The 57,671-nt window shown below is 55.8% G+C and carries 46 protein-coding genes, 1 tRNA gene and 1 pseudogene (1 of these 48 running past the window's edge); 27 read left to right on the plus strand and 21 right to left on the minus strand.

The annotated features are described in order from the left end of the window. Positions 1-293: 293 nt before the first annotated feature. The 3 genes from ABEA92_RS28015 (at position 294) to ribD (ending at position 4,842) form a co-directional block, all read left to right on the plus strand. Positions 294-1,094, plus strand: a complete 801-nt coding sequence (locus ABEA92_RS28015) for a hypothetical protein (RefSeq protein WP_345688586.1) — start codon at positions 294-296, stop codon at positions 1,092-1,094. 256 nt (positions 1,095-1,350) lie between these two features. Then, positions 1,351-3,450: a tetratricopeptide repeat protein gene (locus ABEA92_RS28020; protein WP_345688588.1), complete on the plus strand. Its 2,100-nt coding sequence runs from the start codon at positions 1,351-1,353 to the stop codon at positions 3,448-3,450. Positions 3,451-3,699: 249 nt separating this feature from the next. Then, positions 3,700-4,842: a bifunctional diaminohydroxyphosphoribosylaminopyrimidine deaminase/5-amino-6-(5-phosphoribosylamino)uracil reductase RibD gene (ribD, locus tag ABEA92_RS28025; RefSeq protein ID WP_345688590.1), complete on the plus strand. Its 1,143-nt coding sequence runs from the start codon at positions 3,700-3,702 to the stop codon at positions 4,840-4,842. A 445-nt stretch (positions 4,843-5,287) separates the two neighbouring features. Here the strand turns inward: ribD and ABEA92_RS28030 are convergent, their stop codons facing one another. Next, positions 5,288-5,824, minus strand: coding sequence for an NUDIX hydrolase (locus tag ABEA92_RS28030; RefSeq protein ID WP_345688592.1), 537 nt, complete (start codon positions 5,822-5,824; stop codon positions 5,288-5,290). A 45-nt stretch (positions 5,825-5,869) separates the two neighbouring features. Continuing rightward, positions 5,870-7,132, minus strand: a complete 1,263-nt coding sequence (locus tag ABEA92_RS28035; RefSeq protein WP_345688594.1) for a lactate racemase domain-containing protein — start codon at positions 7,130-7,132, stop codon at positions 5,870-5,872. Positions 7,133-7,769: 637 nt separating this feature from the next. On the opposite strand from ABEA92_RS28035, the gene ABEA92_RS28040 reads away from it, so the two are divergent. After that, a complete protein-coding gene (locus ABEA92_RS28040; RefSeq protein ID WP_345688596.1) occupies positions 7,770-8,165 on the plus strand; it encodes a BlaI/MecI/CopY family transcriptional regulator in 396 nt (131 codons plus the stop codon). Continuing rightward, entirely contained in the window at positions 8,162-11,893 is a 3,732-nt protein-coding gene (locus ABEA92_RS28045; protein WP_345688597.1) for a M56 family metallopeptidase, read from the plus strand. The genes ABEA92_RS28040 and ABEA92_RS28045 overlap by 4 nt, the downstream gene beginning before the upstream one ends. On the opposite strand, the gene ABEA92_RS28050 is transcribed toward ABEA92_RS28045, so the two are convergent. After that, positions 11,871-12,233, minus strand: a complete 363-nt coding sequence (locus ABEA92_RS28050; protein ID WP_345688603.1) for a hypothetical protein — start codon at positions 12,231-12,233, stop codon at positions 11,871-11,873. The two genes, ABEA92_RS28045 and ABEA92_RS28050, sit on opposite strands and share 23 nt — an antisense overlap. 29 nt (positions 12,234-12,262) lie before the next feature. Here ABEA92_RS28050 and ABEA92_RS28055 point away from each other — a divergent pair, with 29 nt between their 5' ends. The 3 genes from ABEA92_RS28055 (at position 12,263) to ABEA92_RS28065 (ending at position 16,066) form a co-directional block, all read left to right on the plus strand. Next, positions 12,263-13,699 carry a hypothetical protein gene (locus ABEA92_RS28055; protein WP_345688605.1) on the plus strand — a complete coding sequence of 479 codons (1,437 nt, stop codon included), beginning with the start codon at positions 12,263-12,265 and terminating at the stop codon, positions 13,697-13,699. 71 nt (positions 13,700-13,770) lie between these two features. Beyond that, positions 13,771-15,189, plus strand: a complete 1,419-nt coding sequence (locus ABEA92_RS28060) for a HEAT repeat domain-containing protein (protein ID WP_345688607.1) — start codon at positions 13,771-13,773, stop codon at positions 15,187-15,189. Positions 15,190-15,325: 136 nt separating this feature from the next. After that, positions 15,326-16,066, plus strand: a complete 741-nt coding sequence (locus ABEA92_RS28065) for a hypothetical protein (protein WP_345688609.1) — start codon at positions 15,326-15,328, stop codon at positions 16,064-16,066. 2 nt (positions 16,067-16,068) lie between these two features. On the opposite strand, the gene ABEA92_RS28070 is transcribed toward ABEA92_RS28065, so the two are convergent. Continuing rightward, positions 16,069-19,692, minus strand: a complete 3,624-nt coding sequence (locus ABEA92_RS28070; protein ID WP_345688611.1) for an NACHT domain-containing protein — start codon at positions 19,690-19,692, stop codon at positions 16,069-16,071. 643 nt (positions 19,693-20,335) lie between these two features. Between ABEA92_RS28070 and ABEA92_RS28075 the strand changes: the two genes are divergently transcribed. After that, positions 20,336-21,403: a helix-turn-helix domain-containing protein gene (locus tag ABEA92_RS28075; protein ID WP_345688613.1), complete on the plus strand. Its 1,068-nt coding sequence runs from the start codon at positions 20,336-20,338 to the stop codon at positions 21,401-21,403. On the opposite strand, the gene ABEA92_RS28080 is transcribed toward ABEA92_RS28075, so the two are convergent. The 3 genes from ABEA92_RS28080 to ABEA92_RS28090 all read right to left on the minus strand — a co-directional run bounded on the left by ABEA92_RS28080 (position 21,351) and on the right by ABEA92_RS28090 (position 23,792). Then, a complete protein-coding gene (locus ABEA92_RS28080) occupies positions 21,351-22,331 on the minus strand; it encodes a hypothetical protein (protein WP_345688615.1) in 981 nt (326 codons plus the stop codon). The genes ABEA92_RS28075 and ABEA92_RS28080 overlap by 53 nt on opposite strands. After that, on the minus strand, positions 22,328-23,047 hold the full coding sequence (locus tag ABEA92_RS28085; protein ID WP_345688617.1) for a class I SAM-dependent DNA methyltransferase: 720 nt from the start codon (positions 23,045-23,047) through the stop codon (positions 22,328-22,330). Before ABEA92_RS28085 ends, ABEA92_RS28080 begins: the two co-directional genes overlap by 4 nt. 109 nt (positions 23,048-23,156) lie before the next feature. After that, on the minus strand, positions 23,157-23,792 hold the full coding sequence (locus ABEA92_RS28090; protein ID WP_345688619.1) for a hypothetical protein: 636 nt from the start codon (positions 23,790-23,792) through the stop codon (positions 23,157-23,159). Between the two features lie 696 nt (positions 23,793-24,488). Between ABEA92_RS28090 and ABEA92_RS28095 the strand changes: the two genes are divergently transcribed. Continuing rightward, entirely contained in the window at positions 24,489-24,701 is a 213-nt protein-coding gene (locus ABEA92_RS28095; protein ID WP_345688620.1) for a hypothetical protein, read from the plus strand. Here ABEA92_RS28095 and ABEA92_RS28100 read toward each other — a convergent pair. Further along, positions 24,694-24,975: a hypothetical protein gene (locus tag ABEA92_RS28100; protein ID WP_345688622.1), complete on the minus strand. Its 282-nt coding sequence runs from the start codon at positions 24,973-24,975 to the stop codon at positions 24,694-24,696. The two genes, ABEA92_RS28095 and ABEA92_RS28100, sit on opposite strands and share 8 nt — an antisense overlap. Before the next feature lie 747 nt (positions 24,976-25,722). Between ABEA92_RS28100 and ABEA92_RS28105 the strand changes: the two genes are divergently transcribed. From ABEA92_RS28105 to ABEA92_RS31455, 8 genes and pseudogenes are all read left to right on the plus strand, one after another. Continuing rightward, complete coding sequence (locus ABEA92_RS28105) at positions 25,723-26,502, plus strand: hypothetical protein (protein WP_345688624.1); 780 nt, start codon at positions 25,723-25,725, stop codon at positions 26,500-26,502. A 136-nt stretch (positions 26,503-26,638) separates the two neighbouring features. After that, positions 26,639-26,854, plus strand: coding sequence for a helix-turn-helix domain-containing protein (locus ABEA92_RS28110; RefSeq protein ID WP_345688626.1), 216 nt, complete (start codon positions 26,639-26,641; stop codon positions 26,852-26,854). Continuing rightward, positions 26,847-27,170: a hypothetical protein gene (locus tag ABEA92_RS28115; RefSeq protein ID WP_345688628.1), complete on the plus strand. Its 324-nt coding sequence runs from the start codon at positions 26,847-26,849 to the stop codon at positions 27,168-27,170. Before ABEA92_RS28110 ends, ABEA92_RS28115 begins: the two co-directional genes overlap by 8 nt. Continuing rightward, positions 27,167-27,430, plus strand: coding sequence for an excisionase family DNA-binding protein (locus ABEA92_RS28120; RefSeq protein ID WP_345688630.1), 264 nt, complete (start codon positions 27,167-27,169; stop codon positions 27,428-27,430). Before ABEA92_RS28115 ends, ABEA92_RS28120 begins: the two co-directional genes overlap by 4 nt. Positions 27,431-27,492: 62 nt before the next feature. Continuing rightward, a complete protein-coding gene (locus ABEA92_RS28125) occupies positions 27,493-28,014 on the plus strand; it encodes a hypothetical protein (protein ID WP_345688632.1) in 522 nt (173 codons plus the stop codon). A 335-nt stretch (positions 28,015-28,349) separates the two neighbouring features. Then, entirely contained in the window at positions 28,350-29,147 is a 798-nt protein-coding gene (locus ABEA92_RS28130) for a hypothetical protein (RefSeq protein WP_345688634.1), read from the plus strand. Between the two features lie 68 nt (positions 29,148-29,215). After that, positions 29,216-29,491: a hypothetical protein gene (locus ABEA92_RS28135; RefSeq protein WP_345688635.1), complete on the plus strand. Its 276-nt coding sequence runs from the start codon at positions 29,216-29,218 to the stop codon at positions 29,489-29,491. Beyond that, positions 29,476-29,805: pseudogene (locus ABEA92_RS31455) on the plus strand (hypothetical protein); the annotation flags it as partial. The gene ABEA92_RS28135 and the pseudogene ABEA92_RS31455, both read left to right, overlap by 16 nt. On the opposite strand, the gene ABEA92_RS28140 reads toward ABEA92_RS31455, so the two are convergent. The 3 genes from ABEA92_RS28140 to ABEA92_RS28150 form a co-directional block, all read right to left on the minus strand. Continuing rightward, entirely contained in the window at positions 29,782-30,162 is a 381-nt protein-coding gene (locus tag ABEA92_RS28140; RefSeq protein ID WP_345688636.1) for a hypothetical protein, read from the minus strand. The pseudogene ABEA92_RS31455 and the gene ABEA92_RS28140 sit on opposite strands and share 24 nt — an antisense overlap. Before the next feature lie 400 nt (positions 30,163-30,562). Further along, positions 30,563-30,635, minus strand: a tRNA-Lys gene (locus ABEA92_RS28145). 101 nt (positions 30,636-30,736) lie between these two features. Continuing rightward, positions 30,737-32,215: an anthranilate synthase component I family protein gene (locus tag ABEA92_RS28150; RefSeq protein WP_345688638.1), complete on the minus strand. Its 1,479-nt coding sequence runs from the start codon at positions 32,213-32,215 to the stop codon at positions 30,737-30,739. Between the two features lie 212 nt (positions 32,216-32,427). Here ABEA92_RS28150 and ABEA92_RS28155 point away from each other — a divergent pair, with 212 nt between their 5' ends. Beyond that, positions 32,428-33,234 carry a DUF4184 family protein gene (locus tag ABEA92_RS28155; protein ID WP_345688640.1) on the plus strand — a complete coding sequence of 269 codons (807 nt, stop codon included), beginning with the start codon at positions 32,428-32,430 and terminating at the stop codon, positions 33,232-33,234. Positions 33,235-33,424: 190 nt separating this feature from the next. On the opposite strand, the gene ABEA92_RS28160 is transcribed toward ABEA92_RS28155, so the two are convergent. Continuing rightward, positions 33,425-36,781 (minus strand): DEAD/DEAH box helicase, encoded by a 3,357-nt coding sequence (locus tag ABEA92_RS28160; RefSeq protein WP_345688642.1) that lies wholly within the window; start codon positions 36,779-36,781, stop codon positions 33,425-33,427. A gap of 341 nt (positions 36,782-37,122) precedes the next feature. On the opposite strand from ABEA92_RS28160, the gene ABEA92_RS28165 reads away from it, so the two are divergent. Continuing rightward, positions 37,123-37,485, plus strand: a complete 363-nt coding sequence (locus ABEA92_RS28165) for a 2Fe-2S iron-sulfur cluster-binding protein (protein ID WP_345688644.1) — start codon at positions 37,123-37,125, stop codon at positions 37,483-37,485. 298 nt (positions 37,486-37,783) lie between these two features. Here ABEA92_RS28165 and ABEA92_RS28170 read toward each other — a convergent pair whose 3' ends face one another. Next, positions 37,784-38,779: a YheT family hydrolase gene (locus ABEA92_RS28170; protein WP_345688646.1), complete on the minus strand. Its 996-nt coding sequence runs from the start codon at positions 38,777-38,779 to the stop codon at positions 37,784-37,786. Between the two features lie 273 nt (positions 38,780-39,052). Here ABEA92_RS28170 and thpR point away from each other — a divergent pair, with 273 nt between their 5' ends. From thpR to ABEA92_RS28185, 3 genes are all read left to right on the plus strand, one after another. Then, a complete protein-coding gene (gene thpR, locus ABEA92_RS28175; RefSeq protein WP_345688648.1) occupies positions 39,053-39,628 on the plus strand; it encodes an RNA 2',3'-cyclic phosphodiesterase in 576 nt (191 codons plus the stop codon). Positions 39,629-40,050: 422 nt separating this feature from the next. Then, positions 40,051-41,160: a hypothetical protein gene (locus ABEA92_RS28180; protein ID WP_345688650.1), complete on the plus strand. Its 1,110-nt coding sequence runs from the start codon at positions 40,051-40,053 to the stop codon at positions 41,158-41,160. A gap of 83 nt (positions 41,161-41,243) precedes the next feature. Further along, positions 41,244-41,501 (plus strand): hypothetical protein, encoded by a 258-nt coding sequence (locus tag ABEA92_RS28185; RefSeq protein ID WP_345688652.1) that lies wholly within the window; start codon positions 41,244-41,246, stop codon positions 41,499-41,501. Between the two features lie 200 nt (positions 41,502-41,701). Here the strand turns inward: ABEA92_RS28185 and ABEA92_RS28190 are convergent, their stop codons facing one another. Together ABEA92_RS28190 and ABEA92_RS28195 are read right to left on the minus strand one after the other, a co-directional pair. After that, positions 41,702-43,417, minus strand: a complete 1,716-nt coding sequence (locus ABEA92_RS28190) for a hypothetical protein (RefSeq protein ID WP_345688654.1) — start codon at positions 43,415-43,417, stop codon at positions 41,702-41,704. A 284-nt stretch (positions 43,418-43,701) separates the two neighbouring features. Continuing rightward, complete coding sequence (locus tag ABEA92_RS28195) at positions 43,702-44,832, minus strand: hypothetical protein (RefSeq protein ID WP_345688656.1); 1,131 nt, start codon at positions 44,830-44,832, stop codon at positions 43,702-43,704. A gap of 542 nt (positions 44,833-45,374) precedes the next feature. On the opposite strand from ABEA92_RS28195, the gene ABEA92_RS28200 reads away from it, so the two are divergent. Together ABEA92_RS28200 and ABEA92_RS28205 are read left to right on the plus strand one after the other, a co-directional pair. Then, positions 45,375-46,994: a DUF1549 domain-containing protein gene (locus ABEA92_RS28200; RefSeq protein ID WP_345688658.1), complete on the plus strand. Its 1,620-nt coding sequence runs from the start codon at positions 45,375-45,377 to the stop codon at positions 46,992-46,994. A 4-nt stretch (positions 46,995-46,998) separates the two neighbouring features. After that, the gene (locus tag ABEA92_RS28205) at positions 46,999-48,258 is read left to right on the plus strand and encodes a DUF1501 domain-containing protein (RefSeq protein WP_345688660.1); all 1,260 of its coding nucleotides are present in this window, start codon (positions 46,999-47,001) and stop codon (positions 48,256-48,258) included. A gap of 305 nt (positions 48,259-48,563) precedes the next feature. Here ABEA92_RS28205 and ABEA92_RS28210 read toward each other — a convergent pair whose 3' ends face one another. From ABEA92_RS28210 to ABEA92_RS28225, 4 genes are all read right to left on the minus strand, one after another. Then, a complete protein-coding gene (locus tag ABEA92_RS28210; RefSeq protein WP_425572516.1) occupies positions 48,564-48,935 on the minus strand; it encodes a hypothetical protein in 372 nt (123 codons plus the stop codon). A 254-nt stretch (positions 48,936-49,189) separates the two neighbouring features. Next, positions 49,190-49,603 carry a hypothetical protein gene (locus tag ABEA92_RS28215; protein WP_345688664.1) on the minus strand — a complete coding sequence of 138 codons (414 nt, stop codon included), beginning with the start codon at positions 49,601-49,603 and terminating at the stop codon, positions 49,190-49,192. 341 nt (positions 49,604-49,944) lie between these two features. After that, complete coding sequence (gene trpA / locus ABEA92_RS28220) at positions 49,945-50,745, minus strand: tryptophan synthase subunit alpha (protein ID WP_345688666.1); 801 nt, start codon at positions 50,743-50,745, stop codon at positions 49,945-49,947. A gap of 38 nt (positions 50,746-50,783) precedes the next feature. Beyond that, positions 50,784-52,145, minus strand: coding sequence for a hypothetical protein (locus ABEA92_RS28225; protein WP_345688667.1), 1,362 nt, complete (start codon positions 52,143-52,145; stop codon positions 50,784-50,786). A gap of 227 nt (positions 52,146-52,372) precedes the next feature. Between ABEA92_RS28225 and gpmI the strand changes: the two genes are divergently transcribed. Next, the gene (gpmI, locus tag ABEA92_RS28230; RefSeq protein ID WP_345688668.1) at positions 52,373-53,977 is read left to right on the plus strand and encodes a 2,3-bisphosphoglycerate-independent phosphoglycerate mutase; all 1,605 of its coding nucleotides are present in this window, start codon (positions 52,373-52,375) and stop codon (positions 53,975-53,977) included. An 86-nt stretch (positions 53,978-54,063) separates the two neighbouring features. Here gpmI and ABEA92_RS28235 read toward each other — a convergent pair whose 3' ends face one another. Continuing rightward, on the minus strand, positions 54,064-55,236 hold the full coding sequence (locus tag ABEA92_RS28235; protein WP_345688669.1) for a DUF1559 family PulG-like putative transporter: 1,173 nt from the start codon (positions 55,234-55,236) through the stop codon (positions 54,064-54,066). A gap of 247 nt (positions 55,237-55,483) precedes the next feature. After that, a complete protein-coding gene (locus ABEA92_RS28240) occupies positions 55,484-55,678 on the minus strand; it encodes a hypothetical protein (RefSeq protein ID WP_345688670.1) in 195 nt (64 codons plus the stop codon). A gap of 630 nt (positions 55,679-56,308) precedes the next feature. Between ABEA92_RS28240 and ABEA92_RS28245 the strand changes: the two genes are divergently transcribed. Then, positions 56,309-57,671, plus strand: partial view of a DUF1553 domain-containing protein gene (locus tag ABEA92_RS28245; RefSeq protein ID WP_345688672.1) — the 5' end (the start) only. 2,465 nt of this gene lie beyond the right edge of the window; only the first 1,363 of its 3,828 coding nucleotides appear in the window; the start codon lies at positions 56,309-56,311; its stop codon lies off the right edge, out of view.

Raw genomic sequence — 57,671 nt, forward strand, 5'->3', positions numbered from 1 at the left:
AAAGTCGCGAAGACTTTCGTTCCCTCATGCCACGCCGAAACTCTTGGCGAGTTTCGCTACGAAAAGACTGTTCTGCCTCGGCATCCTGGAAGCCTATTCCACACCCCACGTAGCGAAAGTCGCGAAGGCTTTCGTTCCCTCATGCCCCCCGAAACTCTTGGCGAGTTTCGCTACGAAAAGACCGTCCTGCCTTAGCATCTCGGAAGCCTCTCCTGCGACGTTCTCGTGTAGACTTAATGGGACTCTTCCGAGTTCGTTTCTAATTTGACTCCATTTGTGTACAAGCGAGATTCATGGGCCTGTCACCGCCAGTGCATTTGTCCTGTTTGCTGCGAACCGTAGCAACGCGGGGACGGGGGATCTCGCTGGCATGCGGTGTATTATTGATTTTCGCGTCCTCCACGTTTGGTGATGACGCCGCCGATCGACCATCGGATTCACAAACGATCGATTTGGCAGACTTGCCGCCGCCGCCCGCAGAGATTGCGTCGCTGATCGAAGTTGGCAAAGTGCAATTTGTGTATGGGCCGCGACCGGAATCGATGCAATCGAGACTTTTGCCAGGCGATTCGTCCGCGGCGCTGCGAAAGGGGCGGCGACTTGCGGCAACGACCGAATATCGGATGGGGTATCACTATCGAAGCCGCAATCGGTGGAAGTTCGGTGGCCAAGATCGCAACGCGGAATCTCGCGAAGTGCGAATTACCATGCGTTTTAGTGACGTGCGACTCGAAATCGAGCACACCGTGTGGTTTCGCAAACGGCCTGCGAGCGAGACGTTTTGGACCGATCGGCTCGTGCTTCATGAACTCGATCATGTGCGAATCTCAACCGACCCGCGGCTTGAAAAACGTTTTCGTGACTTGTTGCGATCCAACACCTCAATCACGCGAACCATGAAACGCGGCGAAACGGTCGACGAATCAAGCATCCATCCGGCGGTCGATTCGCATGTGACGGATCTGTTTTCGCGAATTTCGGATCTCGTCGACATTCGTTATCAGGAACTCGATCGGCTCACCGATCATGGGTTGAAGGCGTTTCCCGAGGGATCCTCGCTCGAATCGATCAAGGAATTCTCGTCAAAGCCCTGATTTTTGGCTGTTTTGCCATGCTTGGGCCGCGCGGGCTCGCCAATACGAATGCTTTTATCTTTGGCATTATTGGTCAGGGGGTTCAGATTCGCGGGTGAATCATGGTAAATTCTTCGGCCTGGGAAGCCGACGCGTCGTGCGCTGGCAACCAAAATTACCTATTCGCTTAAGCTAGCATCTGATGTCAGTCGACCAATATGCAACCTGTCCCTGCGGCAGTGGAAAGAAAATCAAGTTTTGCAAATGCAAGGAATCCGTGAGCGAGCTTGATCGCGTGATGAAAATGGTCGAGGGGGGGCAGGTTGTCCCCGCTCTGGATCGTTTGTCGACGATTCTCTCGGAGCATCCCGATGCGGCTTGGGCGTTGGCCATTCGCGGGCGTTTATTGCTCGATTTACGCGAATATGACTCGCTCGCCGAGAACGCGGACCGCTTTATCCGCTTGCAGCCAAGCAACCCACTAGCGTTAACCCAACGTGCTGCGGCTCAGGTTTTCCGTGGCGATGTCAAATCGGCAACCGATTCGATGCTCGAAGCACTGACCGAAAGCGGTCGTGACGTCGACGCGTTTGTCTTGGATGTCTCGTCGGCCGTTGCATTTTTGCTAGGACGCCAAGGCGTTTTCTTGACCGCTCGCGTCTATGCCAGCTTGGCCATGATGGCGCAAGGCTATGAAGGCAGCCAGATGTCTGGAACGTTGCTGCGTCAGCTCAATAGTTCGCCCACGTTAAACCAGCTTGTCAAATCGATCCCGCAACCGATCGAGCGGCCTGCGGATGCCGAGTGGGGCGAACGCTATGACGAAGCCGCCACGCTGCTTCGCAGCAACAAGGTTTTGCTTGCCGAAGCTAAGTTCCAATCGCTGCGTCGCACCTTGCCCGATGAGCCCGCGATCTTGTCCGGCTTGTTGACCTGTGCCATTTGGCGTGGCGATGTCGCCGCACAAAGCGATTTCTTGCAAAAATTGTCGGCTTGTGAATCGCTCGATTTCGAACAACGAGTCCAATACCGTGCCATCTCTTGTCTGGTCAATCCGGACGACAAGGACTTGGCCGCGGAATGTTTCCGTTTGGACGCCGACATCGAAAGTGCCGAGCCCGTGGAAATGGCAATGATCGCCGATTCGCGATTTGCACCGTTGCCTGCGGAAATGCTTGCTCAAATGCGTGAATCCGAGGACGATGTTCCGCCTCGTGCCGGTTTCCAAGTGCTCGATCGCGATCGTCCCGAAATCGCCGAAGGATTGCCACCGATCGATCAAATCCCCGAAGCAATCGCGATGGCGTTCGTCTATGGCAAACAAACCGATCGTTCGGCCCGCGTCGAGGTCCACGACGTCACTTCGTCGGTTCTGGACGAAGTGCGAACTCAAATCCAGAAGGCTGTGGGGGATTCGGTCCAGCTGAATCAGAAGCCAAGCGATCCGCTTCCGTTCTTGGCGGTGGTACAACCGCAAGTCGCCATGGTGCGATTCAAGGCCAGCGCGGTGGAAGCCGACGCGATGCAAGAACAACTGACCAACACAAGAATGCCTTTGGCCATTGCCAACGCAAAATGGGGCATTCTTGGCAACGCATCGTTGGTCGAAACCGCCGACGATGATTCGAAATTGCTCGAGCGAACCGTGGTCGTGCGTGTCGCTGAACAGTACGACGCGATCATCTCCAAAGGCGACGAGGTGCTCGGCGAGGTCTATCGACTCGCCAAAATCCAGCCGCTGCCTCCGTTGGTGATCAGCGACGACGAGATCGAATCGGTTGCCAACACCGATTTGAACCGGATCGATTCGAGCCAACTCAACGAAGAGTCCTGCTTGTACCTGTTGCAGCGAGCACAACAGATCTCATCGACTCCGGCGATTCGTCATTTCGCAAAACGACTGATCGAAGCCGATTTGCCAGAAGATCAAAAGATGGCGAAGTTGTTGGCCTATTCCACCTTGGTCAACGCGTCGGGTAACGCCAAGACGGCGATCGCGACGATTGACGAAGCAAAGGCGTTCGCCGAAGCCAATCAATTGCCGACTGCCAATCTGCTGCTCAGCGAAGTCAGTTTGCGACTGCAAGCGGGTGATGGCGAGGGATTCCAAAAGGCAATCGAAACGTTGACGCAGCGTTACGGCAACGAGCCCGAAGTGATGGCACAGTTGCAGCAGATGCTGATTTCGATGGGGCTGATTCGTCCCGACGGCAGCCCGCGACGTGGTCCTGCCCCAGGCGGCGGTGTTGCTCCCGCAGGTGCAGAACCTGCAACAGGCGGCATTTGGACTCCCGATGGCGGCGGCGCTGCCGCAGCACCTCCGGCGGATCCAGCAGCCGGTGGCGGCAGCAAACTGTGGGTTCCCGGAATGGATTAGATCGTGAAATAGGCTTCCAGCCTGTCGTGGCAGTACGGTCTTTTCGTAGCGAAACTCGTCAAGAGTTTCGCGGGGCATGAGGAAACGAAAGTCTTCGCGACTTTCGCTACGTGGGGTGTGGGATAGGCTTCCAGCCTGTCAAGCTTCCTGTGTGACAGGCTGCCCGCCTGTCACTGCTTTTGACGACAGATCCAAAAGCCTATTGCACTTTCTTTCTGTGTGATCTTACGCCGCTGAACTCCATCGCTGATGAACTCTTCTCGTTTCGAAACCGATGATGACTTGATGCGTCTCGCGCTCGGCTTGGCCGAACAGGGACGCGGATCGGTCGAACCGAATCCGATGGTCGGGTGCGTGATCGTGCGTGACGATCAAGTGATCGGCCAAGGGTACCATCAGCGGTTCGGCGGGCCGCATGCCGAAGTCCACGCACTTCGCGACGCCGGTGACGCTCGCGGCGCGACCGCCTACGTGACGCTCGAACCGTGTTGTCATCATGGCAAGACCCCTCCTTGCTCGGACGCCTTGATCGCTGCCGGAATCAGCCGCGTTGTCGTGGCGATGGCCGATCCGTTTGAACGAGTTGATGGTGGCGGCTTGGCGCAGCTGCAGCGTGCTGGAATCGAAACACGCGTCGGTGTGCTCGAGCAGCAAGCACGCGAACTGAATGCGCCTTATTTGAAACGGTTGAAAACCGGTCGGCCGTTCACGATTGCGAAATGGGCAATGACCGTCGACGGCCGGATTGCGACCAGCACGGGCCAGAGTCAGTGGATCTCAAACGAGGCCTCACGGGCTGATGTTCACGCACTGCGAGGCCGCGTCGATGCGATTGCCGTGGGAATGGGAACCGTCATGGCCGACGATCCGATGTTGACCGCACGGCCGGCCGGAGTTCGCACGGCAACGCGAGTCGTGTTCTGTGCCAACCGCTTGCCCACGACGCGTTCGCGTCTGATACAATCGGCGACCGAAGTGCCGGTGTTGTTGATCGTCTCGCCGCGGATTGGTTCGTCGGACGTTGCCGAGCTCGAGCAGCTTGGTGCAAGCGTTTATCGCTGTACCAGTTCCAATTTGGTGCAGATGATCCATCAAACGCTTGATTTTCTTGGCGGTCAAGGCATGACCAACGTGATGATTGAAGGAGGCGGTAAATTGATGGCGAGTTTTTTAACCGCCGATGCGATTGATCAATACGAAGTGTATATCGGCGCCAAAGTGTTTGGGGGTCACCGTGCGCTCGGCCCCGTCGCAGGCGAAGGGTTTGCCAGCGTTGCCGAGGCGGCTGCACTGCGATTGGTAAGTCTACAGCGTCTCGGAGACAATGATGTCAAACTTGTTTACCGAAACACACCACGTGGTCGATTCGATGCGCCGGATGTATCGCAGTGAAAACGCCGTTTTTTGCCGTAAAAACAAACGATTCTGAAACAATTTTCGAGTTTTGGAAAACTCGTCTTGACCAGAGTAAAAGCTAACCTCTATTCTTCGCCCATCACTGAGTGACACCCAGCGTGTCGCCCAGCGAGAGGCATTAAGGAATCATGACGATTCTGCACTTGGTGACGAATTTATTTGTTGCTGCGGAACACGTCGAAGTTAATTTCACACGGATGTGAACTTGCGTCGGCGACTATGATTTTGCAATGTTGAGTTCGTCCAGTTGATACAAGGATGTATCTACTGAGTCGAACCCCCAATCCACCGGCTCCCGGAACTGAAGCGCGTTGTCCTCCGCCCCCCTAGGATTACGTACTTTCCGGGAGCTTTTTTTATGCGCCGACCGAACTCAAGTTGGCAGGGGCAAATGGTTGCGTAAGGACGCTGATTGTTTGAATCAATCGGTTGAGTCAGAGGCGATCCAATGATCGATTGCCAATCGGTTCGAAGGAAATGCCATCTGGTCAAACAGGGGCGAGTCCTTGTCGACATAACGGAACTCGGTCAGTTCCGAAGCCTGCAGCGCAATCTCTGCGGCGTTACTGACATTGCACACAAAGAACATGTCGATCACCGCGACAATGATTCGCCCATAGTGATAGTTGTTTGGGTGCGACATCAAAAAATCGTATGTCGAGATTCTTAACCGCGTCTCTTCGAACACCTCTCGGGCCAGCGCCTGTTCGATGGTTTCACCACGGTCAACAAACCCGCCCGGCAGCCCCCATTTGCCCCGCTCGGGGTCGCGAGCGCGTCGCACCAACAACAACTGGTTTTGTTCGTTGGTGACCAAGGCGCCGACCGCACCGCAAGGGCCAAAGAAGTTTGCAAACCCACACGCCTCGCAGCGAAACGGAATGCTGCCGGGGTTGGCATTAGGGGTACCGCAGTGAGGGCAAAAGCGATGGGCAAGCTCGATGGCGACTTCGGTCATTCGGTTTGACTTTGCAAAGTTGGATGGGCGTGACAGCGAACGGCTTTATTCCGAGTCGCTCTCGGTCACCGGCAGATCGAACGTGCTACCGGCATACTGAGCCGCTCGTAGGATACCGCAACTATCGAACGATTTGCTGAGATGCTGCAGCGCGTCAAGCGATTCGATCGCGCCAAGCCCAAGCGATTCCGCCACCTCGGTTCCAAGTTTGCTGTGCAGTAGCACTCGATATTCACTGCGAACGCGATCGATCGCATCGGCAATCGCGATCGAATCGTCCCAAATCGTAAAGCCGTCTTCGGATTTGCCCAGCAGCGATTGGTCGCCGAGCTCCTCTGCACTGTCCTGCGGATCATCGTGCTCGAGTTCATCGAGTTCTCGATCGCTGCTGAGCCGCAACACAAGTCGATCGCTCGGCGAATCATCAATCTGGCTCCACAACACGATCGTGCCACCGGGCTCGGTATGGGTTGCCGCCGCCGTGACCGCACGAGCCAAATTGGCCCACGAGTTCTGTTGTTTTGTCCCTTCGAGCGTCGCGATCACCAATGAAGCCGATGGCGGAAAATCATCGTCGTTGTGGCGAGGCCGTTCGAACCAACGGCGGGTCGCTTCGGGAGTGCCTGCAAAGACGCCTCCGACGTCGCCATCGGGATTGACCGCCACCGCCACCATCACTTGAACCCCTAACATCCAGCCGACGTGAGACTCATTTGATGTCTTTTTCTTCGTTGCCGGTTGCAGCAGTGATTTTTGATGTCGCATCCGTGTGTTCGAATCGGCCAGCATCGGGTAGACGCCACTGAGCTCGTTGTCGCCCACCGCGTCACCAGGCCGTGCCGCCAAGATGGGCAGAACGAGATCGGCATCGGCGAGAAAACGGTTCAAGTAGATCGGGTCCGCGTCGACGTCAGCACCAAGGTAACGCAGGAGGTCTCGTTTCTGAGAGTCATGCCGAATCACATGGGCGATCGTCTCGAATTCGCTTTCGAGTTGCTTTTGGATTTCGTCACTGGTTTCATCCCACAGCACGATGTCGATCGTTTCGGCATCCGCCTGTTCGAGCTCTAGCAGCACGCCACGAATGACATTGCACAAATCGGGCACGTTGGGATCCACTGCCAACGCGATTTGGTCTCCTGGTGCAATTGCCGCCGTCAATGGTGGGAAATCGGTCGGAGCACGAAGCGCGTTGCGAGTCGCGTTGGCGACATCACCCACTCGCTGGTGAAAGCCTGTCTCGTATTGCCAAATTTCACTGGCAGCGATTTTGTCGGCGACCTGAGCGGCGTTGGTAGATGGATTCAATGCAGCGTTCTCTGCCTGCGGGGGGAGTGCGATGGGCAAACGGATCGTTGCCTCGAAAAAAAATCAGCAACGACGAAGTGGCCGGGTGCTGAGCTTGTATTCTCTTGAAAACCGCCTCGCTCGCCAGCACCCAATAACAGCAAGGGAAAAAAGTCGACCGCTTGGTAAGCACCAAGCGGCTAGGCCCGACTGGGCAACGTTGAAAGGTTTACAGCCGGCAACTTACGGGATTTGCATACTGTAACTACGCTCGCCAAAGCGTGGATAAGCATAAAGTGTTGCCGTCCAATGCGATTTACCTGCTGCTAGCGAAGGCGGCTACCAGAAATGCTTCACAAGCCCCTTCAATAGGGGCGATAGCATTGGCCGCGGGGCGTCGTGCACCGGTTGTCGTTACCCGGCAATCGTGCTGCAGAGATCAGGCTGCAAGAAATGTCGGATGTCGGTCAGACCGCTGGAAAAGCGTGTCCAGCTCACGAAACCCATCGCCACGCCCGCCCAAGACGGCAACGGTGAACGCCTCATTCGCGTCAATCCCCCCGGTCGGAACTTGACTTTCGTTTCGAAGTGCTAAAAGATATGCATGTGCTAAACGTTTAGCACTTGGTTGGGCGATTCATTGTCGAGGATCCTGGTTGTGGCAAAACGAGCGAAAACCCCTTTGGAATTAGGGAAACGCGAGCGGCAGGTTTATGAAACCGTGGTCCGGCTCGATGAAGCCTCGGTGGCGGAAGTTCAGTCCAATTTGGATAGTCCGCCGAGCTATTCGGCAGTACGCGCGACGCTAGGGTTCCTGGTTGATAAGGGCTGGTTGAAGCATCGTCGGGATGGCCAACGCTACTTGTATCGAGCGGCCGCGAGTCGCGAAAAGACTCAGCGCAATGCTGCGCGACGACTGCTCGATAATTTCTTTGGCGGAAGCCCCGCCGCCGCAGTGGCCGCACTGCTTGATGCCGCTGATCTGGAGTTAAGTGACGAACAGCGTCGCGAAATGATCGAACGGATCCAGCAAGCTCGCAAGGAGAACCGATGATGTTTGAAAACCTTCAACAGGATGTCGGTGTCGAGGGATCGATCACGATGCTGGCTACGATCACGATGCTGGCTACGATCGCGGTTGGCAGCGTCGTGTTACTAGGGATCTCGCTGCTGATTCATTCCCGCATGCACCGCCAATCCGCTGCGTTAAGGTTCATCGTGCTGCAAAGCGGAGTGATCGCGACGTTGTTGCTTCCGCTGACACTGCTTTTGCCTGGTTATCCACTTGGATTTTTGAAGGCAACATCAAACCCCACTGTGACTCGGGCGTCGGTCGTGCCGTCGCCAGACGAGTCAGCAAAGGTCTCGTGGTCGGCGGCAGCTTCGCAATCTTCAGCAGTTCATTCGCCGCCGTTTAGTGAGTTGCACTCGCTCAAGCGTTCGCCTGAGCCAACAGCGATCATTGACGACGCTAATGTCCATGCGGGTGATGCGGTGCGTCCAGCATTTAGTCGCGAACCCTGGTTCACGTTTGAAAGCCTTGTTTCGGCGATTCTTGTCACCTGGCTAATCGGTTCATTGTTTCTTGCAGCACGCTTGCTCTTTCACTCCGCTGGGCTGCATTCCCTACGGGGGCGTGTCAACTCGAGTCAATCCGCTAACGCATTTCCCCCACAAATGCTGAAGGAAGCTGCAACCCAAATCGGTTTTTGCAACGTTGATCGCGTTCGTTTGGCGGTAACCGATGAAATTTCGATTCCTGTTACGATGGGCGTATTTTGGCCACTGATTCTGTTGCCGGTCGATGCAATTCATTGGTCATCAAAGACACTTCGAATGGTGCTTTCGCACGAACTTGCTCACGTTGCTCGGCGAGACTTGATATGGCATTGGACCTGCGAGCTTGCCAAGGTTGTCTATTGGTTCAATCCGTTACTTTGGATTGTCGCTCGGTACGCGGTGACGGAACGTGAACAGGCCTGTGACGATCGTGTGCTCTGCAGCGGCGAACGGCCCAGTGACTATGCAACGGTGCTACTGCAGATTGCAGTTGCGATCGGAAAACAACGCAACCGAGTCGGTACCGCGGTGTCGATCAGCGATCCGCCGCTAAAAACACGTTTGCAGCGTGTGCTCGAGACAGATGTCGATCGCCAGACGGCGACGTGGAGAAGTCGGATGGCCATTCTGCTGATGATGGCGGGGATGCTGTTCGTGTGCGGCTTCGTTCGTCCATTCCAAGTTGCACAGGCGGTAGATCAAACTGCAGTACCCAGCATGACGGAAAAGGGAGCCATGAAACCAGTGAAAGTCAAACCGTTGCCATTGCCGGAAACCATCATCGGCAAGGTCGTGGACGAAGCGGGGGATCCCGTTGCCGGAGCCAGCGTGTCGGTGAACTTTTTCGCCCAGCCAAGAGTGATCATGCAATTGGCGAATCGAAAACCACAACGTCAGTGGACGGCGGTTTCTGATGAACGCGGTGAATACGTGATTGAAACCAAGGGGATGTCTGCGATCCCCAAGGCTACGTTCGAGGTGCGAGTCGAGGCCCGTGGTTTTGCGATGAAAATCCTTTGGAATGCGTTGTCAGGTGCCCAGGCAAGCGAAGGGAAGCCGTTTCGCAAAGCCGAGCTCAATTCAGGGCGACTCATTTCGGGACATGTCATCGACCCTGATGGAAAGCCGGTAACCCAAGCGATGGTGCGTGCGTCAGCCAAACTTGGCGAACTCGATTTTCGGGCCATGCCAGATCGGTTGCTTCGAAGCGATCACGGCAAATTCCGTTTGTGGGTTCCAAAGGATCACGCATGCATGGTTGTCTTTACCACAGCACAATTCACGCCGGTGCAAGCCGAAGTCGACCTTGCGGAGACTGATTTTGGCACCTTGCAAATGGACGCTGGCACGATTGCCAAAGGTCAATTGGTCAGCCAGGCGAACGATCCGCTAGCCGGGGTCGTCGTTGCAATGGAAACGGTCTTGCAACAGCCGGCACCGCAACCGGCACTGCATACACGCGATGTGACAATCACGGACCACGAGGGACGATTTGCCTTTCCACCGAGAACCGGCAAGGCAACCGTCTATGTTGCTGTCGAGGCGTCAAGCAACCTGTTTGGCGAAGCCGAAACGTTCACGACGAAAACAGCGTTACCCGTTGTTGCGCCTCGCTACGTCAAGTTGGAAAAGCAAGGCTCTGTGTCAATCCAATTGCAGGCGACCGAGGTTGTGCGAGTGTCGGGAACCGCTCGCTGGCGAAACGGAAAACCGGTGATCGGAGCTCAAGTGGTCGCTCAATGCGTCTCTCCGAATGGCTTGTCGAGCATTTATTTGGACGAAACGGTGACCGATTCCACCGGACGCTACGAACTGCGTTTTCCGGCAAAAGTAGTCCAGCCGACGGTGATGTGCTTTGGTGCCGAAGACGAATCGGGAAGCTTTCAAATTGCCCACCCCGAGAACGATTTAACCGCACAGCAAAAGATGTCTCAGCACCTTGTCTTTGCACGGCTAGATGATGATGTCGAAAACGCCGATTGGATTGTGGGCGAAAAAGAGGAATCAAATCAAGCGGTTCCTCACGCCGGCAATGAACTCGCCGATCCTGGACTGGCTGAACTTGCCAAGCGGTACAGCGACGCGCAAAAGGCTTTCACGGAAGCAATGCAGAACGCGGAAAATGAAGATGAGCGAAGGAAGGTGTTCGAGACACTTGAACCCGCAAACTTGTTCGCAGAGGATTGGTTGAAGTTCGAAGAGAAACACCGTGGAACGCTTTCGGGAATCGCCGCGATCCAAGCGATTGTCAGTAAGTCATCAGGGGCTGCGGATGATCAGTCGCCCATTGCGCAAGCCCGCTCGGTCGTGGTCCAGCGGATGATCGATCACTATCTCGAACATCCGCATGTCGATGCGTGTATCGAAAATTTTGCTGGCGGCCCTCAGGTCGCTCGTGTGGATGAACTTTTGCAACTTATTGCCACTCACAGTCCGTTTGCGTACGTTCGCGCCGCCGCGATTTGGCAGCAGGCCAAATTGCATGCGATGCGTCTGGATGAGTACAGCATGATTTCGTACGGCGAGTATCTGCTAGAAACGCAAGGCGATCAGTTTCCGCTGTCTATGAAGGAAACGTTACGCAAGAAACTTGATCGCTTGAAGCATTTGGATCTCGAAGCGACTCGGAACGAGGCAATCCGATTGTTGGACACTCTGAAGCGTGATTACGCGACTGTACGACATCCGTACCGAGTCATTAGTTCGCATGGAATCGGTTTTGTCAGCATCGACTTGGACAAGAAAGACGCCAACTACCCGCCGTACGGCGAACAAGCGGAGGCCGCTCTGTTCAAAATCCGACACCTAGCGGTGGGACAACCGGTGCCCGAGCTCGAAGGACAATCTCCGAGCGGCGAAACGCTCCGCTTGTCCGATCATCGCGGCAAGGTTGTGGTGCTGCTCTTTTCCGCAGATTGGTGCGGGCCATGTAAAGCTGTCTATCCCGATTTGCGTCAACTCATAACGGAGTGTGACGAGGATCGATTTGCGGTCTTAAGTGTGATGGCAGATCAGCGGCCCCGTACGGTAATCGAATCGATCGAAGGGGGCGAAATGACTTGGCCGGCGATTTGGGATGGACACAGCGGCCCAATTGCCACCCAGTGGCATGTCACGAGTTTGCCGAGCATTTTCCTGATCGATGAAGAAGGGACGATCCAGGCAAAGGATTTGCGAGGCGAATTTTTGAAACGAACGGTCAAGCGATTGATGGCGGATTGACGTAGCTTGCCACCACCGCGGCTGCATAAAACGAGTCGGGATATAGGGAAGCGTGAACCAGCAAACACACATCAAAACCACAAAGTTGCTGATCGCATTTCTGTTTGGTAGCAAACAAGTTGCTGGCACAACGCTGATTCGATCTCAGCCGCGATCGCGGTCGACTCGCGTCCCAGCAGCAGGCAGCGGAAGAAAGCCGCAGTTGGGCCGAGTGAATGCTGCCCCCCATGTCGATTTGGTCAATCCAGCTGCGATTGTGATCAACCGGTCGGTTTTCGTAGTCTAGACAGATCGGTCTTGCCGGATCGACCGTTTCCGTGCTCGCGGTTGTTTGCCACATCCCTGCTTTGAAAAAAATGGAGGATCCCCATGAAGCGAATTCTTCTTGGCCTGTCGCTTCTTGGCGGATCACTGTTTGCCAGTTTGATCGCCGGATGTGACTCCGCAGACGATGTGGCGATCCCATCCGCGGCCGAAAACGCCGCGACCGATGGGGTTCGCACCGTTGCGTTCCGCGAAATGACGCCGCGAGACTATTTGCAAGCTATTTTTTCTCGCTATCACGCCGCTGGCTCCTACCGCGACGAAGGACTGGTGCGGCTGACAATGCCGCCGACCGATACCACTCGAGCGGAAACCAAGGTCGCTCCGCTGAGCGTTTGGACAAATCACGATACGGTTTATTTGCAAGCATATGACACCCGGCTGTGGTCCGATTCCGAAGGGTTAACGGCGTGGATTGTGGACCCGTCGACTCGAAATTTTGATTCGCAAGTGTTGCGAGCCGCTCCGATCGGTCGTCGTCCTGAATTGAAACAACTGTTGATCGATCCGATTTTGGTGGAACAAGTCGCTGCTGGATTGGCGGGGCCGCCACCTCAATTGGAATGGTTGTTTGCCGAAGAGCCGATGAAGCAATTGTTTCACCAAGAGCACAAGTTTACGTTTGGCCAACAACAGACAATCGAGCAAACGCAATGTCAGGAGATCCAGGTCCAAGCGGGATCGCAGCGGTATGGTTTTTGGGTCGACATCCACAGCGGATTGATCCGGCAAGTCGATTTGCCGTCGATCCCGGTGTCGGCCACGGCGGATCCGGCGGCACCAATGATTCGGTTGACGCTGGAACTGCGTGGAGCCACGTTTGATAGGCCGACCTCGACACCGAAAGCCGATTCGTTGCCTGAAAACCCAAAATTTGTCGGCCACTTTGTGCCGCTGCCTCCATCGCCGCCTCCTGCGATCCTGGGAACCCGGATCGATCGCGTGGGCTTGACCACGTCGGATCGGAAACCGTTTCGATTGTTAGCGAACCGCTCTGAAGCGAAATCTGCCGTGACCGCAATGGTCTGTTTTGCCGATGATGTGAATGCGGTGAATTCCGCCGCGGTGCTGCAGCAGTGGAGCGAGCAGTTGCCAGCGTCCTTGGCGGACCAGATTCGCGTGGTGCTATTGCTGCATGACGCAGTCTCGCTACGTGACGAAGTCAAACAGTTGCTGCGAGAATCGATCACGCTGCCGTTGGTCTGGGATGCCAAAAACGAATTAGCTAGCACGCTTGCGATGACACCGGGAACCTTGTTGCTTGTCGATTCCTCGGCACGGATCGTGTGGATCCAACCGATGGTGACGCCGCAATCGCTTCCTGCACTCGGGGCGATCGTCAGCGATATCGTCAGCGGGGTGGATATTCCCGAGCGGATGAGCGAGCAACTCGAACGCGACCAAGCGGCGTATCGCCGCGTTTTACGCGACGAATACAGTGATTTGGTGGACAAGGGGCTGGTTCGAACCGCAGCGAAATGACCTTGCTTTGAAACGCCGTCTGTCACGACAATCATCAGCCCCGCAGCCTCCTTGATTCTGGTGATTTTGAAATGCAATCCGGTGACCCGAACGATTTACCCAATCCTTTTGCACTGCATCTCAATGGATCCGTCAAACGGTCGACCAAATCGGGTTCCGGCGGCCACGCCTTCAAAGCCTCGCTAAAATTCTTTTTGATTGTTGCCGTCCTGTTTGGTGCGACGTTGGCGGTAGGGCGATACAGCAAACAGTGGATCGTCTCGCATTTGATGCGTGGTTTCGAAGATCTTGGCGTCGCCGAAAAACAGCAGCGGTTGGTTCAAATTTCCGAACTCGGTTCGCCTGCGATCGGTTTGATGGTCCGTTCGTTGAATGACGAATCATCCGAAGTCGCTCGGACCGCCTACGAACTGCTTCGTGAGTCACAGAACGCGTGGACTTCGCTTGAATGGGACACGGCTCGCCAGCATCATCGTGCGATGGTCACATCGATGGATTCAATCGCGGCATCACTTCCCGATGATCGCACCGGTTGGACCACGGGGCTACTGCAACAAACGATCATGGAATCGGTTCAGAAAGACGACAACGAATCGAAAACGCTTTACAACATGGCCACCACCACGTTGTCAAAAATGTCGCTGACCAAAGACGCGGTGCCAGGCGTGATCGACAACGATCCACTGGTCCCTGGACAACCTGTTCGCTTGGCGGTTCGCACCAAACCGTTGCCTGTGGCTGCCGCCGATGCGCTGGACACTTGGACCGATTGGCCGCTCGCCAAACCAGCCATCATTTCATCGGGCGGTTCGGAGCAACCGAATACCGGAAATGCGTCCGCCAATTCGGCCAGTGCTTCGGCCACTGATTCAAATTCCGGCGACGGTGAACCCTCGGCATCGGTTTATCGCTCGTCGGCTACCCTGCTGAAGCCTGTCTCGCCGAACGAGGCCATCGACTTGAGTGACGTCCACGATGATGCCGCGTCGACGCAGTCGATTGCATCATCGTCGTCGGTGGGCAGTTCTGCTGCCAGCGTTTCCACAGCCGACAGCCGACCGTCAGCGGCGACAACCGAAGTGATGCCGACGAGTTACTTAACGCAGTCACCGCTGGAAACGTACGCGACCGAGTCGGTCATCTATTGGTTGGCCAGCGACGAGGCGGTGCTGCATGAGCGGGCAAAGAGCGAATTGATTCGTCGCGGTTTTTCACAACATCAACTTCAAATTGCAACACATATCGTCTCAACCGATGTCGGGTCGCGGCTGGAGTTGGTGGATACGATTTCGCGATCCACGATTGACGACCCGCGGCCTTGGTTGACGATGCTCCTAAATGACGACAATCGTGAGGTGCGGCTGCGAACGATTTCGGTGATCGCCACAATGAAGGATCCCGCGATGAATCAGAAACTGCGATCACGGTTGGCTGACGAGCGTGACCCGATCGTCACCTCCAAGATTCGCAGTGCATTGCAGCTTCGCTAACACGGCATAGGGCATTCACGAACGGTTCGCGGGAGGGTTGTGTGATCGCGACTCGCAGAAAAAGAAGACACGAGGGGTTCGTGCGTGTAGACTGGTAGACCGAAAAACGGTACTTCCTCGTACGAGTCGCTTTCTCATGCTGCTGTTCTCTCGTGATTCTGTTCTCCTCGCGGTCGGGGTGGCTCTCGCCAGTCTGTTCTTTGCCAACGCCGGCTTGGCGCAAACCGCCGAGATGCGGCGGGCGATGAAACAGCAACAAGAATTTCAAAAGCGTTTACAGCAGCAACGCAAAGAGGCGGCCGAAAACTCGCCCACCCTGCCCACCGATCCCCAATTGATGGGGCTGCACAAAGAGTTCATTACCAAGGCCGAGAAGTTAGCGGCCGACTATGAAAAGAAAAAACAGACCGCCGAAGCCCGTCAGGTTTACGAAGCGATTGTGCGGTTGGTCCCCAAGTACAAACCTGCCGAAGAGGGACTTAGCCGAATGATTGCGGCTCAATCGGTGCAAGATCGCAAGGTGGCCGAAGTGTATGCCAATCGCGGTTGGCAAGACTCTGGAGTCACGCTGATTCAGGGGATGCCGGTTCACATGGAAGTCAACGGCGGATGGAAGGTGGTGGTTGAAACCGATGCCAATGGCGTGGTGATTCCCAACGAGATCAAACCCAAAAGCAGCGACATTAAACTTGGGACATTGATTGGCGTGATCGCGACGTCACCATCCGAATTGGAGTCCGAGAAACCCTTTGCGGTCGTCAAGCAACTCGATTTCATCAACAAAAAAACAGGCCGTTTGTTCTTGAAGATGTTTGATATCGACCCCAGTGATAACGAAGGGAAGATTCAGGTGTTGATTCAGAGCACCTTCCCGTAATTTCAACGTGGCTTTCGCTTGTGGATCCCGAGTCCTAGCTGTTGTAAATGAGCAAGCACCTCTGGCCGATCCTCAAATCGCTGAACCACACGCGCAAGGTTCTTTTTCCAACTGGCGAAACTCGGCGGTCGCCCCTCTTGGTAACACGACCATAGCCGCTCGCTCAGTTCGGTGTTCAAGTCCGATGCCATCAGCGTACAAATGGCTTCGTGGACCCGTTCCCGCTCGGTTAGTGCATAGTCGGCATCGCCGACGGACACCATGTGCCAGTAACTGAGAAAGTCGTTGCGTTGTCGAGGTGGCAAGTCGTGAACGATTTCGTCAATCACATCCGCATCCGCCAACGACCCTTGATCCAGTGGCGTCCACGCATCGGTGCGAACAGCGATCTCGATGCCATCGTTGTCTAGGATGCGGTCATTGAAGATCAGCCAACCGCGTTTGAAAACAGCGTCCTGCAACGCATGTTGTACCGGACGGCACGACGCTTCGTAGCGAAGCAGTGATCCTGGATCAACTTTGACTAGGCAATCCGCGATGAACTTAGCGGACCGTTCCCAGCGGATCGAATCGTCGTCGGAACGTGAATCGGCATCGTCCGATGACAACATGCTTAGTGCCGTGTCGAGTGCTTTGTTCAGGTGGACGCGATTGCCTTCGCACGGGGCACTGGCCAATACATTGGCAGAAAGCGAGACGGCGTGGATAGGTTGCCGTGGTGGCGAGTGGATGAAGTGAATCAGACAATCGATGGCCGCGGCGACGACTCGGTGATCGATCCAGCACGACAATTCCTGGTCCCCATCCAACCGGAAATGCTGAAGGAGTAGTTCGGTCAACGAGACCTCGCCGTGCTTCAGTGCCGACAACGTCAATTCACTTAGGAAACGACCCATCCGTTGTCGTTCTTCCGCCGTCCTGCCTGCGGCAGTGCCGCAATATGCTTGAAGTCGCAGCAATCTTAGTGCGTTGGACGTGTCGTTTCGGATTTGGCATTCGAGCCAATCCAAGTCGAGCAGGATTTGCCGCGTGATCGCCAAACGCAGCAGTGACGACTGCAATAGCGGGGATTGTTCATCGTCAATTTGGTTGACGAGCGATTGCGCGACCTCACGATCGGCCGAATGCATTGAGATCTCAATCGCTTTGACACGCAACTCATCCGGCAAATTGCGCTCCATCGCAATCCCCATGACCACGTTGGCTCCTTGATCGACGGGATGCCCCGCGAGTGATTCGATACACCGTTTGGCATCGGGATGATCCGCACGCAGAACCGCCAGACGACGGATCCATTGTTCGCGTTGCAGCGAACCGAAGGACTCGGTGCATGCAACACAGCAATGCACAATCGCCGCTGGACTCTGGCTCTCATGTAATGCGTGCGAAGGCATAACGCCCCGAGACGATGATGTCGAAAGTCCGACGGGATCCGGAACCAAGCGACGAATGAGTCGCAGCAAAAAGTCGTCCAGCACGTCACGAGATCGCGATTTCCAGTGCAAAAACCCAGGGTCCAACGCAGCGAGCGTTTCGACGTACATTCGCCTTGCGTTCGGATCACCACTCTGCTGTGTCAAACGCCATAGGTGGTTGCGAATCGGAGTGATCATGCGGGACCATTCGATCAGCGTCGAGTCGTTTTGGTGTGTGTTCCGCTGCGCATCACGCGAGACGACGGCAAGCTTGGCTAGCCGTAACAAGATTTGCTGAAATGCATCGCCATGACGAAGCCAGTGCTGGGTCCGTTCCAAAGCGACGTTGCGAAATCGTTCGCTCAGCAAGACGGCGTGATACAAAACAGACACGCGATGTTCCGATTGGATCGCATGATCAAACAGCGAGCTTTGAGCGTCGATATCTTCCATTTCCGCAACTTGCAACGCGGCAAAGTAGGTTGAAAACGCGGGGTCCACGAAATGGTATTCATCAATCATCTCGCTACCCCGATCTAGCAGACGACTTGCTAGAATCGCCGACTCGGAAACGCCAAACGCGGCAGTGGCCCGCTGCAACTCGGTTTCATGGAATTGGGCATGTTCGCGTTGGTGTCCAAATCGCCGGTTGTACGCAAATCGGCTCAGCGCTTGCAAATGTTGCTGCGTGATGACTGCCGATGCGTTACCGGAAAAGTGAGGACGCTTTTGCATCCAGGCAACAAGTTGTGCGATTACCTTGGTGGACGATAACCCGCTTGGAATGTGGTAGGCGTCGAGAAAGACGTGCAAGATTTGTCCCAGAAACAGCGGGTATTGCGCCAATCCGTGCAGGTCATCCAAGCTGCGAATTTGATCGATGATTTGCTTTGCATCATCGCGACGAGGGTGCGATTTTGGATAGCGGCTGCGAATGAGATTGTTGGCCAATTCATTCATCTGGTGCGTTCGTAATTTACCAATCCGATAAAAATCAACGTGCTCGCGATCGCGTAGCGATTGCGGCAATCCCGCTGGGCGTGATGTGATTAGCGTCACGAAATGGTCGGATTCGTATTCCAATTGTTCACGGACGCTATCACGTTGGGCCGCGGGAACCTCATCCCATCCGTCGCACATCAATAACACGCGGTCGCGGTCATCCGAGACATGACGAAGCCACCTCGACGCCGCCTTCGTATCAATGTCTTCAGCGTCGAGTGACGCAAAGAAAAACTGTAACGGAGACAACTCGGGTTGCTCGGTGATCGCTTGGGCATAGTCCTTGAGCTTGATGACGATGGGGACGTCAAACTCACCCATGCTTGATTCGGCGATCGTGTGCGCCAACCACTGAATCAACGTCGACTTGCCGCTGCCGGGGCCACCGACAATGACACAGCGATCTAGGGTGCGAGCAACGATGGTGCGAATATCCTGCGCCAATCCAATCGGTGACGGTGCTCGCCAGTTCATCGCGTCGACACCTCGTTGCTGGCTTGGATTGATTTGGGACACACTCCGGTGTATTTGTGTGTTATCGGGTTCCACGCCAAGGTGTTTGTCGTTTTCGTCGCTTCGATCTTCATACAGTTCGAGTTCCACGAACATCTCGTCGATGGGCACCGGTTTGTCACCTGGGACCACCGATGGGATGTGGGTCCATGATTGTTTGCGATGAAGGTGATCGAACCATCGTTGAAGTCCATAGACACAGTCTTGTTCGCCCTCGGTGGCGCAAGGGACTCGTGCTGGATGACCGGCGGGCGATGGCAATTGAGCGTCGTGGTTCGCATCGATCACGGTGGTCGTGCCGCGAGTCCGGCAACTGGATTGAGCGATCGAGACCGCGGTTGCTAGAAAGCTTGGAATGGTGGCGGTGCGGCGGTCACGCTGACGCAGCCAACGCCGCGTAACCCTTCTCAGTTCATCCAGGCCGACACGTTGACGATCCGAGAATTCGACGCACCACATCTCGGCGATCGACTTCATTTCCAACCGGCAGCGGCGGGGAATGATGCCCAACAATATGGCAAGCGACTCGACTCGATAACAAAAATGCGTCTCGGTTTCGTTGCCGCATCGTGACGACTTGTCCCAGTCGTGCTCTTGCCAGGGGGATCGCTCGGCGAGCTCGCTGGGATCGCCCTCCATCTCGGCGTTAGCCAGTAGAGCGAATGCCTTTTTCAGGGGTGCAGGAGCATCGATCATCTTTGCCTCCATGACTTATGATTTCAAAAGCAGCAGGGCTGGGCGGAAAATCTTGGCGACTGGTCCCTGTCGTATGCATCGATCGGGCCGGTAGACGTCCCCCATGCTTGACTCATCTTGATGTCTGACGTCGCCGCCATGTTCGCCCTTGTTCATCGAAGGGAAACAAAGATCGATTTGCGACGGGGTGATTGCGGCAGTTGGGGATGCGGCAGTGGAGCTTGTTTGGCAGGTATTGTCCCGTTGCTCCGGATATTACGGAGTTTTGGGGGCCTTTGGGCGATTTTTCATTTGGGGACTTATGCGTTGTTGGTAAGCTAGGAAGACTGGAACGCCGACGAGAGGGCGGAGAATCGTTAATGGCGTTTAAGAAGAGTCCTTAAAGGCGTTAAAAACGCTTGAAACTAGCGAAAGCACCCGAATGCATCTGATTTGCAATCAATACGGTGTGGCGGTTAAATGGGGTAAGCCGCGACTTGAGGCGATGCCCCATCGGTCTGTTTTTCCAGACCCGCCTCAAGTCTCCGACTCGCCGAACGCTGCAGATTAGAATAATATCGATATTGCCGTGCGCAATATTGGCGCAAAGCGATCAAGTCGGTTGTCAATTTCAGTTTATTCCGCACACGAGCGAGTACCGGAAATGCCCAAAGGCAGCATCAAAATCAGTCAGACAAGAAAAGAACTTGGGCTCTCGCAACTTCAACTTGCTGTTCAGGCCGGAGTTGCTGTTCGGACTTTACAGTTCGCTGAAGCGGGGAAGCGTCATTTGTCCGCAAAGATGCTCCGCCGGATCGCCGATGCCCTGTCGTTGCCGTACGAGGAAGTGATCAGCGACACTTCGCAGAAGGACGATCAATTTGACGCTTGGCCGTGGTCGTTGTCGCAATTCATTCAGAGCAAGACGGTGCCCAGTGATGAAGCGTTTTGTGAAAACGAAGACGATGCGTCTGGGGTGATCCAGCGGATGCGAGACAGTTGGCGGATGCATCTGGACGGCGCAGATCCGACCGAAGACGACCGCTTGTTCATCGCCGCTGACAAGAAGTTAAACGAACGATACGGCAGTTACGAAGATCGCTATTTGGCGTTGTGGCGTCGACATCCGCAATCGATTCTGTTGGCAGCGGCTGACGGCAAACGATACGGCGCCAGCGTCGTATTGCCGGTGACCGATTCGGCGTACGAGCGTTTGCGTGACGGCGTCATCTCGTTCATGGATATCGGACCGGATGACATTCTGGATGAGAGCCAGAACTTGGTGCTCGATTCTGCGGTCGAGTTCAAGGACGCCGGTGTTTCGGCATGGTACAAGGTGACCGACAGTCTCAGCTATGCGGTGTTCTGTCAAATCGCCATGTTGTCGATCGATCCGATGGCCGAGGATTTTCGCATGGTCTCCTTTGGCGCAAGTCCGACCAACATTCGTCGACTGAAATCAATCGGGTTCCAAGAATGTGGTACCACGATGCCCGAATTTGATTTTCCTATCTGTGAATTCGCGCAGCAGCACAGTGACGAGTCGGACGACACGTACACCCGCGTCTCGACCACCTCGCACTACGCTCATCTCTTTCATCGTGTCGTCGGATCGCGTTTCCGGTCGGTAACGCGGCGACGTGTGATCACCAATTCGCTACGTGCGTTTCAGCGTATCGTCAAACCCGTAACCGACGATCACATGAGTGAATCGGCCTATTCGGTGGCATGACGTTCGCCGCAGTGAACCGGTTCCACTTCGGTTTGCACTGCATGGATCCCCCATATTGTTCCCAGAACTGGAAATAGCGTCGCTCGTTGTTGTCCGGTTCGCTGTCGATCCACTCGCGTAATTGGAAAATCATTCCGGTCGCGTCGACTGATAGATAGCCGGTGCGGCGGTTCCAATCGTGTGATGTCCATGATTCGAGCTCATCGCGCACCTGCGGGCACATCCGTCCGTGACCACTTTGGATTAACCATTCACCATCGATCTGATCGGCGTAATCTTCGGTCACGATAGCCCGTCCATTCTCGTGATGCAGTGCAAGCCGGCTGTCCGTCCCCACCACGGACGCAGCGACCTCGGTTGCCACTTTATGAAAACGAGGATGTCCTGAATCGAATCGCTGCATCGCGGCAAAACAAGTGTGACCAATCTCGGCCACCCCATAGCAGTGCAGGAATTCAATGTCGCAACCATGTTGCCGCAGCTGCTCGGAGACAAAACGCTCCAGCGACGACGGGAAATAGTAGCCGCCGGCGGCCCATAAGATCCGCTCGGGGATCTCCAATCGATTCCGCAGCGTTCGCAGTAACAGATCGACACCCGCCAACGGTTGAGCCGCCATCACCACCGTTCGATTTTCTAACGCAGCAAGTCGCATGGCGCGAATGAACGTGGGGGGATGCAGGTAGGTGTCGACAAATGGTGCGAATCCGCTTAATCCCAATGCGGCCGGATACGCGCTGACGATCAGCGATTCAGGGTGCAGCATCGTGGCCAATTTGGGAAACGAAGCCAACAACTGGGCCAACCGCTGGTTATCGGATTGGCCCAGGATTCGAAATCCGTACGGTTCAAGTGATGACGAACCCGCGGCATAGGACAACTGGTTGGCACCGAGATTCGTGCGAGTGGTTTGACGCGATCGGATCATCGTCGTTTCCCATACAGAATTTCAAAGGGAGGTTCCGCGACCAATCCCGACAGCCGATCTTCGCGAACAAGCGTGCCTTTGACATCCCACGTCGACAGATCGAACCATTCGCGAAAGAACTTCATCAGAAAGAAAGGCTGCCAGATTTTGGTTTGAATCCAAGTGTCGTCGTAGGAAAAGAGGCCTTCAGTCCACTCCCGTTCTTCGTGAGTCCATGCCTGACGCCACTGGAAATCCTCGCGAGCGATGCTTTGGATCCGGCGGGATGTGAACGAATCACCCGGAATCACAAACGCCACACTTCCACCGGGACGCAGCAGCGATGCCATCTTCACTGCGGCTGCCTCGAGATCCTCGATCGTGTGGACATGGTTCCAGTACCATGCGGCACTGATCAAGTCGACCGATTCGTCGGCGGCATCGAAGTCGGCAAACGTGGAACACTCGTAACGAATGCTGGGATCTTCGTTCTGTGAGTTGGCGATATCGATCAAGTCTTCGGAACTGTCGACTCCGACGATCGAATTTGCGAAGGGCTTTAAGATTTGGGTTGACTCGCCATGCCCGCAAGCGACGTCGAGTGCCGATTCACATTTCTGGGGCACCAGTTGCTGTAACGCAAGTTCGTGACAGCGATGCACGGCATCGTAATACTCGCGAACACAGGTTACCGTCGATTTGTATTGGTCGTAATTAGTCCAGCGGTACACGGTCATGGCCAAATTCCTTGGAACGCTAAGGTGGAAATGAATAAGTGAAAAAAGGGGATCTTAAAAAGTGGGACGTCCAGCGATGCAGTAGCGATATCTCGTTTCGCCGCGATGTCTAGGACAGCATCATCGGTGATGCGTAACAGCTTGTTACGACTTCTTCCATCGGTAGGACGTCATCTAGATTGGCAAAGATGTCGCTACAGAAGGATCGACGATTCGGGTCAGCCGACATCATCATCGCGATGCTGTCGGTGCCCAGCGTTGGGTGGATGAAGTCCGAGCCTTCGATCACTTCGTACCCGATCCGTTGGTAGAACGGGATCAATTTTTTGTCCGCGTTGATCAGATTCAATCGTGAGCCGATGTCGACTTGGTCACGCCAAAACTCGCGCACCATCGTTCGCAGCGTCCTCAGCGAGGAACAACCGCTTCGATTGATCCGGAACTTGCAAGTCGAAACGAGGCAATCGTGATACTGCGTCATCAAGTGGGGTGAATAAACCTCGGCACAATCGATTGCTCCATCGACGGGGCGTGTCGCCGTCATTGCGCCAATCGGCTGGCCGTCGTACAACATGCTGTAGTGAAAACTGTACGCATCAAACGCGAACGAGGGCTCACCGCCTCCTTCACGGCGTACTTGCATGACTTGTTCGTGGACTTGATTGTCGGTTCCAAAATCACGCGAGATCGTCAATCCGAGTGAGTCGTCTTGAAACAGAAAACGGTAAGGATCGGCAACAGCCATTCCGCTAGATCGCATAACGAATCGATGCCTCCAACGCTCCTTCGCCTCCAACGTTGCCTGCACCATTGAAGCAACCTAGGTGGAAAGGCCATCGACGAAGGAGCGGTTTCGATGGCCTCGCACTTCTTGGGCGGCGAGACATCGAGGGACAGCCGAGGGACATGCCGATGTCCCTTGCGAAAAGACAACCAAGCGGACGCTCTCGCGAGTCGTCAAAACCAGGCGGCAGACGGTGTCATGTGAACAAATGACAACCGGGCGGGGGCACTGGTGAGCGAGCATTTGCCGTAAATCACGCAGCCGAGACTGCGTTGCCGTCAGCAAGCGGCGATCGTCAAGTGACCGGCAAAGAAGGCGATGATGCCAGCAAAAAAAATTGCAAAGTCGACGTGTCCTGTCACGTCGCTGTCCCACGCCGAGGCTTACGGCTCTGTTGGCCGTTTATTCGCTGGTAGCTACCTTCGCCAGAAGGTGGTGACGCGAATGGGGCGGCAGCCATCCGGGCTGCTGGCGAGCGTTGCTACGAAAACACAAATGAGCCATTTCGCAGCGAAACGCGCGGACAGGTAACAGAAGACCGGAATGGCGTGCAAATCTTCCACGCCCGCTGCCGAGCCTTTGCGTGTTTCAAAAAATGCCGGTCGTAAATGCCGGTCCACGCAATCGATGCTGTCCAGAAACGAAAAAAGCCCGCGAATGCGGGCTCATTTCTCAGTACCCCCACAAGGGCTCGAACAATCGACGGGAACGCCGTTGCACGGACAATCCGCTACGTTGGCGGTGTCACCGGCGGTGTCATCGTTGATCGAAACCGATCCCGTTTCCGCGGAAATGTGGAAACGCTGGGCACTGCTAAGCGACTCAGACCGCCAACGCGTGTTGGCTCTCACTGACGCCCTCATCACTTAGGTAGTAGGCTTCGTTCGATGCGCTCAAACTCCATGCTTATGGCCGCTGCGTTGTCGGCTATGAACTTGTCGTAGTCATCCATTGCGATCACCAAAGCATCTTGATGTTCTCCGGGCTCACCCTCACGCAGTTGTCCGCTGGTGGCCCAGTACCAGGTACGACTCCAGACGCTCGCCCCAGATTTTCCAGGTTCCGTGCGATCTTGAAGGGTGCAAATAACATGGCCTTGTGGCGTGTGTGATAAGCGGTTCCGCAACGTTTCTTTACTCATCATTCTGATCTTCCTCTAAAAAGTATTCCACGAAATGTGAACGTGCCCAACTAGTACAAGCGAGCGAAAGTCCGGTTTCAAGTGTTGGGGCCGCAAAAAATCCGCATGCTGTTTTAGGCTGCAAAACACGGTGTTTTCTTAGCGTCTCACGTGCTGTAGGTACTACTTTTGCGAATTCGATCCGCCCCCTACGGGAACAACCAAGCGACTTCGCACACTTGCTTGCTCATTGCGGCCGTTGACGCTCCCCCCTCTTTTCTGGGCGAATTGGGAGCGTAGACCGCACGTAGTAACTCAACAAAAAATCCCGCAGGTTTTGGGGAGGGGGGGCTCTCGGCTATTTGTTCGGCGTGCGTGCTTACTTACTTACCGCTGATTTTCAGCACGTACACAAAAACGCATCAGAAACCGGGCTACGCCCCGAGGGCACCGCCCCCTGGGAAGGACCCGCATTGCGTACAGCCGATCACGCAGGGAAGGAAAGTGTGTGTTTATACGTGCCCGTTCCCTGCACGGCTTTTTGAATGAAATGCCGCCGGAAGAACCTAGCGAAGATCGGAGATGGACTTGCCTAGCGACATCCGACAAAATGGAGCCCCCGGACCAATCATCCGGGCTCCAAGGTTGCGGCTGATTCCCGCAATCGTCGAAGGGTAGGCGGTTAGCTCCCGCCGAACGGTTCACCGGCTGCCGATGTTGTTCCTTTCATCGCGCCGCGTGAATCGGCCCGCAGTTGAAAAAGGAACCGAAATGAATTCCCTGCCTCCTGCCTTTGCAGGCATCCTGAACTTCGTTGAAACATGGGGCAAACCCTACACGTTCATCGAATTGGAAAACGATGAGCACCTTCTAATTAAATTCCTAACGGAAGCTGAACAGACAGTGCCCAGCATAGGCGTCGTACGGTTGTTTCTGACGCAATCGGAGGAAGTTCGCCAAGCACTAATTAAAGCGGGGCCGGGGAAGCTTTTGAAAACGGGCGGAAGAATTTTTGACCCGCTCATAGCAACCACATTTACAGAATGTTTGCTCGACCATGCCGAGATACTTTGCGGCTGTGCCTCAAGAGCGCGACTAATTCTTCCCGTACCAATTCCGTTTGGCAGTGAGAAAGTGGAGTGGAAGTATCGCAAGATTGACGACTATCGAAACCACGTTCAATTGGATTGGTACGCATTTGATGGAACGTTTGCATACGAGCTTCCATTTAATGTTCGACTTGAATGCGGTAAAGCGGGAATAAGAATTGGCGATTCAGACGGCCAAAGCCAAAACGCGAAACAAACGAATCAATCTCGTCACTCCGCTGATGTTGCAAACAACGGTACTGCAGAATCAAGGAAGCTGATTCCTACTTCGCGAGTTGCTCAGCTTGCTGGCGTTGAATCACGAACTGTTCTCGACTGGCAAGACAAGGGATACATTCAATCCGCTGAGAAGCGAGGGCGTCGATACTTCTTTGAAGAGTCAAGAACAATGCAAAACATCGCAGCTATTCGGGAGGCAAGAATCGTTTACCCACAGCGATGACCGGCATTCGTTCGGCATTCGTTCGGCATTGCGTGAAATGTTCGGCATTCTATCGGTGTTCGCCATGTAACGCCTTTGAACGTTTCCATTGCTCCCCTATCGTTCGGAAAACACCCCGAACACCGGAGGGCACTCAATGCCGAAGACAATTAACGTCGACCGAAACGCGGTCTATCGGTTGTCGGATGCCGCGATTCTTTGCGGACTGACAAACCACGCGGTTCAATGCGCAATCAAAGCGGGCGAGCTGCCCGCCACCAAGCGAAGCCGACGAACTTACATCGAAGGTGATGCGCTTTGGCGGTGGATCACTGGACGGCCCCAAGCAACGGAGGCCGCCAACCGTGGTTGAACAATTGTTGTTGTGGTCCGATAGCGATGCCGACGCTTCCCCGCCGATCGTCGCCCCAGCGAATGAACCGCCGCCCGCGTTGCAATTGCAACCGATGGACGATAGCCCTCCACAACTAATCACATCGGGCTTGATTGCTGTGACATTGAATGAATCGGCCCGCCGTGTTCGTGGCGTGCTGGCGACACGTCCCGACATCAAGCCCGCCGCGTTTGCGGGGCGGACTCGGCTTTACACTTCCGCCGCTGTCGCGAGGGTTCGCCACGAACTCAACGCGATTGATGCGAAGCGATGCCGACGGGAGGAAATGCAATGAGCGAAGCAACGCTTTCCCCTGCGGACCTTAGCGCACTGGCGGACCTAGTTGCAAATCGGCTTGCCGACAAATTGCGATCGGCACCGCTGCTTATCACGAAAGACGAGCTTGCCAAGCGAACCACGCTCAGTCTTTCGTCGATTGAACGCCGCGTAAACGATGGGACGTTGCCCGCCGTCCGCGTTGGCCGCCGCGTTCTGTTTTCACCCGATGCCGTTGTTCAAGCATTGTCGACCAATGAAAGAGCCCCAAAGGTTTAACCCTCTGGGGCTCTTTGTTGATGCGATGGCGACCAAACCCCGCAAACCCAAGACTTATCATAGTGACCACTCCAAACGACGAACACCGCCGCCGTGAGCGGTTGCGTTGCTTGATTGCCAAACATTGGCGAGAGCAAGGCCGCCGGAATGATTGGACCGATGCCGAAATAGAACAAGCGATCGACGCCGCGATAGAACGCGAAAACGCTCGGCACTCGGCAACCAGCAGGCCTGGACGAACAGAGCACACCACGCCGCCGGTTCAAGCAACGATGTTTGATGCCGACGAAGCAACGCGGCGAACTCGCCAAGACGCCGCCGAAAATGCTCGCCCAAAGCAATCAAGCCGCCGCGATGCGATCGAACTATGGGTAGCATCCAAAGGTGACACCGGGGCGACGCGGGATGAAATCTCGATTGCGTTTTCACTTCCGATTCAATCGGTTTGCTCGCCCGTTCGTGACCTAGTTAGGACGGGACGGTTGCGGAACACTCGCCACAAGCGACCAACACGGCAAGGTGAACTCGCAACCGTGGTTGTCTCGGCATTACTTCCGCGTGAATCGAGCGAGGGCGGCAAGTGAACTGCCCACAAACGCGGATCGATCGAGGGGAACAACTGCGATTGATCCGAGATTATCAACCGCCGTTGTTTCGATGCGACGACGCCAAAGGCGTTGCGACCTGCAAGATCAAGGCGGTACTCAAAGCGATTGATGATCGCGCGGGCGATGCGAACAAACGGCAAGTTTGCAGAGCGGCACAAGTGACGCTCGCGCAAGATGCGGGCATCAAATCCACGACTACGGTAGGTAGGGCTTTTCACGCGTTGTGCGTTTACGGTGTGGTTACGAATCTTGGCCGCCGATGCAGAGGCAGAGGTGGGGCCGTTATCCATTGCCGCGTGAATTTTGAAACGTTGAAACGTCTAATTGATGGCAACGATCACGAAGGCGAAACCAAGTTGCAACCGTTAATGATTGGTTCGACCGAAAACGACAAACCAACCATTAACCAGTGCACGACCAAACCACACTCAGTAAGCGACCAACCATTAACCAGTGCAGGACCTAACATTAACCAGTGGGTACAACCCGCCCCCGACCCGCCAATAACCCGCCCCACACCCGCCCCCAATCGACAATCGGGGGAGTGGGTGGCGTTGGTTGATGAATTGCACTTGATGGGAATGCACACCGCCCCCGATGCGATCAAAGCCGCCCGGACTCGCAAAGCGCCGCCCGAGTACGTTCGTTTTTTGATCGACGATGCCAAGCGAAAAGGGGCAAGCAATGGTTTACTTTGCAATTGGATCAAAGGCACGACAACACACGCTGTGACACCCGAGCGGTTTGAACGGACGGAGGCTCAGAAAATAACCGAACGTGTCCAAGCCGCCGGAATTGAACGCGGTGCGGATCAACTTGCGATCGACTCGGCAACCTTTAAAGAGTTGACCAAGCACGGGCTCGAGCGTTTCGCTACCGACGCCCAACGCAAAGCCCCTGCCCAATGGGAAACCAAACAGAAAGCCGCTGCAGCATCGGCGGACATCCCGCCCGTTTTGATCGAAGGGGCCCGAGCTTTGGACGCGAAGCCGCCGAAACCCAACGCGAAATTCAAACGGGCTTCCAGCCATTCCACCAAGTCAAACGACCGCCGCCGCGAACTTGATCGGCAATTGGCAGAACTTGGCAGTGGATCGACGACGCGATAACCGATAACCTTAATTCCGCTACGGCTAGGGCATGCAACCCGAAAACCGGCTTCCCGAGCTGGCCCGCCGTGGCGTTTCCTTTCATTCGGGATCAACTACGGGAGTTGTATCTGTGGCATCACTACGCAAAGAGATTGACCGGGGCCGCGTTGGCTGGCGGTTGCAATTACGAGTCAACGGGCACCGCCGATCACTTTGGATTGGCGAAGCATCCAAGCGGGTTGCAAGCGGTGTCGCTCGACACGTTGAAGAGCTGGCCCTTGCCAAAGAGTCTGGGCACCAAGCCGACGCGGGGCACATTCAGTGGGCAAACTCGCTTGAAGGCCGCATGCGTGACACGCTGACGAAATGGGGATTGATCGAACCGGCCAACCCAAAGCGATCGAGCGACGCGGGGCGATTGCTGGGGCCGTGCTTGGACGCCTACCTTGCATCACGCACCGATTGTAAGCCGCGAACGATTAGCAACTACAAGCAAGCCCGCCGGTTGCTTTGCGAGTACTTCGGCGAACGCCACTCTATCCGAACCATCACGCCCGCCGACGCTGACCGCTGGCGCCGTTGGTTGCTCGCCCGCGTTGTCAAAAAAGCAACCGAAACGACACCGGCCGAAACGATGGCAATTGCCACGGTGTCAAAACACATCAAGCGAACCAAGACGATGTTCACTGATGCGGTACGGGATCGGTTGTTGAGTGCAAACCCGTTCGCCGATCAAAAGGGAGGGAACGAAGCGAACAAAGCCCGCCATCACTTCGTTGATCGAACCGCGAGCGCTGCAGTTTTGAAAGCCTGCCCCGATCACGACTGGCGGTTGATCTTCGCATTGCCGCGTTTTGGTGGGTTGCGTTGCCCGACGGAAGTTACCGGGCTGACCTGGGCCGACATTGACTGGGCAGAGAATCGGATCCGCATCGACTCGGTTAAGACCGGGTTGCGGTTTTGCCCGATCTTTCCCGAACTGCGACCAATCCTTGATGCCGCGTTCCACGCTGCCCCCCCCGGTTCCACGCATTGCGTGCAACGCTACCGTGGCGCCGTGAACCTGGGAACGCAGATGAAACGGATCATTGAAAACGCGGGGCAAGTGCCATGGCCGAAAACGTTCGTTAATCTGCGATCGACACGGCGAACGGAATTGCAAGAAGCGTTCCCCAGTCACGTTGTCGATGAATGGCTGGGGCATTCGACCAAGACGGCCGAAACGCACTATTTGCAAGTGACGGCTGACCACTGGGCCGCCGGAGCAATCAAGCCGACGGGACAACCGGCCAACGATGGGGCCGATCCTGGCGGTGTCACTGGCGGTGTCATCGTTGCACGTCAAGACAATTCAGGGCACAGCACCGATACGAAAAAAGCCCGCGTTTTGCGGGCTTCTGACGCATCTTGGCCGCCCATGAAAAGCGACTCAGTACCCCCACAAGGGCTCGAACCTTGGACAAACGGATTAAGAGTCCGTTGCTCTACCAACTGAGCTATAGGGGCGTGTTCGATGGGGAAACCGTGGTTTCCGTCACATCAACGAGCCAATTTTAACAACTTCTTCGAGGCTCGCAATAACCGGTTCGACAATTTCCAACGCCTCGTCACTGGCCGCTCGGGGGTGCCGGTAACGCTCGCAAAATCCCTTCCGCTTTGGTCCATGTCTCTGCTTCTTCGCTCACGGGATTGCTCCGCGCCGTGATTCCGCCTCCGACCGGAATCTGCCACTGGCCACCCGCGGCAGTGACGGTGCGAATCAGGATGTTAAATTCGGCATGTCCGGAACAACTGATGTATCCCATCGATCCGCAATAGGGGCCGCGGCGGTCGGGTTCCAGCTCCGCGATCGTTCGCATCGCTTCGATTTTTGGAGCCCCCGTCACGCTGCCGCCTGGAAAACATGCCTTCAGCAAATCGATCACATTGCAATCGTCTCGCAGCGTTCCCTCGACGATCGAAACCAAATGCTGGACAAACTGATAGCGTTCGACTTGGCACAATTTGCGGACTTGCACGCTGTCGTCGCGGCAGACACGCGAAAGATCGTTTCGCATCAGGTCGACGATCATGATGTTTTCGGCACGGTCTTTCAAACTTTGCTGCAGTGACTCGGCAAGCCGCTGGTCGGCAGCGGCGTCGCCGGTCCGCGGCACCGTCCCTTTGATCGGCCGTGTCTGGACGTGGCGGCCATCGAGTTTCAAGAACAATTCCGGCGAGCTGCTGAGCACTTCGAATTCGTCGCCGTGGTAATAGACGCTGTAGGGTGCGGGGTTGACCATCCGAAGTCGGCGATACAGTTCGGCAGACGGCATCACCGCGGGATGCAGTAATCGCTGCGCTAGATTGACTTGGAACGAATCGCCACTGCGAATTCGGTTGACCACGTCCGCGACAGCATCGCGGAACGCTTGGCTGCTGAAGTTGCTGGTGACTTGCGTGCGATCACACGGGCCCGCCTGGTCATAGGGGGCGGCCTGGTTATGCTGGCTAGTCTGAGCACGCGACGTCGCCGTTTGCTCGCTGGTTTTTAATGCCTGCTGAATTTGATCTTCGATCTCGTCGGCTCGCATGATCGCTCGTTCGAGTTGGCCGGGACCAGCTACCAGGCCATCGTTGTCCTCGAAACCTTGGCAAATCAACCACGACGTCTCCTCGGCGTGGTCCATCGCGATCGTCCAACCGTACAAACCGAGTGACATCGCGGGCGTGGGCAGGTCATTGCGACGCGACACCCCAATTCGCTCGAGCCATGTTGCGGCTTCGTATCCGATCAATCCCGCGATGCCGCCCTGCATCGGTGGCAAGTTCGCAGCTCGGATCGAAGGTAGTTGGCGATACCACCGCTGCAGCACCGGCCAGGGATCAGGATCCCCCACGTTGGCCACCAGGGTTGCGACCGGGTCGGACATCAAAAATGAATATCGTGGCGGCGGCACGTCATCATCGGCCGGCGATGTCGGTTTGGGGACCGAATCAAACCAGAGGCATCCAGGCCGAGTGGCAAAGTGCGGAAAGACACGCTCGATCGAAAAATCGTCCGAGAGCCGGCGAATGACAGGGAGAGAAAGGGGCGAGCGAGTCATGTTGATAAAGCTAGCAGGAAGCCGCGGTTTCTCTAGGTGGCTTGATGTCGAAAAAAACGGGGGGCCAAACGGTCGGGGATTGGGACTCGATTCATTTGCAGCTATCTTTGATCATGTGGCGGTCGAGCCCTACGCGACGATCACGCTGTGTGGGTTTCGATTCGTCTCGTTCCCGGTTCGGATTCGCAAAACTATTACCAATTAGCAGATCGATGCCATTCACTGTGACTCATATTGCCGCAGCGGTTCCGATTGCTTGGCTATGTCGATGGCGAGTGCCTTTTTCAGCATTGGCGATCGGATGTGCGATCCCCGACATTGCCGCGTTCTATCCCGCCTGGATCGACTATCGAGCCACCCATTCGATCATGGGCATCTTGACGCACTGCTTGCCGATTGGAGTCGCGTTCTATTATCTGTACCAATCGCTGCTGAAACGTCCGCTTGCGGATCTATTGCCCAAACGACTCTCCGAGCGACTTTGGCCATGGTTGGACAAGCCGATCGATTTTTCGATCCCCGCGATCGCCGCGGTGATTGCGTGTGTCATGTTCGGCGCCGGAACGCATGTGTTGTGGGACTCGTTCACGCATGGCGGACGGTGGGGCGTCCAGCAATTTCCTGTTTTGAAGACGACGGCAATCTCGCTGAGTGACCGCGCGATCTCGTGGTATTCGGTGCTGCAACACCTTAGCTCGGTTGTGTTTTTGCCACCGATGTTATTGGGGTTCTACATCTGGATTCGGCGTCAACCGCGAGACCCCAACCAACGCTGCCATTTTCAATTGCCGCGATCGGTTACATGGCCCGTCTTGGGCCTGATGATGCTGACCATGGTCGCTCATCTGGTCTGGACGCGTCTAAAGCATCCGTCGGATTCACTGCTAGGCGTTGCCGCCTACAGCATCAAACAAAGTGGTGCGCTGATGATGATCATCGTCCTGCTGTACTGCATCTCAATGCACGTGATTTGGGCATTGCAGCGTGACGAAACGCAGCCGACCGCAAGCGAAACGTAGTGCGGATGCCCGATCTCGTCGAATCTTTCTCGCCCGCCGGCTGGTTCTTAATAACGCAGCGGCGCGGAGCAACGCAGGGAAGCATTTTTGAGGCGGCAAATCACGGCTTTTGCATTTCGTAGCTACGCTCGCCAGAGCGTGGAGGGTTACTGCAAACGCAACGCGTCTTTCCCGCTAGATCTCTTGCGAACTATCTCGCTCCCTCGCGGATCAGCTTGATCAATTCCTCGGTGTTCATCCGCGCGGCGCGATCGGTTCCATCGAGAACGCCGGCGACCAGTTCCCGTTTATCTGCATGCAGCTGCAAAATTTGTTCTTCGATCGTGCCTTCGGCGACCAATCGATAAACAGTGACCGGTTTTTGTTGTCCGATACGATGAGCACGGTCGGTCGCTTGATCTTCCACCGCTGGGTTCCACCATGGATCCAAGTGGATCACGTAATCCGCCGAGGTCAGGTTCAATCCCGTCCCCCCGGCTTTGAGTGAAATCAAAAACAGCTCGCCTTCGCCATTTTGGAACGCATCGACGCGTCGTTGCCGTTCCGATGCCGGAGTGGCACCGTCAAGGTATTGGTACTCAATCCCTTGTGCGTCGAGGGCTTCACGAATCACGCCGAGATGCTTGACGAATTGGCTAAACACCAACGCTCGGTGCTCTCCTTCGCGAAGCTCTTCGACCAAATTCATCAGCAAATCCAATTTCGCCGAGCCTTTCTTCCAGGTCGGATCGACCAATCGTGGATGGCAGGCCAATTGTCGCAGCCGGGTCAACCAAGCGAGCGTGCGAATGCGTTGCTGGCCAGCTTGCGAAGCATCGGCCGACTCGCCGCTCAGTTCCGCGAGTGCCGCAATTCGCACGTCTTCGTAGCGTTTGCGTTCGGCTTTGCTGAGTTCGGCATGCAACGTGATTTCGGTTCTCGCCGGCAATTCTTTGAGCACCTTGTCTTTGGTTCGTCGCAGGATGAACGGGCGGACCAAACGCGCCAACGATTGACGTTGTTTGTCATCTTTGTGGCGTTCAATCGGGTCGGCGAAACGGTTGCGGAAACGGTCCCAGGATCCCAGCAGTCCCGGTGAGAGCGTTCGGAACAGGCTCCACAATTCACCAAGATGATTTTCCAGCGGGGTACCCGACAGCCCGATTCGCCAATCGGCGTTGATCAAACGAATCGCCTGCGATGTCTTGGTTTGCGAGTTCTTGATGAACTGAGCTTCGTCGAGAATCAGCGTACTCCAGTCACGAGTGGCAAACTTCTTTGCATCCCGCTGCACCAATTGGTAACTAACGATCACTAGGTCGCCGGGACCGACCGAGTCGATCAATTGTTGGCGATCCGAATCGCGATACAGGTGCGATTTTAGCGACGGGGTAAACCGCTCGGTTTCACGCACCCAGTTGTCTCCGACGCTGGTAGGCGCAATCACGAGCGAGGGCCCTAGGTTGGCGCGGTCCAACAGCACGCCAAGTGTTTGTACGGTTTTTCCTAGACCCATGTCATCCGCCAACACGCCGCCGACACCCCATTTGCTCAACCGGGCCAACCAACGGTATCCATCCAATTGGTAGTCGCGGAGTTCGGCGTCAAGCCCTTCGGGTTTTTGCGGAGACCAATCGGCAAGCGATTCGAGTCGTTTGACCGATTCGTGCCAGCGTGCGGTGGCTTCGAGTACGACATCGTCGCTGATCAATTCCTGCACGACCGGCATCGCCGCGTCAGCGATCTTCATCGAATCACGCTCGCTGACGACAACGTCGCCAAGCTGCTGCAATCGACGGCGGAATGATTCGCTGATTTTGGCAAACTCGCGATCGCCCACTCGCACTAGCGCTCGGTCTTCGCGAACGGCAGCCAACAAATCGGCCAACGAGATGTCTTGTCCATCGATCGTCACCGATCCCGTCAATCCGAACCAATCGCGTTTGTCATCGATTTGCACGCGAAGTGCCGACGGGGTCAGCTCACCTCGGACTCGAATCGATTGACCTTCGGGCCAAATGATCCGTGGCGCATCACTGCCGCCTTCGTACAGACGTCCGAGCAGATCGAGTGCGGCTTCGTCGCTTTCGGCGACCCAGCGGTAATTTGCATCCGAACTGAGTTTGTTGAACTCGAATCGCTCGACGACTGCATCGGCACGCTGTTTTTCATCGTCCAAGTCGCGTTGCAGCCGAATCGGACCCTCTTCGGTCAAACATGGCACGATCTGGGGCGACGAACCCGGTGCCAAGACTTCGCGGAACCGGTCGTCGTGGATGGCCAGCGAGATCAACAACCCGGCACCGGGCCGCGGTCGTAATTCAAACACCAATTCGCCGGTGATCGGCGTGATCGGTCCAGCTAATTCGGGCGGCAGATTGACGCGAACCAGTGAATCAACGGTGGCACAACCGACCGCCAACCGGGCGGCGGATTCCGCGTCCAACACGGCGTCCTGCAAATCGCTTTTCAGCAAAAATTGAATCACTCGCGTCGCACGCGGGTCACGCAGCGTGCAGACGATCAAGCGATGGTGTTTGCGATCGGCCAAAATCACCAGCGGCTCGACGGGGCTGCTGTGCCCCATCACGACTTCGCACTGCTTGATGTCGATGTTGAAACCCGAAACGTGCAGCACTGGCCGGAAATGGGTCGCCGATGGATGCGGATCGTGGTTGTCGTCGTGCTGTTCTTCCTCTTCCTCCAAATCCCGTTCGACCGGCTCGAGCGTTAAACTCAGTTCCGCGGAATAAACGTCCAAATCACTCGCGTCCCCATCGGCCCAGCCGACGTTGGGATGACCGACGAGCGATTGCAGGGCTTGGAATTCGGCGTAGTGGTCTTCGTCAAAACTGTAGCTTCGCGAAGCGACCAAGGCGGCAATCTTTCCGTCGATCGGAAACGCGGTGAAGTCGCGTTTGAGCAATTCAAAGCCGCGAATCTCTTTGCCCTTGGTCCAACCTTTTTTGTTCTTGCGTGGTTTTTGTTCGTACGGCGTGATCGAAAGCGGAGCGTAATAACGCGAGCGTGAAAAACCGATTCGCCATTGCAATCGCGTCTCTTCGTCGCTGGTTTCCGCCGGACGACTCGACTCTTCGGCGAGTGTTAGAATATTGTTCACCAGGTCACGGCCGATGCTGACCGAATCGACTTCTAATTCGCCAAGGAAATTCAGCACCTCGCCGATGCTGCGGCGGCCCAATTGTTCCTGCAGCCACCACGCCGTCGAAAGCGTATGCGAGCATTGGTAGTGAGTCTTGAATTGGGCGCATTCACAGGTCGCAATCGCTTTGAGCGACGTGCTGTCCGGGGACGGTGCAAAATCCTCGTCCTCCTCGTCCTGTTCAGCTTGAACGTCAATGGCCGCCGCTGCGGTGGGTTGCCGATTCCCCTTGACCTTGAATTCAAACCTCAGCTGGCGGCCCTCGCGGCTCAGCGTGGGCGAGTCGACGGTCAACATCGCAGCACGTTTGTCCAACGATTCATCGTGCTCATTCACCAAGCGTTCAATCGCTTCGCCGACGAGAAGTCCAAACGCTGCAATCGCGTCGTCGGACATCAAATCCATATTTTGCCTTCCATTGTCGCGTGAATCTCGATGAACCAAAGGGCTACCATTGTATCGACGCAGTTCGGGTGTGTGAGTCGGGGCCGGGGGAAAAGGGAACGCGTGGGGCGACTGGAAAAACATCTTGCCGTCACCGGACGCTCGGCCCGATGCATGATCCAGCCATCTCGCGATACGCCATGTCAACTGCCTCGGGGGCTCCCGCCGTGGGCCAATCCGAGATTCTAACCTCCCCCTGCTTTGAAAACATGGTGTCTTTGCTCGATTCTTTTTCTCGCTACAGTGTAGGGTTGGCTCACGTGAGCTTGATCTTCCCTACTCGTACTCTGCAGGTGTAATTCATGCCCAAGTTGACGGTTCAAGGCGTCGGTGAATTTGATGTTCGTGCTGGAAAAAGACTCGTGAAAGCATTGATCGAAGATGCCGGAACGGATCAATTGCACGCTTGCGGTGGCCAAGCACGCTGCACGACATGCCGAGTCAAATTTGTTGACGGCGAACCCAAAAACATCACCGAAGCCGAAAAAGAAACATTAAAAGTTCGTGAAGTCAAAGAGCCCGGTGTCCGTCTGAGCTGCCAAATCGCTTGTGACCATGACATGACCGTGGAACTGATCAGCCGGCTCGAAGGCAGCGGTCGCAAAGACCAAGGTTCCCCAGTGGCTGACGAAATCGAACCCGCTCCGGAATGGACCACGCGGTAAAGCCGGACTCGGCCTACCCCCCTAAGCGTGAGCAAGGGACTTCATCATCCTAACCCGATGCGTGAGTTTTGAAGTTGTGCCATTGTATCAGGGGCAAAGCCCCGGAAGTTTACCTAGCCCAGCCCAACGGGCTGGGGCCAAGAAAACCAATGAATTGTAGGGCCAACGGCCCGGCCGTTTACAGGGACTTAATGAGGGCGGCTAGCAAATGGCCGGGCCTTTGGCCCGAAGAACGCCTAAACACGCAACATCAAAACTCACGCGTCGGGTTATGATTTTCCTCAGCTGGAAACGCTCGCTAGCAGCCATCGCCTAAGAACCAGTCGGCGAGCACGCGGTCCATCCAACAATTGCGTTGTCGGTCGATGAATCCAACGTGCCCCCCGTGCTTCGAGACGATGCGTTTCACGGTGCGGCTCCAGTGATGTTTCGATTCAGCAAAACAATCCACTGGCACCACCGGGTCATCTTCGGCGGCCAATACCAACGTGGGGACCGCCACCGTTTCGATGTAATGGGCAGCCGACGATTTTTCGTAATAGTCCAGCGCGTCCGCGAAGCCACTTAGCGGGGCGGTGAATTGATCATCCAATTCACGCAGCGTGCGAGGCCGCTTCGACGCAATGCTGGCTGCGAAATCGCTACGAGCTCGGACGCCGGGGGGGATTCGCGACATCAATTGGCGGATGAAGTAATAGTTGTATGGCCGCAGAATTCGCCGCTGCATGTTCTCGCTACACCTCGCCAGATCGACGGGCGGACAAATCGCAGCAATTCGATTGAGTTTGCCAAACCAATCCGGCTGCGGGTCCGCTCCGGAACCGATCCGGCCAACCGCACGCAAGATTTGGTTTCCGCCCAACGAGACGGCTGCGACCCCCAAGCGGCCGTCTGGTGCCAAGTTCGCGATCGCTCCGAGCGCCGCAATCAAATCATCGCTTCGGCCTGCATGCGTCAATTGTTTAGCCAGCCCAAACGCATCACCACAACCACGCATGTCGATGCGAAAAACACGCACGCCTTGTTCGTGAAATCGCTTCGCCAAGCGAATCATGTAGGGAGCAGCATGGCATCCCGATAATCCGTGCACCAACAGCAGCGACAGCCCGTCCTCGGGCCAATCGTGGGGGCAGGTCTCATGCAGCACCACTGCATCCCCGTCGGGCAGCGTCACCGTATGCTTCTGAGTCGGCAAACCTAACTTACCCGGCGGCGTGACCGTCGCGAGGGTTTGCAGATGTCCACCTCGCAGCAAGCGATGTTGTTGAAAGGCAGGTGGCTGAAATGAAATCATAATTCGCTATAACAGAGAGGCTGGGGCGGTCAATTGTAGTGAGCCGCGAATCGATCGTGCACCCGATAGCTTCTCGACCTATTCGTCCCCGTAGCGGAAGTCGTCAAGACTTTCGTCGCGTTCACACGACTTATTCGTAGCGGAAGTCGTCAAGACTTTCGTCGTGCGTCAAAATTTTCGTTGGATTCGCCGGTCGACCCGAAAACTCGCGCAACCGATCCCCCTACACCTATCCCCACTCCCTTCACGTTGATTGCAATCGCGGTTTGACTCATGCAAACGATTCGCTCCTTTATCGCCATTCCGTTGTCGCTGCAGGTCGGACGCAACGCGGCTCGCTTGATCGAGGCGTTGTCGGTTCCCGGCGATGGCATTCGCTGGGTCCCCAAAGACAATCTGCATCTGACGCTGAAGTTCCTCGGGGAAGTCGACAATGTCGAAGTCCCGCAGGTCTGTAAGATCATCCGCAATGTCACTCAAGACTTCGAACCCTTTGATCTCGACTTTGCCGGCGCCGGTGGCTTCCCGAACCTCGATCGGCCCCGCGTGTTGTGCGTCCACATCGATGACCCCACCAATTCACTCAGCCAAATGGTGGCAAGACTCGAGACCGAGCTGGCCGAGATCGGATTCAAACCGGAGCCTCGCGACTATGTTCCTCACCTGACCTTGGGGCGAACCAAGGGAGGGTCACGTCGCGCCAGCGGCGACGTGCTCGAGCGTGTCAAAGCCCACGCCGAGATGCGATTGGGCCAGATGAACGTCGACACGGTCGAATTGATCGCCAGCTTTCTCGAGAAACAGGGGCCGAGCTACCAAGTCATGGACACGATCGACTTGGGGGAGTAGCGACGTCGCTAGGACCATGCCACCGACATTTCGACTACCCATCTTTGCGTAGTTTATATTCCAGTGTTTCGCGAAGGGTTAGTCACGAAGTGACGACATGCAATAGCCACGGACGCCAGTCCGTGGTTTGGGAAACCAAAGTAAAGCAAGTCGCAACGCGACGACAGGAAACACGGACATGCACGAGAATGAATTACTGGGAATCCGCACCTGCCGGAGTTATCGCGACTAAGAATCGCAACAACACTTGTACAGCCTTGATTTCCACGCGATACCGAATTCTTTGCAGCCCAGCACAAGTTTCCCTTCGCGCGTTTAAGAGTCTTAGTGACTCCGCTGCATGTCGTGGATCTGATGTTATCTAGATCACCGTGGCTCGATTGGTCGCCCGGCGGTCCAAATTATTAGTGGAAGGGTAAATTATGTTTGAATTTCTAGGCTATAGTCTTGGCAGATTGGAGGATGTTGAGCTTGCGAAGACGGAAGCGGCCATCCGTGATCATGTCACTAAGCGGGATAAGCTCAAAAAGGCCAGCTTCACAATGAGCAACGCGTCTCCAATCTATCGTGTCGAGATCCCGCCTTGCACGCCAGTTTGGCCGGATGTGTGGAAGAGCGACAAGGGGATCCCAATTGACCGAAATTTGCAGATTCCTTTTTCAATTGAGAAATTTGCTTCGTTGCTTCCGCTGGTGCAAAGCCATCCAGAAAAACTTGAAGTGTCCGTAACAATTCTCTGGCCACGGCACGGCGCATTTCACTTTCAATTGCCGCTCGAATCGATCCACGAGAGGAGGTATATCGGATATAGATTAGGTATAAATCCGCACCCCAGGAATCGACATGCCGATTTATTTAAAATGCTGAAGTGCATGTTTGGTGGAGTATCAAAACTATGGGCGGTGGAAGATAACTTCAACATCACGTCGACCAAGTGCAATTTTCTTAATAAATTTACGGATACTCGCAATGGAAGAATCAGCTGTAGCAATGGCATGCGGACCCCTGATTGGGCGAGTACCATGTCGTATTTCAACATTGAAGACTTTCAATTTGCTTCGCAGCTGGCTGAGGAAACAGCGAAAGTACTTGTCGACTGCATGGGTAAACCAAAATGCATTGAAGTGAAAGTTGCATCATTCGTTGAGGAGGCCGCCAGCGCTGCCGAGTTTTGTCAAACACTCGCGCCGAAATGGTACACGGGATTTCACCCGAACCCCAACAAGAAGTTCGATCCATTCAAGCATCCAGGACACAGTGAAGGAACTCTGATTTACCCGGTTGCCTGGAACGAGAACCGCGCCAACGAGATCGACATGGAGGACTTAATGGATATCTATACTGCCGTTGAGCATCACCCGGATGGGTCGCGATTGTTGCTGGCGACCAATCATGACGACGCATGGCTGAAGAAAACCGTCACCGAAGTGGGCTACGGTGATCAATTCGAATTGCTTGGCGATGAGACGAAATACGCGGACAGTAAAGCACTCGTGAAAAACATTAAAGCACTCGCAAAGGTGAATTCATGAACTACCCTACAGTCAGATTGCCAAAAAACGCTTCGCTTGATGTCGCCTACGAATAAGCGGTTGCCAAATTTGAATCCGCGGATTTGTACGTTCATCGTCACGATACGTTTAGCTCGCTTGGTGGCGTTGGGAAAATCTTTTCATGCCACGAGGACGGACGCAACGATTCGTTTATTGTTCACGCTGGACCTTGGACCGACGACGCCATCGAGGCGATCATGCGTGAAGAGGAGTCGCTGTTGGAGACGCAAGGATTTATGGGATGTACGGGAGTGCAGATCATCGCAACCCATCCACTGCCTGCTCGGATGAGAGTGCTTGCGAACATTGGAAGCTCGTGAGATCGTAAGACTGATCGATCGCAAGACTGTTCGAGCGGATGGAGCACCGACGCCGCTAGCAAGCTTGAACGCAACAGCCCGTGAGCGTCCTATCGGCCAACCATTTTTGCGTGTGCCAATACAGTGAGGGACTCGTTGCCTCGTCCACTACGGTGTGCCAATACTGCACAGGACTCGTTGCCTCGTCCACTACGAAGGGGCTATTGGCTGATCTCAAACGGGATGCTCGCCTGGCCGTACTTCTTGCCTTCGACGTCCTCCATCGTTAGCTGCAAACGATAATTCCCTGCGGGCAATTGCTTGGGTAGATGCATTTGGTAGGCGATGAAGTAGTCTCGCAGGTAGTTGCTGGAGGTCTGTTGGTCGGCGGGCAGCAATTGGCTGGCGACCTTTTGATTGTTGGCATCCAGGATGTCATAGCTGCCTTGCAGATGCGTTTGAAAACCGTCGTCGATTTTGCGGGCAATGAAGTTTTCGACTTCGCAATACAAAATGACTTGCTGGCCTGATTGGAAGCGGTTGCTCGGAAATGGTTTGATCTGGCCGTAAGCCAAGATTTCGGTGCAAAACGCCAACGAGCGAACTTCCAGCGAATCGGTCGCGGCGGCCAAGTACTTGGTCGCTTCACGCAGTTGCGGCAGCGCCGAACTGAAGCGTCGACTTTGTACCGGGTGTCCGTCGGGATCGACCATCGTCCACAACCCAAGCAGTTGATGACGCAAGTATTCTTGTTCTTTGTCCGTCATCCCCTCGATTTTTTCGACCGCTTTGTCGGGATTTCCTGCTAACACCATCAGGTGCCGCGCGGTGATGATCCGTCGTGCCTTCTCGGCTTCGGATTCACCAGGCGTCGCCGATGCGACTCGTTTTAACAGCGTCTCGTACAACAATTGGTCAGAGATTTCGTCGACGTTCGGCGACGCGGAGCCGGTCGCGGTCGCTGCAGGAGTTTGCATCGACGCGGTGGCGACCTGCGGTGGATCTTGACTCGAAGCCGTTGCCGAAACCGGTTTGACGGATCCTGGTGCGTCCGTTGCCGGTGACTTGGCAGCGTCCGAGATCGATTGAACAATCGCTTCTTCTAAGCCGTCCTGCTGCGATGATTGAGAGGCCGATGCCGATTGAGCCACCGAGCTTGGGCTTTTCGATTCGGGTTTGTTTTCGTTTGCGTAAGTGATCACGACTGCGGATGCGTCAGGTGAATCGTGGTCCGATTTGTTCGACTCCGCCGAATGGCTGGCAAGCCGGTTGACCGGTTCGCTGGCAGGTTCATTTTTGACTGCAGGCAACTCGTGTTCTTGTTTCAGCGATTCACGGATCGCCTTGTCCAGGCTGCCTGGTTGCGACGTCGATTCGGCGCTGCGCGATAAGACGGCGACCAATTGGCGAAGCGCTTGCTCTTTCACCTCAGGCGATGTGTTGGCAAACGCCTCCATCAATTCATCGTCCGACATCGGCGATTTGTCGTCGTGTTGTTTGGATCCGCTTGGTGCAGAGTCCGCGGGTGATCGCTTGGCTACCGAATGAGTGTCATCCGAATTGGGTTTGGTTTGCGGTTTTGCACGCGAGTAAGCCGACTCGGTATTGCCCGAGCGACGCTCGGTTGTTGCCGGATCGATGCTTCGCGATCGATTGCTCGCGATCGCTTTCGAAGTCGCCGGATCGGTGTCCCGTGGGGCTTGGTGTGGTGTGGCCTCGTTTGCGTCGGCGGCATTGGTTCGTGATAGATCCGACCCTGCTCGCGGCTTGGTTGATGCCAATCGTTGACGTGGTGATTCGACCTCGGGTAAGTCCATCGAATCATGTTGAGTGATCTTGAAGATGTTCCCGGCAGGCATTTGCGAACGACATCCCGAAACCCCAATCGCCGTTGCGATCAGTGAGAACGAAATCCATTTCGATGAGCGAGAGAGCATCGGGGCCTCGCGAGGGTTCTTGAACTATGACGGTCTGTTCGCGACGGATCCTTCCGAAGCGAAACAAGCATTCTTGGCATCGACAGTCATCGACCCTACAAAAAATAACCACCCAACGACAACTGCAAACCGATGCGATTTCCAACCTCAATTGCTAGCAATTGTTTTAAGAGGGCTTCGGCGGGCGGTGACTCGGGGTTATCAACTTCAAGTAACGCTCGCAATAAAAGCCACAATTGGTCAAGCGTTGATGGCGTTGGGAGGCGACTTGATAGAGCGAGGCCTCAATTGGGGAATGGCTGCAACACGCTGGGGAATTGCCAGATCGCGTTTTGTCCCAATTCGCCCCCGGTTTGAGCCAAGTACAAAAAGTAGACGTAATATCCCACTGCGATACCCAACGCTGCGATGTTGCTCCACCGCCATACCCTTGTACTCCACTTCAATCGTGCGGGCGGTCGTGTCGTGGCGTGGTGGTAGGCTCGGCCGACCAAGATGCGGGCGGGGATCATGGTGACCAGGAACACCGCCATCAAATCCCAGCGAAAATTGTGAGGCGGCAAGGCGTTTTTGACGAGAGCGATGTACAGCAGCGTCAACACCGAACAGGCCATCAAAAATGCAGTCGACATCGACCAACACAAAGGCGTGCGAGCGGCTAACTCGTAGACCGTCCGTATTTCGAACATTGCCCCGAACCGTCGCTCGGCGGCAACATGGGCCATCAAAAACGGCAACCCCATCAACGTCACCGTCAACGTTAAACATCCGGCCGCAAAACCGAACCATTGCCAGCGGATCGTCACATCGTCGAGCAAGGTGAATAAGAGCGTGGGGATGGCGAGCCAAAGGTAGGCCGCAGCGTACGCCAGGATGCCCAGTCGCAATAACCGAAGCAACGAGATGGCCGCAACGAACTCGTTGATTTGCCGAGTGGCTTGCTGCCAAAACCGAACGCGATAATGGCGGTCGAGTTGTTGCCGGATCGTTTGAAGCGGACGCAGGAATTGCCACCATCGGCCGCCACCGGCAATCGCCAAAGCCAAGTGTGCTGCGATCACGACACTTGTGATTGCCAGCATGAATGCAACGAGCCAATCGTTGGCACTTCCCGGAGACAAAACGTGAATGTCGCGGTGCAGCGCCGCAAGCAACTCGATCGGCAGCAACCACAGCACGACCGCCAACACGATGATCCCGAGTCGCAGCGTCAGTGGCAGCCCCCAAGACGCGCTGCGGAACTTTCCGGTCCTCGCAACTTGCCCCTGGATTTCCATCAGACAGCCAAGCACGTAGACGTTGACGATCGGAATCGTGGCACCGATCGCAAGCAGCACGACGCCGCAAAGGATCGCAACACAAGATCGAACCAACCATGCGATCGCCGCCAAGGGACGACTGCGAAGCGAAGGCATCGGGGGGAAATGTTCAAGTTCGCTACGCGTAATGACCAGAGGTCTCGTGCCGGAGCGACTTCGTCTCGTGCCGGAGGTCTCTTCCGACCCGTCGATCGTCGCGTCTGGGGCAAAGTCGTTCAGGAGAGGAAGAGACATAAAAAGCCGACTCGCGTAACGGAGTGAGAGGCATCCAGGCAGAGTGACAACCAACAAGTTTAAACCATCCCAGCAGGGCCAAGTTCCGCTGTGCCCAGCCGATTGGTTCTTCGCCCTACCGAAGGCTTCTGCGCAAAAAGGTTGTGGTATCCGCAAAACTGCGAGATATTCATGGTGGTCCACCCAAGAACATTCGTACGATGACGAATCCTCTTGGGTAACGCGAACCATTTCGGCGAAACAAATTTATCTCGATACTGTTCCATCATCGTGGTCCCAAGAACAAATCAGACGTGGACGAAGAGGAATTTTTGGAAGACGTTCATGCTGTGGGATCGTTAGCGAGATCCACGACCCAAAAAACAATCTGGATGCAGCACTCGGCTGCTCGGTGAATTCTCCTGATGCGAAGTCAACAATCCCTTTGGCCAACGATGATCGTGATGATCGCGATCGTCGGCATGGTTGGCTGGAAAGCCGTGTCGCCAGGGGTGATGACGCTGCCCAAGCGTGCTTCGGTCAGCGACGACACCACGACAGTGGATCGTATCGATGCGTTGCTGGAAAAACAGTGGCAGGATTCGTCGATCCGCCCTGCGGAGGCGGCGGGCGATTTGCAAGTGCTAAGACGTCTCACGCTGGCGCTAGTCGGAAGTTCACCATCGCTTGAAGAGGTTCGCGAATTTGAGGCTGATGCATCGCCCGATCGGTTGGATCGATGGACGACGCGATTGATTAACGATTCGCGTTTCAGCGAATACTTTGCCGCCCGTTTGGGCGACGCCTTTATCGATCCGGTTTCCGAGGAATTGAAGCCGCCGCAGCGCGAACGTTTCCGACGATGGTTAGGTGAATCGATCCAGCACGGGACCGGTTACGACAAAATCGCCAGTTCGATGATCGCCGGGCGTGGCGTGTTTGCGGACCATCCCGCGACCACGTTTGTTGCCTCTGAATTGGCGATTGGTGATCTCGCAGCCGAGCGGTTAGCGGCCCGCACATCACGTGCCTTCTTAGGACAGCGGATCGATTGTGCCCAGTGTCACGATCATCCTTTTGCGGCATGGGAGCAATCACAATTTGAAGGCCTCGCCGCCTATTTCGGCGACGTCCAATTTCAACGCAACCGCGTCCAAGATACGCGGCCGCGTCCGTTTGTCATTCAGGACGACCGAGCCGAACAGTCGCGATCCGTCGCTGCCGAATTGCCCTTTGACGCCTTCATGGCCTCGGACCACAGGCATCAGCGTGAGTCATTAGCCAGCTGGGTTATCCACCCTGAGAATCGTCGCTTTCGCCGAGCGATCGCCAACCGAGTTTGGGGATTGATGCTAGGACGACCGTTCATCTCGCCGGTCGACGATCTGCCGGACCCCAGCACGTCAAACGATCCCAATGATTTGGATGTTTTGGACATCTTGGCCGATGACTTGCTCGATCACGGTGACGATTTGAGACGCTTGATCCACGTGATTGTCAAAACGCGTCCCTTCGGCCTCGCGTCGACTCACCCTGGCCTTGGCGACCAAGTGACTGCCGATCAGTTAGAAGCGTCGTGGGCGGTTTTCCCGCTGACTGAACTTGGTCCGCACCAGATGATTCGGTCGATGCAGCAAGCGTCGTCGCTCACCACCCTTCGACCCGACGAATTGAACCCGGTAGCCGCGTTTCAGCGTTGGCAACGCCAATCACGTTTTGTCACCGAGTATGGCGTTGCGGGCGATGCCGAAGATGCCCAAGCGAGTACGATCCCGCACACGGTCCAGCGACTCAGCGGCAACGAAACTCGCCAACAAAGCAAGGCGACGCTGTTCTCGGCAGTGGGCCGGATCGCAGCGATCAGCGGCACCGCCGAAGCATGTTTGGATCACTGCTATTTAGCCTGTTTGACGCGGCTTCCGTCGGCCGAGGAAAAGACGCATTTCTTGCCGGAGCTCGAGGGCAATCGAAAGCAGCGGTCTCGAGCATGCGAAGACATTTATTGGGCATTGTTTAACTCGGCCGAGTTTTGTTGGAATCATTAAAGCCATGGCATCACCGCGACCTCTCAATCGACGCGATCTGATTCACTGGGCCACCGGGCTAGGCGTCTCGTTTGCATTGCCAGGCATGGATTTGCGGGCGGCCGAACGACGTGGGACCGAGCGACCGCGATCGCTGATCACGCTGTGGTTATCCGGTGGACCGAGTCAATTGGAGACATGGGATCCGCACCCGACAACTCGGATCGGTGGCCCCACAGGGGCGATTTCGACGTCGCTTCCCGAGGTACAAATTGCCAGCTCGTTTCCGAGGCTAGCGGACCAGATGCATCACTTGTCAGTGATCCGTTCGCTGGTTTCGAAGGAGGGCGACCACGACCGCGCCTCGTATTTGGTCAAGACCGGATTTCGTCCCGATCCGACGCTTCGTCATCCGTCAGTCGGCGCGATTGTTGCCCACGCGTTGCCCTATGAACCGCTGGAAATCCCGCCGGTCATTTCGCTGGGCTACGACAATCACCTTTCGCGGGGCGGTTTTTTAGGCGGCCGCTTTGACGCGTTGCGAGTGCGAGAGCCAGGGTCATCGAATGACAATTTGAGGGCTTGGTTGGCGGCGCCGCGTCAACAACGGCGGTTGTCGCACTTGGACGTGGTCGCCCAGGCCTTCTCGCGCGGACGCGAATCGGTCGTGGATCGCACCATGCACTCGGAAAACGTCGATGCCGCGTTGACGATGATGACGTCGGATCAACTCAAGGCTTTTGAACTAAGTGAGGAATCGGCATCGACGTTGGCGAATTACGGTGATTCGAACTTTGGTCGAGGCTGTTTAGTGGCGCGTCGATTGGTCCAACAAGGGGTGCGAGCGATCGAGGTGACGTTACAAAACTTTGACACTCACAGCGATAACTTTGCCCAGCACCGTGAACTTGCGGCCGTGCTCGACCCCGCGTTTGCGGCATTGATGAAGGATTTGCACGAGCGAGACCTGCTGAGTTCGACCGTGGTGTTGTGTTTGGGTGAGTTCGGCCGCACGCCGAAGATCAACGGAGCGGACGGACGCGATCATTGGCCCCACGGATTCTCATGTTTGCTCGGCGGTGGCGGGTTGCGAAGCGGCGTGCGGATCGGAGCGACTGACCCCAGCGGAGAACGCGAGAGCCCCGAGGACCCGACCACGGTGGCGGATCTGTACGCCACCGTACTGAAAGGGCTTGGCGTTGATCCGTCGCACGAAATCGACACCTCGATCGGCCGTCCAATCCGCTACAGCGACGGCACCCCGATCACCCGTTTGTTGGCATAGGTGGCGGTGGTTTGTCGTTGCCGCACCGGCGGCGGTGCAGCGGCTTGTCGCGGAGCGACAGTTTTCTTCACCCTCCCAGCTTGCGTCGGGAAGGTCGGAAGTCGAGCCTTCAGCGAGATTTCCGCACAAGGGTTGGTGACTCTGAACTGGTACGTTCCACTGCTAACACCGCGAGGTCCCACCCATAACGTCGCTCCGCCCCTTGGGTTGAAAACCCTAGGCTATCGCGAAAAGTGCCTCCGGCACAAAATCGCCAGCGTGAGCGACTCGTCCCACGCGTTACCCGTTGCCTTGCGGCCCACGTCTCACTCACTCTCTTCGGCGTCGTAGGCTTCGATCTCGAAGGGGTTCTCGCGGTAGCCATCGCGACCACGTAGGAACAGGATCGCTGAAAACAGCAGGTACATCGGCACAAACAGGGGACCCCAGCGTTCGTATTGACGCACATGGACGCGTTCATGCAGTCGCGTGCTGGCGAGCGCCGCTTGGTTTTGTCCGAACACGACATGCCCGAACGTCAACGCTTGGGCGGGCACGATCATGCGGCGGAGCAGCCAGGCGATTCGAGGCCCGTGGATCTCGATCACACCGTCGACTCGTTGGAACCGGCCGCCCAGGATCAACCCGATCGCGATACCGATGATCGTGTAGGGGGACGCCCATAGATAGGCGGCCATTTGAATTGCGTTTGGCACAAGCGACCTTGGGAAACCGAAAACAGCCTGGAAAGCGGCCTACGGATTGTACCGCAGTCGTCCTCCAGGCTGTGATTTGTGATTGTCGTTGATCGCTCGAAACGAGCCGTTTGCTGCTGTCGTAGCTGCGCTCGCCAGAGCGTGGATTTCCACCGTCTGGCAACGTCAGCTACGTTTAAATCGAAACGCTGAGCAATCCAGGACCTTCATTCCTTTTCCGCTCGGTCCGTGGCGGATTAGATGTCCGCAATCTCGTCTTCGAGTTCATCTTCGAGGTTGCCTTCGGTGTCGCAATAGTCGCTGACTTGTTCGTCAAGTTGCAACTCTTCGCGTTGGTCGGCGTTCAGTTTGACGTAGCCGAGAGCACGAATGACTTCCAGAACTTCGCTGCAAGTAGGAAACATTCGACCGGCCGTTCGTTTGTAATCGTCCATCGCTTGCATGAATTCGATTTCTTGTTCGCTGTAATCGCGTTCGCAAGTGGTGGGATCGATGTGGCGGCGACGTTGCGTTTTGCGACGTGGCTTGGCCATCACATTGGTATCGACAGCGTCCGGATTGCCATTTCGTCGCTCGTTTCGCTTGTTGCGACGATCAAGAGTGAGGATGTTCTTATCTTCCGCTGGATTGGCAGTGACGGTTTTGGTCATGGCAGTGATGTCCCGTTTTGGTTGGAAGAGTCTTGTGGGTTGCAACAGTGGCGAGTTGTTGCAAAGACTCTCGTAACAGCGATGGTATGTGGTGGGCCAAAAAAACGTAGCACACCACTTGAGTAAAATTCGCTGTTTTCGGGTACTTTTCCGATTAGAAAAGCAGTGCCGCCTGGGAAACCCGTCCGCTTGTAACGGTGGTACCGGTTGCGCTGAAGGATCGGCCCGCTTTGGGGGCTTTCGCACTGCGGCACTTCGCAAACAATCCGATACCGGCGTCCTCACCTGGCACTGCTACCCGGCACTGTCACTTGGCACTGTCACTCGGCTCGCCGCCGCGGTTACGCCTCGTCGATGGCGGTTCGCAACTCACCGACAAACTCAGTGACCTTCTTGACGGCGTCTTCGCTGCCGTTGGATTCAGCGATGCGGCGGACGATTGCCGATCCCACAATCAATCCGTCAGCGACGGGGGCCAATGTCGCTGCCGTTTCTGGGCCGCTGATTCCGAAACCGATACAGATCGGCAGGTCGGTTTCGCCCCGCAACCACTGGACGCTCTCTTGCAGATCCGGCGGCAACTTGGCTCGTTCGCCCGTGATCCCGGTGACCGAGACGTAATACAGGAACCCGGACGACGAATTGGCGATTCGTACCTGTCGTTCTTTGGGGGTGGTCGGGGTGACCAGTTGGATCAGGTTGAAATCGGCGTCCTTGCACACCTTCGAGAACGCTTCGGCTTCTTCGACCAACAGATCCGGAACGATCGCGCCGGCATAACCTGCTTCGATCGCTTTTTTGACATAGGCCTCGGTACCGACGCGATGGATGATCGAATAGCTGACCATCGTCACGCGAGGCATCGCGACGTCCGGGGACAGTCGTTTGCCGAGGTCAAACACGCTCTGCAGGCGGAATCCTTGATCCAGCGCGCGTTGGTAGGACGCTTGGATCACAGGGCCATCGGCGATCGGGTCACTATACGGCACTCCGACTTCGCACAGATCCGCTCCGGCAGCCGAAAGGTTGCGAATCACCGCTTCGGTCGTCTCGATCGACGGGTCGCCGGCGGTGATGAACGGCATCAAAGCTTTCTTTTGGGATGCACGCAGCTGAGTAAAAAGTTGGTCAATCGCAGACATAGATTTGTGCAGAGAACGAGGAATCAGGGGATGGCAAGTTATACGTTAGACGCCGCAATTTTCCTACAACCGGTTTCGATCGCGGTGGAAATCATCAACATCTGAAACAACTGTCCCAACGTGAACGTGTCGATATGGGGCAAGTCAAATGTGGTCGTGCGGTAACCCCGTTGATGCACCGCTTCGCACGAGGTGGCAATCATGTCTGCCAACAATTGCGGGATCGTCGCGATCGTTTGGTCACCGAGCGGGGCTGGTGGATCGTCCTCATGCGTGAACCTTGACGACCGCAGCGGGTCCATTCGCCACTTGGCGGTCGACCAGTGGTGGATCACGGGGCGGGGGGCGGGAAGCGACGAGGCAGCGGGCGATGGAGAAGCACTGGGTAACGATTCAGAATGGGGCAACGATTCAGGGTGGGGCAACGATGCGGACGATTCCAATTGACGAAGCAGTCCGCTGGGGTGGGAAACCATCGTGCTGGCAAGCGGTTCGTCGACGATTTGGGTGTACCAATGAGCCACCGAGGCGAGGGCTTCGGTCCATAGACAGATGATCCGCGTCGTGGGGGCCGATCCCCGGCTGGCGGCCACGTACTGCATCACCCAATTCTCGTGGGGAGCAGCGGTTTGAAAGTGTTCGTTCATCGCCACCGCTCCCTCGAGCAGCTTCATGCAATCCAACGCCAACATCGCCGCCGGCATCAATCCGGCGGCCGTGAAAATACTATGAGATTCAGCGATCTGAGTCGGATGGTCGTAAATTTCGCGGCATCCATTGGCCAGTGCAAATTGACGAAGCGGACCCGAAGGGCCTGTGATCGGGATCAGATAATCGCCCAGTGATTCGCCAGGCGAGCGTGCCAGCGAGGATTTCAGTGCCGACAGGAAATGCGGCAGGATGACAGACGTTTCGCGAGTCTGGCCGCTCGGATCGACCACGACGAGGGCCCAGCGTGTTTCGGGAGCGGTTTCACCGTAGCCGCCACTGCGAAGCCGGTTGAGAAGTGCCCCGATCGAGTCACTGTCCAGATGATTGCCGACAAAATACATTCTCGGTCGGCTGCCGCGGCCGGCCCGACACAGCTCGTTGTGGTAGGGGTCACAGCAGGCGTCTCGCAGCGCGATCGGGCCCGCGGTCACCGCGTCGGACCCCAACACGACAACCGCATCGATTTTGTCGGGAACCGAGTTGGCAATTTTGAAGATACGGCCGACTTCGGATTCCTCGCGAACCGCCGCGTAATCCGCCAATTGTTGGGCGGGTAGCCGAAAAAACGGCATTTCCTGGATTTCCGGGCGGAGTGAATCGGCTTGACGCAGTGTTTTCCCGTACTGTGATTCGTCGTGCCCCAAATCGGCAGCCAAGGCGCGGGATGCGTCAAAACGCAGAAGACTCATACGGGATCAATCAGAAAAAAAGTAGCGAGGGATAGCGAGTGGATGGGAAGTGTCATTTTGGCGATCACCGAGATGACGGTCACGGTAGATTACCCGACCTCGCCAGAACTTCGAAGCGGACACGAGGTTCCGAATTTCGTTCGGGTTGGCTAAAACGAGAGGGATTCACCCTGCGTCTATCAAAATGCGTCTATCGAAAACCACCTTTCTGAATAAGCGAGAGAGCCTTGACCGAAGTTCGCCGAAAACCTGTTGTTTTGATCGTCCGCGATGGATGGGGCGAAAATCCGCACCCCGAATGGAATCACGCCAACGCAGTTCATCTGGCAAAGACCCCGGTTGCCGATGAGTTGATGGCCAAATACCCCAACGTCCTGATCCACACCTCGGGCGAGGACGTCGGGCTGCCCGCCGGCGTGATGGGCAACAGCGAAGTGGGGCACCAAAACATTGGTGCGGGCCGAATCGTGGACCAAGAAGTGATGCGGATCACCCGTGCGATTCGTGACGAATCGTTTTTCAGCAACGAAGTGCTGCTTGGATCGATCGAGCACGTCAAGAAAACCGGCGGCACGCTGCATCTGCTCGGATTGATGTCCGACGGACGCGTGCACAGCGATTTGGATCACGCGATCGCCATCGTCGAATTGGTTCGGCGATCGGGACTCGATCCCGAAAAATTTGCCGTTCATGCGATCACCGATGGACGCGACACCTCGCCAACCGGAGGCAAGGCGTATGTCGAAAAAATCGAAGCGGCGATGAAGGAAAAAGGCGTCGGCCATATCGCGACCGTGATCGGACGCTTCTATGCGATGGACCGCGATCTGCGTTGGGAACGGGTTCAAGCGACCTACGACATGATGACCAAAGGCGCGGACAATACAGCCGAATCCGCTGTCGAAGCGATTCAGCGTTATTACGATCACCCCATTGAATCGAGCCGCACGGGTGACGAATTCATCTCGGCCACCTCGATCCTGCACAACGGCAAACCGACGCTGGTGAAAGACGGAGATGCCGTCATCTTCTTTAACTATCGCGGTGACCGAACTCGCGAAATCACCAAGGCGTTCACGTTGGACGATGACGCGTGGAAGAACATCGAAGGAGGCGGTTTCGATCGGGGCAGCAAGATCGACAATCTGTACTTTGCGACCATGACCGCGTATCAAACCGGTCTGCCCGTGGAGGTGATTTTCGAAAAGCGAGCCAAAATGCCCAATATTTTGGGTGAGTACGTTGCTTCGCTCGGGCTAAATCAATTCCGTTGTGCGGAAACCGAAAAGTACCCGCACGTCACCTTCTTCTTCAACGATTATCGTGATGAGCCGTTTTCACACGAGGATCGTGAGATGGCGCCGTCCACCCGGACCGTATCCACCTACGATCAAGCTCCGGCAATGTCGGCGCGCGAGATCACCGAAAAGGTGCTCAAAGAGATCGAGTCAGGTGTCGCGGATTTGTTGATCATCAACTATGCCAATGGTGACATGGTCGGTCACACCGGTGTGTTGGAAGCGGCGATCAAGGCGGTCGAAACGGTCGACGAGTGTGTCGGACAAGTCGTCGAAGCGACCTTGAAAAAAGGCGGCTCGTTGATCGTGACCGCCGACCACGGTAATTGCGAACAAATGATTGACCCGGAAACCGGCGGGCCTCACACCGCGCACACGACTTACGATGTGCCGCTGATCGTGGTCGAACCGGGGCTCGAAGGTCGCACTCTGAAGACCGATGGCCGCTTGGCCGATATTGCACCAACCGCGTTGGAATTGCTCGGCGTGCCGATTCCCGCCGAGATGACCGGTGAACCGCTATTGAAGCTGTAAGCTCAACCTGCGATATCCAAAAAATGAAAACGCCGTTTGAATTTCAAACGGCGTTTTTTGTTGAAGCTCAATTGGTTGGGGAATCACTATTCCAGCGATTCGGTTTCCTTCGCGGCACGTGTGCCCAACGCACCCCACACGCCATACGGGCTTTTGGACCCAGCACGAGCATAGCTGGTTCCGGTGCCGGTTCCCGTGGTCGAAACCGAGGCTTTGGTGGCGTCGCCCGCGTCGATCGACTCGGTGATAAATTTGACGGCGCCGTCGGCCATCAACACATGACAGCCGCCTTGGTGACGGCTGGCCGCCGAAAAGACACCTGAAATTCCGCCCGCAGCACTGCTCGAAGCACGTCGGCATGATGGCGAATTCGGAGGCAACATCGTGTTGAATCCGGTGTAGCCGACATGTCCTTCGCCCCAGCGGCGGCCACGCGGATACAGCGTTCCCCCGGCAAAATGTTGAGGATCGTCGGCGGTGATGTGCGATCCTGTTTTGCACAGGTTGGGGAATTTGTGGTAGTCGACGGAACCTTGGTATTGGTTGCTGATCACTTCGCGCTGATCCAACGTCACCGCCATTTCGCCCATCGCGATGGTGTTGCTGGTCCCATCCAAAATGTCACGAAAACGGTACTGGTACCAACGTGCGAAACAGCCACGCTTGGATCCTGGGTCGGCAGCCCCGGTGTAGGTGTTGTTAAAGCGGGTGTGATGTTTCGGAGCTCCGCCAACAAAGCGTCCTGCGTCGCCATAGCAGAATGCGTAGTTCGTTTGCGCCTGGCCCGCATGGACGGCGGGATCGCTCGGGCAGCGAAGCGTTGGCACTTGCGTTCGCAGCGGAGTGTAGACTTTGCCGGCAATGGCCGCGTCATTGGTGCCGGGGGTTGGCCCCATCGCGGGAAATCCGTCGGTGGGATTGCTGAATCGTTCCCACAACGCGGTTTGCTCGAGAAACGGCAGCAACGCGATCAATCCGTTAAGCCGTCGTTGGTTGGTTTCGGCGATCGAGGCGCTGCCGGTGGTGTTTTCGCCGGTTCCGCCGCTTCCCATCGGGAACATCTGGTATGCCGAATGATAGTTATGCAGGGCTAGTCCCAATTGCTTGGTGTTGTTACTGCATTGCATGCGTCGAGCCGCTTCACGTGCGGCCTGGACCGCCGGCAGCAATAGCCCGACGAGGACTCCGATGATGGCGATCACCACCAGTAGTTCGACCAGCGTAAATCCGCGCAGCGGCGATTTGGATCTGGACATCATAAACACTCCGAAACAAAAACAAAAAAAATGCAATCTCAGCAACGTGTGATTGCTACAAGGGAGAACGGTGAATCCGCTGCCGCAACGGCGCAGTGGATCTCGAGGCCGGAAACGAAACCAGGTTCGTCACCGGTCTTTGCAATGTTGAGAAACCAGGATGTTGAGAAATCAGGATGTCAAGAAAGCGAATGGCGGGGGTGTCTTGCTGTCTCGCTAGCATCCCAAACGCGAATCGCGGCGTCTGAGATCAAACTTCGTCTGCGGGGACGTTCTTTGCAGGTGCGGCATCCGGAGCCGCGGTTTCTTCCTCTTGGTTGCTGGCGCCAGGGGGCAGATCGCCGAGTTCGGTATTTCCAGATGATCCGCCGCAACCTGCGATCACGACCGCGAACAGAGCACTCGCAAACAGTGAAGTCAGACGAATTTGCACAGATTTTGACATGGCGGTGAGCAACGCAGAGTTAATTGAAAAAGAAAATTCCAGGCCTGGCATGGTGTTTTCGATTGTCACGCGACAGTCAACGGTTGGGGCAACCCCACCGGTCGCGTGGTGCTACGATGTTAGGAAGGATCATGCCCCTGTGCAAGCGTTCGGTGCTGACTTATCCGCCATACAAGGTCCGCCGTGAATCGCTGAAAAGCCTATAGAGTTGTGTTTTTCGCGTTTTTTTCAAGTTCTAGTTTTTCTATTTTTTTTGCGTCTTGCGTGGTCTATAGGATTTGCGGACACCCCTTGGGGTGGATTAGGATGTGGGGGTACTTCGGCGCCTTACTGGATCGTTAACGTCGTTTCGACGGATCTTATTGCGTGCCGACCTCCGCCGCAGTTCCCCGCCTGCAGATTACCTGCCCGCAGTTCACTGCCCGTTTTCGTCCCCCCGCCAACCTACGTCCCTGCCAACCTTCGTCCGCTAAAGCAAATTCGTCCGCTAGAACAAATTCGCCGCTTGAGAATAGCTGCAATCGGCTGGATTGCCCTCTCGGTTGTTTTGCTACCGTGTGGTGGGATTTGAAACCGCGGGAATTCGAAACAATCGGTTGGGGCTTCGCGTGATTTATCGGAGTCATCTTGATGCATTGGAAATCCAGGTTGCGTGTTTTGACGATGCGACATGGCGTGTGGATGTTACTGACGCTGTGGGGTTGGACCGCCATGGCTCAAGCCAAAGACGAAGCGTCCGCCGATGCCGGCAAGCCGACCCGCGAGTTCACTGAGACGGCACGCTGGGACTTTGGTAGCGAAGAGGTCTCGAATCTGCAGTCGCATGGCAGCGTGTATCGCGATCAATTGGGGCCGCGACCGCCGCAGTTCCCCGATTTTGAGCCCTCCAATTTGTCGGTTCGTTTTGATGGCAGCGGCTCACGCTATTACTTTCCCGATCCAGGCGATCAGAGCGAATTCGATTTCGACAATGGCGACGAGATCACGCTGGAAGCCTGTCTCAAAGTCGGGGCGATCAGTGGCAACCAAAACGTGTACGTGATTGGCAAGGGACGGACCAACGCAAAAGGGTTCGCCCGAGACAACCAGAATTGGGCGTTGCGACTGCGTGAGTTGAACGGAAAGATCTGCATTAGTTTTCTGTTTGCGACGCCGTATCAACCCGGTCAAAGCACCGGCGCGCATTGGCATCGGTGGACCTCGATCGAAGGGCTGAAACCGGCTGACGGATGGCATTCCATCGCCGTGTCGTACCGGTTTGGGGATCCCAGCAGCATCCGCGGTTGGATCGACGGAAAACCGAGCAAGGGACGCTGGGACATGGGCGGCGAAACCAAGCAGTCGCCGGTGATTGACAATGACGCGATTTGGATCGGTTCGTCGATGGGCGGCAGCCCGGGAAACAGTTTCCGCGGCTGGCTCGATTTCGTCGGCATTTATCGAGGCATGTTGACCGACAAGGAAATGGCCAAGCGGTTTCGCACGACGCCGCGTGAAGCGGTCGTGGCAACCGAGCCCGAGATGGAAACGGTGGCCGGGAAAGTGGTCGTGGCATTTGACGAGTCGCCCGATTCTCATCGCGATTGGCCTGAGGATTCGTTCGTCGACCCTGTGTTTAGCAGCGGTTCGCGACCCAAGGTTCCGAATTGGCAGACCGAGCAATTTTTGATCCCGCGACTGCCCTATCGCTACGACACTTGGGGAATTCGCGATACATGGAAAAGTGCCGTGTTGGTGCGTGCGGCCGCCGATGTGCACTTTGCCGCGGGCAAGACCCGTACGCTGATTCGTGCTCGTGGGCTCAGCCGATTATGGGTCGATGGAAACGTGGTCGCCAAGCTTGGACCGATGAGCGGGTCGACCGACGGTCATCAGCCAGTCGATCCGCTTCCCGATCCTCCGGCCCCAGGGATGCGAATCGTCGATTACGGATTAAAGGAAGCGTTCGGCGAAGTCGAATTTGCCAAACCCACCACGGTTCGTGTGGTTTTCG

The organism is Novipirellula caenicola (assembly GCF_039545035.1).
GTDB classification, from domain to species: Bacteria; Planctomycetota; Planctomycetia; order Pirellulales; family Pirellulaceae; genus Novipirellula; species Novipirellula caenicola.

Coding starts and splice junctions, on each gene's coding strand:
- ABEA92_RS28015 (WP_345688586.1), top strand. CDS start 294: ATGGGCCTGTCACCGCCAGTGCATTTGTCCTGTTTGCTGCGAACCGTA.
- ribD (WP_345688590.1), top strand. CDS start 3,700: ATGAACTCTTCTCGTTTCGAAACCGATGATGACTTGATGCGTCTCGCG.
- ABEA92_RS28030 (WP_345688592.1), bottom strand. CDS start 5,824: ATGACCGAAGTCGCCATCGAGCTTGCCCATCGCTTTTGCCCTCACTGC.
- ABEA92_RS28045 (WP_345688597.1), top strand. CDS start 8,162: ATGATGTTTGAAAACCTTCAACAGGATGTCGGTGTCGAGGGATCGATC.
- ABEA92_RS28050 (WP_345688603.1), bottom strand. CDS start 12,233: ATGTGGCAAACAACCGCGAGCACGGAAACGGTCGATCCGGCAAGACCG.
- ABEA92_RS28055 (WP_345688605.1), top strand. CDS start 12,263: ATGAAGCGAATTCTTCTTGGCCTGTCGCTTCTTGGCGGATCACTGTTT.
- ABEA92_RS28060 (WP_345688607.1), top strand. CDS start 13,771: ATGCAATCCGGTGACCCGAACGATTTACCCAATCCTTTTGCACTGCAT.
- ABEA92_RS28065 (WP_345688609.1), top strand. CDS start 15,326: ATGCTGCTGTTCTCTCGTGATTCTGTTCTCCTCGCGGTCGGGGTGGCT.
- ABEA92_RS28070 (WP_345688611.1), bottom strand. CDS start 19,692: ATGATCGATGCTCCTGCACCCCTGAAAAAGGCATTCGCTCTACTGGCT.
- ABEA92_RS28075 (WP_345688613.1), top strand. CDS start 20,336: ATGCCCAAAGGCAGCATCAAAATCAGTCAGACAAGAAAAGAACTTGGG.
- ABEA92_RS28080 (WP_345688615.1), bottom strand. CDS start 22,331: ATGATCCGATCGCGTCAAACCACTCGCACGAATCTCGGTGCCAACCAG.
- ABEA92_RS28085 (WP_345688617.1), bottom strand. CDS start 23,047: ATGACCGTGTACCGCTGGACTAATTACGACCAATACAAATCGACGGTA.
- ABEA92_RS28090 (WP_345688619.1), bottom strand. CDS start 23,792: ATGGCTGTTGCCGATCCTTACCGTTTTCTGTTTCAAGACGACTCACTC.
- ABEA92_RS28095 (WP_345688620.1), top strand. CDS start 24,489: ATGCGGGCTCATTTCTCAGTACCCCCACAAGGGCTCGAACAATCGACG.
- ABEA92_RS28100 (WP_345688622.1), bottom strand. CDS start 24,975: ATGATGAGTAAAGAAACGTTGCGGAACCGCTTATCACACACGCCACAA.
- ABEA92_RS28105 (WP_345688624.1), top strand. CDS start 25,723: ATGAATTCCCTGCCTCCTGCCTTTGCAGGCATCCTGAACTTCGTTGAA.
- ABEA92_RS28110 (WP_345688626.1), top strand. CDS start 26,639: ATGCCGAAGACAATTAACGTCGACCGAAACGCGGTCTATCGGTTGTCG.
- ABEA92_RS28120 (WP_345688630.1), top strand. CDS start 27,167: ATGAGCGAAGCAACGCTTTCCCCTGCGGACCTTAGCGCACTGGCGGAC.
- ABEA92_RS28140 (WP_345688636.1), bottom strand. CDS start 30,162: ATGCGTGGAACCGGGGGGGGCAGCGTGGAACGCGGCATCAAGGATTGG.
- ABEA92_RS28150 (WP_345688638.1), bottom strand. CDS start 32,215: ATGACTCGCTCGCCCCTTTCTCTCCCTGTCATTCGCCGGCTCTCGGAC.
- ABEA92_RS28155 (WP_345688640.1), top strand. CDS start 32,428: ATGCCATTCACTGTGACTCATATTGCCGCAGCGGTTCCGATTGCTTGG.
- ABEA92_RS28160 (WP_345688642.1), bottom strand. CDS start 36,781: ATGGATTTGATGTCCGACGACGCGATTGCAGCGTTTGGACTTCTCGTC.
- ABEA92_RS28165 (WP_345688644.1), top strand. CDS start 37,123: ATGCCCAAGTTGACGGTTCAAGGCGTCGGTGAATTTGATGTTCGTGCT.
- ABEA92_RS28170 (WP_345688646.1), bottom strand. CDS start 38,779: ATGATTTCATTTCAGCCACCTGCCTTTCAACAACATCGCTTGCTGCGA.
- thpR (WP_345688648.1), top strand. CDS start 39,053: ATGCAAACGATTCGCTCCTTTATCGCCATTCCGTTGTCGCTGCAGGTC.
- ABEA92_RS28180 (WP_345688650.1), top strand. CDS start 40,051: ATGTTTGAATTTCTAGGCTATAGTCTTGGCAGATTGGAGGATGTTGAG.
- ABEA92_RS28190 (WP_345688654.1), bottom strand. CDS start 43,417: ATGCTCTCTCGCTCATCGAAATGGATTTCGTTCTCACTGATCGCAACG.
- ABEA92_RS28195 (WP_345688656.1), bottom strand. CDS start 44,832: ATGCCTTCGCTTCGCAGTCGTCCCTTGGCGGCGATCGCATGGTTGGTT.
- ABEA92_RS28200 (WP_345688658.1), top strand. CDS start 45,375: ATGCGAAGTCAACAATCCCTTTGGCCAACGATGATCGTGATGATCGCG.
- ABEA92_RS28205 (WP_345688660.1), top strand. CDS start 46,999: ATGGCATCACCGCGACCTCTCAATCGACGCGATCTGATTCACTGGGCC.
- ABEA92_RS28210 (WP_425572516.1), bottom strand. CDS start 48,935: ATGGCCGCCTATCTATGGGCGTCCCCCTACACGATCATCGGTATCGCG.
- ABEA92_RS28215 (WP_345688664.1), bottom strand. CDS start 49,603: ATGACCAAAACCGTCACTGCCAATCCAGCGGAAGATAAGAACATCCTC.
- trpA (WP_345688666.1), bottom strand. CDS start 50,745: ATGTCTGCGATTGACCAACTTTTTACTCAGCTGCGTGCATCCCAAAAG.
- ABEA92_RS28225 (WP_345688667.1), bottom strand. CDS start 52,145: ATGAGTCTTCTGCGTTTTGACGCATCCCGCGCCTTGGCTGCCGATTTG.
- ABEA92_RS28235 (WP_345688669.1), bottom strand. CDS start 55,236: ATGATGTCCAGATCCAAATCGCCGCTGCGCGGATTTACGCTGGTCGAA.
- ABEA92_RS28240 (WP_345688670.1), bottom strand. CDS start 55,678: ATGTCAAAATCTGTGCAAATTCGTCTGACTTCACTGTTTGCGAGTGCT.